This window comes from Streptomyces sp. NPDC001532 (assembly GCF_040298625.1).
In the GTDB taxonomy this organism is placed as follows: Bacteria; Actinomycetota; Actinomycetes; order Streptomycetales; family Streptomycetaceae; genus Streptomyces.
Genome location: NZ_JBEPAL010000015.1, coordinates 1 through 56,674, shown reverse-complemented (window position 1 = coordinate 56,674; position 56,674 = coordinate 1). Strand labels below are relative to the sequence as shown.

The window sequence follows — 56,674 nt, the reverse complement described above, 5'->3', positions numbered from 1 at the left end:
ACGAGCGTCACCACGGTCACGGGCAGCAGGTAGGGCGCGAAGAACGCCAGCCGCCAGGCCCACTGTCCGGCCAGCCCGCTGTGCACCAGCAGGGCCATCGCCAGCGCGATCAGCACCAGCGGGACGCTCGATATCGCGGTGAAGAGGACGGTGTTGCCGAGGCTGCTCCACACATCGGGGTCGCCGAACGCCTCGGTGTAGTTGTCGAGGCCGACGAAGCGGGTCTCGCGCAGTGACAGCGAACTGTCGGTGAAGCTCATCCACAGCCCCTGCACGATGGGCCACACCAGGAACAGCGCGAAGACGAGCAGGAACGGCAGGACGAAGACGAGCCCGGACCCCGGCGACGTGCGCGGACCGGTCTTGCCGGTGAGGCGGCGGCCGGGGCGTGGGGTGCCCGAAGCGGGGCGCGCGTCGGCGCCGGGAGGTGCGGTGGTGGTCATACGGGTCACTCCTTCTGCTGGTCAGGCCACCGGGTTGGGCTGCCGCAGCAGCGTGTTCGCCTCGCGGACCATCTGACGTACGGCCTTCTCGGCGGTGGTGTTGCCGAGCAGCGCCGACTGGAGCGGCTGGCACATCCGGTTCTGGAAGTTGGAGCCGGCTCCGGCGAACCAGTTCGGCGGGTCGAGCACGGCCACTTCGGCGGCGTCCGCGTAGGAGGACTGCGGGTCCAGGGCGGCGTACTCCGGCTCCGTGAGGACCGGCTGGTAGGCGGGGATGTGGCCGGCGCTCGCCCAGGTCAGGCTCTGCTTGACCAGCGCCGCGACGTAGCGGTGTGCCTCGCGGCGGCGCGCCGGGTCGGGGTTCTCCTGGTGCGGGAGGACGAAGCTGTGGCTGTCGGTGTAGACGGCCGGCTTGCCGAAGACCTGCGGGAACGGCGCGGCGCCCAGCGGGACACCGGACTTCTTCAGCGTCGGCAGCTCCCACTCGCCCAACATGACCATGCCACCGCGGCCGCCGATGAACCCGGCCATCGCGCCGTTGTAGTCCAGGTTGTTCGGGTTGGTGCGGCCGTCGAACAGCTGCTGCATGAACGTCACGACGCGTACGGCGGCATCGATGTCGATCTCCGCCGGTCCGCCGTCGGGCAGGGTGAACGCGGCACCGGTCTGCGCGTACAGCGCGGCGAACTGCCGCCAGCTCTGTGCCGTGTCGGTGACGTGGCCGAAGAGGATGCCCGACTTCCCGGTCGCGTCCGCGAGCGCCTTGCCGGCGTCCAGCAGGGCCTCCGGGGAGCCCATCGGCGCCAGCTCTCCCGAGGCGTCGAGGAGACCGGCCTTGTCGGCGGCTTCCTTGTCGTAGAACACGATGAACGGGTGGACGTCGAGCGGGACGGCGTAGACGGTCCCCTCGTGCTGCGTCCGGCTCCACACCGCCGGCGCGAAGTCCCGTCGCGTGACACCGAACTCGGCGAGCAGATCCAGGTCGAAGGGGTCGAGGAGACCGCCGGGCGCGTAACCCGCGAGTCGGGACAGGTGCAGCACCGCCACGTCGGAGGCGCGTCCGCCGGCCGCCGACATGGCCAGCTTGGTGTAGTACGAAGGGCCCCAGTCCAGGATCGTGCGCTCGATCTCGAAGCCGCGCGGGCCGCCGGAGACGGCCTTGATCATGTCGTCCATCAGCATGCCGTCGCCGCCCTGGAACAGGTCCCAGACGCTCAGGGAGGAGGCGCCGGAGGCCGACGCGGGTGAGGCGCAGCCGGACAGCGGCCCGGCGGCGAGCAGCGCGCCCGCGGCGGCCGTGCCGTGCCGCAGCAGCCGGCGGCGGGTGAGGCCGCTGACCGGCGCGGACGAGGGGGCTGCTGCTGGGGCGGGGGAACGCGAAGACATCACGGACCTTTCGACGGCCTGACACCCACGCCTGACCTGCGGCGGACGCCGGGGAGAGCGGTCCGCCGCGTGCGGGGGGCGAGGGAGGCGCACCGGCTGGAACGGTGCGGTGGCTAGTTTTTACATCGATGTACATTGGCTGTAAAGAGCCCGGGACGAAAGGCCGGGAACCAGCGATCGGACAGCTCGGCGGCCGGGCGCCCGGACCGGCCGCAACCAGGGCCACCGCCAGGGCCGCGCGATGCCGCGCCCTGCCGCGACATACACTCGGCAGCGCCAAGGGGCAGGGAGGTGGGAGGCCACGGTGGCACGACCCAGGATCAAGGACGTCGCACGCCTCGCCGGGGTGTCCGAGAAGACGGTGTCCAACGTCATCAACGACTACACCCACGTCTCCGACCGCACCAGGCGCGTGGTCCGCGAGGCCATCGAGGAACTCGGCTACAAGGTGAACCTGGCCGGCCGTCACCTGCGCAGGGGACGCACCGGCATCATCGCCCTCGTCGTGCCCGAACTGGACGTCCCCTACTTCGCCGAACTCGCCCGGCACGTCATCCGCGAGGCCGAGCAGCGCTCCCTGACCGTCCTCATCCACCAGACCGGAGCGGACCGCGACCACGAACTGGCGGCGCTCTCCGGATTCGGCTCCACCTTCGTCGACGGGGTCATCCTCAGCCCGCTCGCCCTCACCGCCGACGACCTGCGCGACCGCGCCGGCGCCCCGCCGACCGTGCTGCTCGGGGAACTGCTGGAGGAGGGCGCCGACCATGTCGCCATCGACAACGAGAAGGCCGCCCGGGAGGCGACCGAGCACCTGATCGCCCTCGGCCGCCGCACCATCCTCGCCGTCGGAGGCCGCGACGACGCCGGCCTCGGTACGGCCGAGGCGCGCACCCGCGGCTACCGCGCCGCCCTCGACGCGGCCGGCATCCCCTTCGATCCGGCCGCCCTGCTGCCCGTCACCTCGTTCCGGATGCCCGACGGCGCCGAGGCCGTGACCGGTGCGCTCCGCGCCGGTGCCCGCCCCGACGCGCTGCTCTGCCTCAACGACCAACTGGCGCTGGGCGCGCTGCGCGCACTGCACGAGCACGGGGTGCGGGTGCCCGAGGACATCGCGGTCATTGGCTTCGACGACGTCGAGGGCGGCCGGTTCAGCGTGCCGACGCTCAGCACGGTCGCACCGGACAAGGCCGCGGTCGCCCAGGTCGCCGTCGAGCTCCTGCAACGCCGTATGGACGAGGCGGCGGCCGGCGACGCCGAGGCCGGCCCACCGGCCGACGACCGCTCCCCGCAGGACCTCCTGGTGCCCCACCGCCTCGTCCTGCGCGAGAGCACCGAGGGGGCCGACGGGCGCTGACGCGGCTCAGTACATCTCAGTACACGGCGTAGGCGAGAGGCACCGAAGCATCGGCGCCGTACACCGCTATGCGGCCGCCGCCATCAGCGTCTCTGGCCCGCTGGTAAGCCCTGAACACCGCGGAGATGGCTCGGCCTTCCGCATAGGCGCCGGCGGTCCGGGGATAGTCGGTGTGGATCTCGAACTTCTCGTAAGGGGAGTCGACCGCCTCGATCCGGACCACGTGCCGGACGGCGTCCCGCTCCTCGGCGGAGCCGTGAGCCGCCGCGTACTCCATGAACCCCTTGGTCCCCAGGTCCCTGGGCCCGGCGGACGCCTCGGCGCTGTCCTCCTTCGTGAGCGAGTGTCCGGTCAGGCCCTCCACCGCTGACACAAGCCCACCGAGCGCACCCATCACCAGAAAAGCGATCACCGCGGTACGGCCGGCGCTCTTGTGAGGCGGAGCCGCGGACGCCGACGCCGGACGGGGCCTCGCCGGCGCGCCGTCCTGGACGACGCCACGTCCGGGTGCATCCCGCACCGCAGCGGGAACCGCCGAAGACGTGCCTGCCGAAGACGTGCCTGCCGAGGGCACCGCGCTGATGCGGCGGGCGATCCCGTTGACCGGACGCATCGCTCCGTCCAGTCCGTAGACGAACAAGGCGATGTCGTTCTCTCTCGCGTACTCCACCGCGGTGGCCGCGTAACTGCTGCCGGTGAAGAACAGCAACTGCTTGTCCAAGGCCTTGCCCCGTGCCCCGAAAAGCCTCTGCAACTCCGGTCGTCCCACCGCGCTGGCCTGGAACTTCACCTGACCGAGCGCCCGCCGGGACACCACGTCGACCCCGCCGTCCGCACCTCCGGGCTGCGCACGGGCATCCTCGAAGCCCCAATGCCGCATCCACGCCGCAGCGTTGTGCTCCGCTGTCTGCCACGTCTGGATCTGCCGCGCCGCGGGTCTGCCCGCGCGCCGCCCAGGACCACTGTTCGTGCTGCTCACGGGCACGGAGTATGGCACCAGCCACCGACAGCCAGTGCACCGCGGTGCCGTCGGTGAACGTCGGTTGGCGTCCTACGGGCGCCATTCCTGGTGGCGATGGGCGGGATGCGCCGCGTACGCCTGGGCAAGGACGCGTAGGGCGTAGGTGAGGCCGTGCGTACGCCCGTCCCGTCGCGCACCGCCCGCCCGCCCGTCCGGGTAGGGGAGTGGCTTCTCGGTCACCAGATGTCTGCCCGGCTGAGGATGGCGGCGGAGACCCTGACCGGCTGGAGCGGACTCATGCTCTCCTGGCCTTGCGAGGCTTGCCCCACCTGCCGTGCGGACGGTTACGTTCCTGGGCCGCCATCGCCGCGTCGAACTGGGCCTTGCTGGTGACCGTTCGTGGTTCGGGCGGGAGCACGGCCGCGGTCGATCGCCACGGGACGGCCGAGGCCCAGCCGACGAGCGGCATGGTCTCGTTGTAGTGGTGAGCGAACCGGGCCGTGATGAGGGGCGGCATCTGGTGCTTCATCGCGCGCGCATGCTCGATGAACGCCTCGGGGAGCAGGACGTGGTGCGTCTCCACGTAGTGCGGGAAGTCCCGGCGCCAGAGCCAGGTGCCGTCGGTGACCAGCGACGAGCAGCCCCGCGAGTGGCGGTGCGCGCGCCCGGTGATGACGTCACGGCCGCCTTCCATGACGTCGATGAGGATGTGGCCGGCGTCCAGGTAGGCCACCAGAGCCGCCTCGTCCGGCTCTCCCACGGGCCGGACGGCATCGCGTATGGATCCGTTCGGCCGGCCGGGACGGTCGTCGAGCTCGTCGTAGAAACCCAGCAATCCCAGCACCGCAACTCCCGCGTCGACTCCGCCGCTCCCTCCCATGATCCCGCCGCAGCGCCCCGGCGGGCCGGCGCCAGACACGGCACCTCGCCGTGAGAGCCCCTGATCACCTGCACGTACACCCAGGGTTCCAGGTCCAGGTTCCAGGTCCAGGCGGATGTCAGCCGAGCCCCCCGCGCCGCGATGTTGCGCGTCTCACCCCGCATAGACCCGTTTGACCACGCACTGTCCCTCGGCCGCCGCGGTCCCGTAAAAGGTGCGCAGCCTTTCCAGCTTCTCCAGAAGGCCGTTCATCAACCATTCCGGGATCCCCGCGCCGAAGCGGCGCTTCGCTCGGTCGGATTCCCGCTGGAGCAACGCGGCGAAATCCATGCCGTCGAGGAAATCGTAAGCAGCGCTCACTTCGTCGGGCTGCAGGACGATGATCGCGTCCTGCGGTGCGCCGACGCTGGCGAGATAGGCCCCGCCGAAGACGGGCAGGGATTCGGGACCACTCACCGGATGCTGATCGCCGTCGGCCAGTGCGCCGTTGACGAACTGCCAGGATCGCCGAGGTCGACGAGGACACCCGCATCGGTTTCCTGCTGCCACTTGCAGTTCTTCAGGGTTGCGGCAAAGCCTCGTTCGAGATGCTCCACACCTTGTTCCATTTCGGAAGCGTCAACGCGGCGCAATCGGATCGACATTCCCATGGAAACTCCCATTTCCCGCTGCGTATCGGACCGAATGCGGCCCGAGCGGTCGGTGAAGCAGATGACCGCTCGGGCCGCACAGGCTACCTCATTCCAGGCTATCCGAAGATGCCGGCCAGCCCCCTGGTTATCAGGGCGCCGGATATCGTGAATCCGACCGGATCGTCTGCCATTTCCGATTCCGATGACATCGTCCGCGGCGGTACCGGCGCCGACCACGATTCCGGATCCGAGATACACAAAACTCTTGATCAGGCCCGGATTTGTGTTCGTCGCCGGAGCGGTCACTGTTTCCGGAACCGTTTCCGGAAGCGGATCGGTCCGCTGGATGTTCCGGGTCGTGTATGCGATCACGGATGACGACTTCGGCCTGCTGGAGGACTTTGCGGTCACCCACTCGCTCGGCTTGGCGAAGTTGACGCCTTCCTGAGTCGGGAGGGCGAAGCCGGCCCGCACGGCACGGTTGTCGCCGGCGGCCCGCAGCTGCTTGCGGAGGTACTTCATGTAGTGCTGAACCTCCTTGGCGCCGCCCGCCGCCGCGCTTTCTCCGGCGTGCTTCGCGTCCCAGACATACACGGCGTTGTCCGTCCAGTGGAGCAGGTCGGCCTTGCCGTCCTCCTTGCCCGGATTCTTCTTCGACCCGCCCTGGATGATGTTGCGCGGGTCGGTGAGACCGCCGGTGGCGTCCAGTGAGTAGGACACCTGGCCGCCGCCCTTGGGCTCCGTGGACTCCAGGAACCCGGCCATGAGCAGGATCGCCATGTCGTGGCCCGGGTTGAACTTCCCGAAGAAGCACGCACCACACAGCAGACCCGGGTTGTAGTCCCGGAAACCCATGTCGTACGTGCCGGACTGGGCGTCCCAGCGCTTCGCGTTGGTCGGTGAGGATCGCGGGACGCTTGGGCGGTCCTGCAGCCCGACTTCGCCGTGCGTGTCGTACCGGTTCTTCCACTTGGACAGGCAGGCGCGGGAGACACCCGCCTCGGCGGCGACGTGCGCGATCGGACGGGTGTGGCAGGGCTCCACGAGCCTTCGGCGTCCCTCGATGTCCAAGGGGGCGTTCGCATGTGTCACCGGAACACCTCGGTGCTCCGGCCGGCCGTGATGACGGTGAGGAGGGGGAACGCGATGAGCAGCGCGACCGCGATGAGGAGTCCACTCATCCAGAACGGCCCGAGCGCCCCGGCTTCCGTGCTGAGGGTGGCCGCAGCGATGACGGGACCGACGGCGGCGCCCACGTTGAGCGCCGCCGTCGCATACGAGCCAGCCATAGTGGGGGCTCCCGCGGCCTCGTAGAGGACCCGCGTAATCAGCGTGCTGCCCAGCGCGAACGACAGTGCGCCCTGCACGAAGACGAGGGTGAACAGGGCGACCGGCTCGTTGGCCAGCATCGCCAGGGCCGGCCAGCCGATGAGCAGCAACGGACCGCCGACTGCGATGACCGGACCGGGACGCCGGTCGGACAGCCGGCCGGCGACGGTGACGCCGACGAAGGAACCGGCGCCGAAGAGCACCAGAGCGACAGAGATCCACAACTCGCCCAGCCCGGCGCTGCCGGTCACCACGGGGGCGAGGAAGGTGAGGCTTCCGAAGGTTGCCGAGTTCACCAGCGCACCGAGCAGCATCACCAGGATCAACCGCGGCCGTGTGAGCTGGCCGAGCTCCGCTCGCAACGCCGGCCTGCCAGTCGCCACATCCTCATCACGTCCTGCTGGAATTCCCTTCAGGATGCCGAGAGCTGCAGGCAGACAGAGAGCGGCGACAGCCCAGAATGTGGCCCGCCAGCCGAGCACCGTGCCGAGCACCGACCCACCGGGGACACCGGCGATCGTGGCCACCGTCGTGCCTGACAGCAGCACGGCCAGCGCACGTCCCTTCCTGTCGGATGAGACCAGCGTGGCCGCAGCCGTCAGAGCGACGGCAAGGAACCCTGCGTTCGCGAGCGCTGCGACGACCCGGGTGGCGGACAGGATGGCGAAGCTCGTGGTGATGGCGCCCACGGCATGAGCTGCCGCGAAAACGAGGATGAACCCGAGAAGGCTGGAGCGCCTGGGCCAGTTGCGGGCAAGCGCAGCCACGAAGGGGGCGCCGACGATCATGCCTGTCGCGAAGGCCGAGGTGAGCGCTCCGGCTGTGCCGACGGTGACATCGAGGTCTGAGGCGATGTCCGGCAAGAGGCCAGCGAGCATGAATTCCGAGGTGCCCATGGCGAAAACCGCCATGGCAAGCAGGTACAGCGGGAGAGGCATCGAGTGGCTCCGAGGTGAGGAGAAGCACGAGAAGGTCATCTCGTCACCGCGGCCAGCCCCAAGGGCACAGTCGCCCGGCCGCAGAATGCGGCGCGACGACGGGCTACGAGCTCAGTGGTTCAGGGGGCTGACGGCGTGACCGAAAGCCCCCACCTTGTCTGACTCAGGACTCGACATGGTCGGCACGCTACCCGACCGATGCCCGTCGAAGCATCTTGGTTTCCTGACATCGGCCTGTGTCACCAACGTCATGTCCCGCAACAGCTAGCTCTGCTGCGCCGGCTTCCAGTCCTGGACGAGCAGTCCGAGCAGCACCTCGTCCAGGAACTCGCCCATCACCCAGGCCGAGGAGCGCAGGACGCCCTCGCGGACGAATCCGTTGCGCTCGGCGGAGCGGAGCATCGCGGCGTTGTCGGACAGCGTCTCGACCTGCAACCGTTGCAGACCGCGCACGACGAAACCGTAGTGGCACAGCACCGCGACCACGTCGGTGCCGTAGCCCTTGCCGCGGGCGGACGGCAGCAGCCCCACTCCGACGTGTGCGGACCGGTTGTGGGTGTCGATGCCCCACAGCGAGGCGCTGCCGATCAGTGTGCCGCCGTTCAACTCCACCACGGAGAACGGGATGTCCCGCTGCTGCGTGTCGTCCACGACGAACGGGGCTTGTTTGGAGCCGGGCGTGACCGGCCGCCAGGGACCGCCCGCGGCCCGCGAGGCGTTGACCACGTCGTCGTGGAGCTCGGCCTGCAGGACCGGGATGTCGTCCTCGTGCCGGGCCCGGAGCCCGACCTTGCTGCCCTTTAGCATGCGAGGTTCCTATCCGACCGCGACAGCAGGCAGCAAGCCATTAACTGATCTTCGAGGCTATGTGAGGTCCAGGTCGGTGTGCAGCAGATCATGGTCCGAGTGCGGGGTGAGTTCCACACGATGCCTGAGCGGGGTGATGCCGCGCAGGAAGACGTAGTCGAACTTGCTCTGCCAGTCGGTGGTCGGCTTGCAGGTGCCGGTGCGCGAGGGATGGCACTGGGGGTCGGTGTCCACGGCCAGGGCCCAGATCGGGGTGAGTTCCGCGGCGTGGGGCACCGCGTTGAAGTCGCCGAGAACGATCGCGCGGTCGTACCGGGCGACGGCTGCGGCGAGCACGTCGGTCTGGGCCGCTCGGACCTCTTCCTGACGTCGTTCGGCGAGGTGCGTGTTGAAGACCCGGACCCGCTGCCCGCCCACCGTGGTGGTGACCGCCATGTACCCCCGGTCCTCGGATCCTCCGTCGGGGTACTCCACGTTGACGCGGTCGGTCATCGGTGCCGCCGAGAGCAGGGCCTGCCCGTAGCCCCCCGGATTCCACGGCGTTCCCCCGCAACGGCCCCAGTTCTGCAGAACCGACCCGTACTCGACGTGGTAGACCAGCCCGTAACGGCCCTCCAGATAGTTCCGGATCTGCTCGACGTCACCCACGCACGCTTCCTGCAGGCCGATGACCTGCGGTGCGTATGCGGCGATCTCCGCCGCGCGGTCGACGTTGTTCGTGTCGCAGGGATTGCAGATGTTCCACGTCATGACCCGGTTCGGCACGACGTCCTTGACGGCTTCGGAGGGCAGCGACTTGGCGAAGGGAGCGCCGCTCGGCGGGGTGGAGTCGACGAGCATCACGCCGGCCACGATCGCGGCGGCAGCGAGCAGCAGCGTGCCCCTCTTGCGCACGAACGCCTCCTCGAAGTGGGTACGGACGGCCTCTGACATCAGCATGCACGAGGTTAGGGGACGGGCCGTCAGGACGGCGTGAGGTGCGCCGACGCCGACACCGCCCCTGGTTACGATCATCGCGTTCCCTACCTCCCCGGCGTCGAGACACACGGAGGCCCCCATGGTGGACGCGGCGGGACTGCCCGCTCGGATAGGCCCCTACCGGCCGCTGCGCCGCCTCGGCGCCGGCGGCATGGGAACCGTCTACTACGCCCACCCGACGGGCGGGACTCCGCTGGCGGTGAAGGTGCTCCATCCGGAGTTCGCCGCGGACCCGGTGCACCGCCGCCGGTTCGCCCGTGAAGTCGCGACGCTCACCAAGGTGGCGGGCCCCTACCTGCTGGAGCTGACCGCCGCCGACGCGCGGGCCGACCGGCCCTGGCTGGCCACCCCGTACGTCCCGGGCAGCACCCTGGCCGATCACGTCCGGGCCCGCGGGCCGCTCACCGGTGCCACCCTGGTGACGTTCGCCGCCGCCACCGCACACGCACTGGCCTGCATCCACCGCGCCGGAGTCGCCCACCGCGACCTCAAGCCCGCCAACGTGATCCTGTCGGCGGACGGACCCCGAGTCGTGGACTTCGGGATCGCCCACCACCTGGACGCCACCGCCGTGACCGCCACGCGCATGACGACGGGAACACCAGGCTGGATGGCCCCCGAGCAACTGGAGCGCGCCCTCACCGGGACTGCGTCCGACCTCTTCGTCTGGGGCGTCCTCATCGCCTACGCCGCCACGGGTCGGCACCCCTTCGGTCCCCCCACGGGCATCGAGCACCGCATCACCACCGCCCGGCCCACGCTGGACGACCTGCCGACCGCGTTGCGCCCCCTGGTCTCGGCAGCCCTGGACAAGGACCCCGCCGCCCGGCCCCGAGCCGCCGAACTCACCGCGCGCTGTGCCGCCTTGGCCGGTCCCGTCGGCGTCGCGGCCTTCCCCACCCTGACCACGGACCGGACGGGCACCACACCTCGGCTGCCCGCAATCCTGTGGGCCCCTCCCACCGTCGTGTCCGAGCCCGCACCTGACGACGCCGCCGCGATCACCGCCACCGTCACCCCTGACATCCCGGCCGTGACGGATCCCGACGCGCACCTGCTGGCGGTGCTGGAGGAGATCCAGTCGGTCGCCACCGAGGCCGGCCACAGCATCGACCAGCTGACGGCAAGCCTCCCCAGAGACCACCGCGACCGCGGCGAATCGCTGCTCCTGCGCGGGTGGATCCTCTCGCTCGGCACGGACGCGCTGCTGGCAGCCAGTCGCTTGCGCGCCGGAGACCATGTCCGCTGCGCGCGCAACCTGCGGAAGATGCTCGGCGCGGATCCCAAGAAGCCGGTCGCGGCAGTCCGCCATTTCCGGGCGGCGGGCGCCCGCGCAATCAGGACGTCCGGCTATCAGGGCGACGGGCTGGAGCGCACCGAGCGGCTGCTGGTCATCGTCCACGACGCGATGCCCGCGTTCGCCGATCATCTGGCCCGGCACGACACCGACTTCCCGCAGCTCCCCGCAGGCGTCCGCGCCGCCTGGGCGGCCGCCGCCACCGGGCCCGGGCCCGCCGGCAACCGCCTCGCACGGTGGTGGCGCGCCGGTTCCGGCCGCACGACCGACGGACGACGCCCGACTTGAACCTCCGAACCTCCGGGCCGCTCCTGGGCTCTGAGTGGCTCCGAGCCTCTGACTGGCTCTGAGCAATGGAAATATTCGGTTGCCCGCCGACGATGATCGTGGATGCAATGTCGGACATGATCACCCCGGTGCGCCTGCCGAGCGAGATGCGATGACCGCGACCACGTAGCACCGGACCTAGCCGCTCCGCGGTCCGAGCCGACTCAGCCGAACCGTCACACGGGAGACGCCAGCGCATGAACACGCCACCATCGCCACGCGGAGCGGAGCGGACCGACGCCGAGCGGACCGACTCCGAGCCGACCGACGCCGAGCGCAACGACGCCGAGCGCAAGGACACCGAGCGCAAGGACACCGACCCGACCGACGGTTCCGCCGTCCTCATCGGCGCTCTCGCCCCGCTGACCCGGCCCGGCTGGACCGAGGCGGGCCACCACGTGCTCGCCGGACTGGAACTGGCCGCTCGGGAAGTCAACGACGCCGGGGGGATCGGCGGAAGACCACTTGAGCTGGTGGTCCGGGACACCGCTGCTGATCCGCAGCGAGCGGCGGCGGCCGTCGACGAGCTGGCTCGCCTGGGAGTGGCCGCCTTGGCGGGGGAGTACCACAGCGTCGTCGCCCGCGCCGCTGCCACCAGCGCCGACGCCCTGGGCCTGCCGTTCCTCTGCTCGTCGGCGGTTCTCGACGCGCTCACCGAAGAGCCGACGGACTGGGTCGCGCGCCTCTCCCCGCCGCAGTCCCGTGGCTGGCGGGTCTACGCCGACCACCTCCTCGGCGCGGGCCACAGCCGTATAGCCGTGGCAGCCCAGCCGAGTGTCTACTGGGCGTCCGGGACCCGCATTCTGCGGGACCATCTCGCCGCGCACGGCGGGACCCTCGTCGAACTCGACAAGGACGCGCTGACCCCCGCGGAGGTGTGCGACCAGCTCGTCGAGCACCGCGCCACGGCCCTGCTTCTCCTGGTCGGTCACCCGGAACCGGCGGTGCCGATCGTCCAGGCCGTCCGTCGCGACCAGCGCCTCGCCGGGCTCATGATCGGTGCTCCGGCCGGGCAACCGGAGTTCGCCGAATGGGCGGGGCTGCTGGGCGACGAGGGTGCCGCGATCCCGTTCCTGCGTTACCTGCCGAAGCGCCTCACCCCGCTCGGTGCGCGAGTCGAGACGGCCCTCCGTGAGCGACTGGGCACAACGCCTTCCTTCGTCGCCTTCGAGGGCTACGACACCGTCACCGTCCTCGCCGCTCTCCTGCGTTCTCAGGGCGCGGACCGAACGAGCAGCGCCCCGGACTGGTCGCACGTCGAGGTCGAAGGCACCCGCGGGCGGATACGGTTCTCCCGCACGCCGGGCATCAGTGTGTGGCAGTGGGCCGGGCCGCCGATCCAGGTCGTCGAGCGGGATCCGGCCGAACCCGCCCGCTTCCGGGTCCTCCACGCCGACTGAGAGAGCGCCCCGACGGTGAAGGCAAGCCTCGCTCCGCGAGTGTCAGTGGGTGCCCCTACGCTCTCGCCGTGAACGTCGACGATCTCGAGTGGCAGACGAAGTTCCTCGGTGGTGTCTCCCCGAGACTGGTGAACGACCTGCTGGAGCGCGGACATCTGGATCTGGTGATCCGGGCCGCGAGCGAGCGGGGTGAGTGGTTCTGCGCCGAGGCGGCGGTCCGCGAACTGTGCGGTGCCGGGGAGTTCGAGCGGGCCCACGCCGTGATGGAACCGTTCGTCGCGGCAGGCTGGCGGCCGGCGGTCTGGGCAACGGCCGAGATACTGCTCCACCGGGGCCGGACCGAGGAAGCGCTGGACCTGGTCCGCCCCGACGAGGCAGACCCGCCGTCGGACCATGTGTGCCACAGCTTCGCCGAACTCCTCGCCGCGGCCGGGCGCGTGGACGAGGCGATCGAGCTCCTTCGGCCCCGCCTCGGCGGCTGGTGGCTGACCTCGTGCCTCGTCGAGGTCACCGAAGGACGCGACCGTGACGACCAGGTACTGGAGCTGCTCGGCCCGCTGGCGGAGAGCGCTCGGCAGGCGAGGGGCCAGGCCAGATGGAACCATCCCTGTCCCAGCGCGCAGGAGTTGCAGGCTCAGGTCCTCGAACGCGCCGGTCGCGCCGACGAGGCGATCCGGATCCTCGGCGCGGACATCGCCGCAGGCCGGTACCTGGTGCGGAACACCCTCACCGCCTACGCCGAGCTCCTCGTCCGCCACGGACGGATCGACGAGCTGCGCGAACTGGGCACCGGCAAGCACGCGGGCGTCGTTCTCCCGTACTACGCGCAGGCTCTGGAGCAGCAGGGGCGGGCTGTCGAGGCCGAGGCCGTTCTACGTGAGTTCATGGACGCCGCCGAGGATCCGGACGGCTTCCGCCGGCCCCTGATCGAGCTGCTGGCGCGGCAGGGCCGACTCGAGGAAGCCGTCGAGGTGGGACGCCCCACGTTCGACTGTCACGACGCCTGCCTGCTGGAAGGGGTCGTCCACCTCCTGTACGAAGCTGGACGTCTCGACGAGGCCGTTGCCGTCCTGGACGAGCGCAGCACCGAATTCGTCGAGGAGCACTCGTCCTGGTGGGCCCTGAACCGGCTGTGGCTGCTGGGCGAGGCCGGCCGGTACGAGGAGGCCCTCGCCTTCGCCGCGACTCTGCCTTCCGGCGAGTACGGCGTGGCTGAGACGACCGCCTGGCTCATGGGGGAGTCCGGGCGCGTGGAAGAGGCCATCGACCTGCTCCGGGACAGCGGCAACGACGTCGAGGCGGCCGAGCTCCTCGTACGACACGGTCGCGCCGCCGAGGCGATCGCCGGCCTGCCCTCCCTCTCCGAGCTCCGAGAGGCGGCCCGCCGGCGTGACGCGGCACTCGAAGCCGCTCGCGGGCCGGGTGATGACCCCTTCTAGGGAGCGACCGGCTCCCTGAAGCGTTCGGTCTCGTCCTGCACGAGCAGGGACAGCAGCGAGGCCACGGAGAGGCCGGCCTCTGCCGGGTGACGCAGCACCTTGTCCTGCTCGATGCGGTAGCTGTTCGTCCGCCCGTCCCGGGTGCGGGAGAGGTAACCGTCCTGCTCGAGATCGGCGATGATCCGCGCGACGGCACGCTCGGTGAGTCGGCAACGGGCAGCGATGTCGCGGATCCGGACGTTCGGCCTGTCGGCAATGGTTGCCAGTACGCGCGCGTGGCTGGTGATGAACGTCCATCCGGTGTGGGATTCGGGCACTCCGACCATGCCTTGCATCTTAGGACGCGTCATTGCACGAACCCGGATACATGACATAGTTTTCCGGTAACAGCTGACCTGCTTTGGCAGGAGAGAGCCACAGAAGGGGCCCGAGGTGTCCGGTGACGAAGCCGTCATGCCCACACTCACGAGCGACGCCGCTGAGAAGGCGCTGCCAGAGCAGGCCACCGAGCGCGCCCTGACACCCGGTGCGGTCATGCAGTACGAGAGTCGCGGCGCGTGGATCGTGGCCGCGCACGGCGACTATGACATGCACTCGATCACTCCGCTGGCAGACGCGCTGCACAGCGCGGCGAAGAGGCATCAGAAGGTGGTCCTCGACGCCTCCGGCGTCACCTTCGCCGACTCGACGTTCCTGAACCAGGTGATCCTGGCCCACCAAGTGGGCACCCTGCGCGTCGCCGCACCGTCACCACAGCTCGAGCGGCTCCTCATGATCACCGGAGTGGACACCGTCCTGGAGATCCACCAGACGGTGGACGACGCCGTCGGCTCCTGAACACGCGGTCCAGGCACGAGAGCGGAGGCGCGAGGGCGAGGGAAGGGCGAGAGGGAGAAAACACTCCCGCCATGATCAAGATATAGCGCACAGGGGGCCTTGCGGCAAGGCCCCGGGTGTGCCGCAGAATCGCCCACCTGACCCCGGAAACACGAGGCCGATCCAAGGTGCTTCCGAGGATTCCCCCTGGACGCCCTTTCGCCCGCCTCGCCCTCGACCACGCCCCACAGGAGCCCCGTATGCGCGTGATCATGCCCTCCGACGACCATGTCACCGTCTCCCCGAACGCCACCATGACCGGCCTGGCGGCCCCCAGCCGCGGCAGCGCCGAACTCAGCACCTGGACCGTCGCGATGGACGCCGGCGCCACCGGACCCGAGCACTCCATCAGCCGTGAGCAGGTCTGGACGGTCACTGCCGGCGCCCTGGAGGTCACCTGCGGCGGCCGGACCGAGACGGTCCCGGCCGGCCGGACTCTGATCCTGCCGCCGGACGTCCTCCGCCGGATCCACGCACCGCAGCGCGCCGAGGCCCATGTCTCGATGCTCTCCGACGGCGTCGCCTCCGTCCCCGGCACCGAGGGCACCCGCGAGCTGCCCTGGGCTCGATGATCACCACCGGCCCAGGCCAGGTCGTATCCCGAGGACATGGAGAGGGGAAGCACAAGATGCGTGTGCTGTTGATGAGTTACGGGTCGCGCGGCGACATCACACCGCTCGCGGCCCTGGCGCTGCACCTGCGGGAACTGGACGCGGAAGTACGGGTGTGCGCACCGCCCGACGAGGAGTTCGCGAAGGTGCTGGCCGGTATCGGCGTGGAGATGGTGCCGTTCGGCCCCGAGGTGCGCGCGCTGGTGAAGGGGGCGCGGCCGTCACCGGCGGGCCCGGCCGGCGTCGCCGCCGAGCTGGTCGCCGCGCACTTCGAGACGGTCGCGGCGGCGGCCGAGGACTGCGACGTGCTGGTGGCGACAGGGTTGATGCCGGCCGGCGCCCGGTCGGTGGCCGAGAAGCTGGGCATCCGCTACGTGTACGCCTGCTTCCACCCGTTCGAACTGCCCTCGGCGCACTACCTGCCGCAGCCGCGGCCCGGCCTGCCGAACCCGCCCGACGTCACCGACAAGCGGGCTCTGTGGGACCTCGATGCCCAGCGGGTGAACGCGCTGTACCTCGCGCCGCTCAACACCCACCGGGCGTCGATCGGCCTGCCGCCGGTGGACAACGTCCGCGATCATGTCTTCGCCGACCGGCCGTGGCTCGCGGCGGACCCGGTCCTCGGCCCATGGCAGGACCTGCCTGACCTCGACCTCGTACAGACCGGTGCGTGGATCCTGCCGGACGAACGCCCGCTGCCGCCCGACCTGTCGGCGTTCCTGGACGCCGGCACCCCACCGGTGTACGTCGGCTTCGGCAGCATGCTGATGCGTACGTCGACGGACCTGGCGGAGGTGTCCGTGGAGGCGGTCCGCGCGCAGGGCCGGCGCGTGCTCGTCTCCCGCGGCTGGGCCGAACTGGGTCTGGGCGACGACGCGGACGACTGCTTCTTCGTCGGCGAGGTGAACCATCAGGCGCTGTTCGGCCGGGTGGCCGCCGTCGTGCACCACGGCGGCGCGGGTACGACGACCACGGCCGCCCTGGCCGGTGCGCCCCAGGTGGTGGTACCGCAGTTCGTGGACCAGCCCTACTGGGCCGAGCGCGTCGCCGAGTTGGGCATCGGCGCGGCCCACGACGGTCCGACCCCGACCTTCGAGTCCCTGTCGGCGGCGCTCAGGACGGCCCTGACCCCCGGCGTCCGCGACCGTGCGGCCGCCGTGGCCGGCACGATCCGCACGGACGGCGCGAGGGTCGCCGCGCGGCTGCTGCTCGACGAGGCCGGCTGAGAAGGGCCGGGCCACCGACCGCGCCCGGTGCGTAAACCGGGTGCGCCGCGCCGGTCCCGTGATGTGTGATCGGGGCCATGGTGACTGTGCTGGGCAGGCCCGAGGCCGACGGGCTGGGCGAGGCTGTGGGCGCGCTGCGGGAGTGGCAGTACGACGGGGCGCCGATGCAGCTGCATCCGGGAGACCTGGGCTGGTTCTGGCGGTTCGGTGCGTGGGCGACGGCCGCGGCGGTCAGGACGTGGCGCCGCGACGGACGAGTCCTCGCCGTGGGACTGCTGGACGGTCCCGGACTCCTGCGGCTGACGATCGCACCGCACGCCCAGCGGGACGAGGAACTGGCGCGGCGGTTGGTCGACGACGTCACCGAGCCGGAGCGCGAGGTGCTGCCCGAGGGGAAGGCGAGCATCGAGGCGCCGAGAGGCGCACTGGTCCGGGAGCTGCTGCGCGAGGACGGCTGGAACGTCGACGAGCACGAGCCCTGGACACCTCTGCGGCGCGACCTCACCGAGCCGGTCGAGCATCACCCGGGCGTGCGGATCGAACAGGTCGGGCCGGAGCGGGCGCACGTGTTCACCGCCGTCCAGCGGGCGTCGTTCGACAGGTCGACGTTCACGGAGGAGTCGTGGCACGCCATGGCGGCCGGACTGCCCTACGCCGACGCCCGGTGCCTGGTGGCGTACGACGACCAGGGCGACGCGGTGGCAGCGGTGACCGTGTGGTCGGCCGGTCCGGGTAGGCCCGGGCTGCTCGAACCGATGGGGGTGCACCGAGGGCATCGCCGTAACGGCTACGGCAAGGCGGTCACCGTCGCCGCGGCGGCCGCGCTCCGCGAACTGGGCTCGTCGAGCGCGATCGTCTGCACCCCGAGCAGCAATGCCGGCGCCGTCGCCACGTACCGGGCGGCCGGATTCCAGCAGTGCCCCGAGGTGCGGGACCTGCGCCGGGACGCCTAGGTCCTGTCTCCTTGGTCAGCTTTTCGAGTGCTCCTGCGGCGTGCTGGTGAGCCTGGACAGCCGTGGAGTCCACTGCCACGCTCCAGTCGATGTCGTCGTCGGCGTCCGCCGCCGCCAGGACGGCGGTGAGGATCATCTCCCAGGTGCCGTCCAGGGTGGTCGGCCCATCGCCGCCCGCGGACAAGGGAGACACGCGCCAGCCGCCACCGCTCCCACACGGCCGCAGCCCGTCACCGGTCACCGGTGACGGGCGAGCTTGGCCGCGGAGACGAGCAGGATCGCCGCCGGCACGGGCAGGGGCTGCAGGTCGGGGAACACCCTCAGGAGCAGTCCGCCCAGCACCGCCCCGGCGACCGAGCCCGCGGCCATGACCAGGGTGAAACGGAGGTTGGCGCCGATGACGGCGAAGCTGCCGTCGCGGCTGTAGCGGGCGAAGGCCGCCAGCATGGTCGGCAGTGACACCAGCAGCGACAGGCTTCCCGCGGTCCTGACGTCCTCCCCGAAGAGCGGCACGATCGTACGGATCAGCAGCTCACCACCGGCCACGCCCATGATCGCCGCGACCACCCCGATGCCGAAGCCGGCCGCGGTTCCCGAGGGCACCTGAGCCCATGGCGGCAGCGCGAGCGGGTCCAGGGCGGTGTTGTGCGTGATCACCAGGGCCGCCGCCACGAGCGCCATCAGAGCGGCCAGCACCTTGTGGAGGGTGCCGGGAGCTTCTGGTCCCTGGGTCACGACGGGCATCCTCGCTGGCGGCCCGCTCCCGCCGCTACGGCGCGTCCTCACCTTCGGCGCAAACCACCGCCCGCCCACTCAGGACTGGTCCGTACCTCCGAGAACCGACGGTGACGCCGGGCGGAGACGACTTGATCGACATCGCCGTGTCGTGGGTACTCGACACACACCGTCGAGCACCGGGAACCACACCGGTCGTACCCACGGACAAGGAGGCTGACCTGTGACCGAGCAGCAGCAGGACCCCACCGAGCAGCACCCGCAGCCGGACTTCCCCGAGCAGGACCAGCGGCATCCCGGCTGGACCGGCCCGATGGACCCGCCGCCGGACCACGGCGAGGAGTCGTACCGCGGCAGTGGCCGGCTGGCCGACCGCAAGGCCGTGATCACCGGTGGCGACTCCGGCATCGGCCGGGCGGTCGCGCTGGCGTTCGCCCGGGAGGGGGCCGACGTCCTCTTCACCCACCTGGAGGACGAGAAGGACGACGCCGCCGAGACCGTCCGGCTGGTCGAGGAGGCCGGACGGCGGGCCGTGGCCGTCTCGTGCGACGTACGGGACGAGGAGAACTGCCGGGCTCTGGTGGAACGCGCGGTGGACGAGTTCGGCCGGATCGACGTCCTGGTGAACAACGCGGCCTACCAGATGTCGCAGCCGGACGGCATCGAGGCGATCTCCACCGAGCAGTTCGACCGGGTCATGCGGACCAACCTGTACGGCATGTTCTGGCTGTGCAAGTTCGCCCTGCCGCACATGCCGAAGGGCGGCAGCATCATCAACTCCACCTCGGTGCAGGCGTACAAGCCGAGTCCGCACCTGCTGGACTACGCGATGACGAAGGGCGCGATCGTCACCTTCACCCAAGGCCTGGCCCAGATGGTGATCGAGCGGGGCGTACGCGTCAACGCGGTGGCGCCGGGCCCGGTGTGGACGCCGCTGATCCCGGCGACGCTGCCGGACACTCAGGAGTTCGGCAAGCAGGCGCCGATCGGGCGGCCCGCCCAGCCCGCCGAGATGGCTCCCGCGTACGTCTTCCTCGCCTCCCAGGAGGCGTCGTACATCACGGCGGAGATCGTCAACGCGACGGGCGGTACGCCGCTGCCGTAGCGCGTCTGAGCCCGCCGTAACCCGCCGTAACCCGCCGTTTCCCGCCATAGACCGTCGTGGCGTGGTGGCTGCGGTGGCGCGGCGAGCGGCGGGTGGTCCGCCCGTCCGGTGGCCGGCCCAGCGCTTCCCGTTCAGCGGGAAGCGCTGCCGCGCGCCCGGGGGAGGAGCAGCGGGGTCGCCAGCAGGAGTACCCCGGCCAGGCCGATGGCCGTACGAGTCCCGAGCAGGGCCCCCAGCACACCCCATAGGGCCGTCAGCAGCGCCGTCGAGGCCCTGGTCGTCACCGCCCAGGCGGACAGCGTGCGCGTGACCCGGTCGGCCGGGGTGCGTGCCAGGCGGCAGGTGGCGTGGACGGGGTTGAAGACCCCGCAGCAGAAGATGAGCCCGAGCTCTACACCGATCACCAGGAGCAGCCCTCCCGTGCCCGGCCCCACGAAGGCCAGGCCGACCGGCCAGACCGCGCGCAGGGCCCCGGAGGCGACCAGGACCCGGCGCTGTCCGAACCGGGTGACGAGCGGTCTCGCCAGCCGCGCCCCGAGCAGACCGCCGATCGACGGCGCGGCGAAGGCGAGGCCGTACTGCCACGGTGTGAACCCGAGGCGGCCGAGCATCAGGACGGCGAGCAGCGGTGTGGCGGCCATGACCAGACCGTTGAACAGGGCGGTGTTGAGGAACAGCGGGCGCAGCGTCGTGTCGGCGAGGATGTACCGCCAGCCGTCGAGCAGGTCCCCGGCCCGCATGCGCGGCAGCTCCCGGCGCTCGGGCCGCGGCTCGTGCCCGCCCGTCGCACGGATGCCCAGGGCCGACAGCAGACAGCTGACCGCGTCGGCCGTCACGGTCGCCACCGGGCCGAGGAGCCCGATCGCCGCGCCGCCCAGCGGCGGGCCGATGATCGTGGCCGTCCAGGCCGTGGACTCGAACCGGGCGTTGGCGGTGAGCAGGTCCTCGGCCGGCAGCAGCGCCTTCAGGTACGCGCCGGAGGCGGCGCGGAAGGTGATGTCGGCCGCCGCGACGACGACCGACACCAGCAGCAGCTGAAGGAAGGTGAGCACGCCGAGCGCGAACGCGGCGGGGACCGTCAGCAGCGCCGCGAACCGCACCAGATCCATCGCGATCAGTACGGGCCGCTTGCGGCGGAACTCCACCCACGGGCCGAGCGGTACCGCCACCGCCGCGCCCACCACGGACCCCACGGAGGAGAGCGCGGCGACCTCGGCGGGTCCGGCACGCAACACCTGGATGGCGATCAGCGGGAACGCGCCGAAGGCGAGCCATGTGCCGAGCGCGCTGGTCCCGTACGCGGCCCAGAGCCACGCGAACGGCCGCCCCAGCCGATGCCCGTCCTTCACGCCCGACACCCCCTCTCCGTCCTCCGGCACAACCGACCCGCTACCGGGGACATCAAAGCGAGCGCCACAGCCAGGGATCAAACAACCGCGGAGCCCTCCAGTCACAACCACTGGTTGTGCACGTAGGCTGACCGGCATGGACTTCGATGCCGTCCGGACCTTCGTCGCCGCCGCCGAGACAGGTCGGTTCCAGGAGGCCGCCGCCGAGCTGGGGGTCACCCAGCAGGCCGTCTCCAAGCGCATGGCCGCGCTCGAGCGCAGCCTCGGTGTGCGGCTGTTCACGCGGACACCGCGCGGCGCCGAGCTCACCATCGACGGGCAGGCGTTCCTGCCCCATGCGCGCGAGCTGCTGCGGGCCGCGGAGCGCGCGGTCGCGTCCGTGCGCGTCGGGCGCCGCCCGCTGCGCGTAGACGTGATCGCCTCACGTATCGCGCCGTCGGGCCTGATGCGCGGCTTCCACAGCGCGCACCCGGAGATCGACCTCGACGTGGTGATGCTGCCCGGCATCGAGACGGCCGTCGCCGCCATCCGCTCCGGCACGATCGACGCGACCTTCCGCGCCGTCGCCGCACCCGGCCGGCCACTGCCCGACGACATCGAGTCCGTCCGGGTGCTGGACGAGCCGCTCCAACTCCTCACCGGACCCGACCACGCACTGGCGGGCGCCCGGTCGGTGACCGTCGCACAGCTGGCCGGACACCGGATCTGGATGCCCGGCATCGTCCCCGGCAGCGAGTGGGCCGCCTACTACGACGACCTCGTCGCCGAGTTCGGCCTCACCATCGAGGCCACCGGCCCCAACTTCGGCTCCGACGCGCTCCTCGACACCATCGCCGACACCCCGGCCCTGGCGACCTTCATGAGTGAGCGGACCCGCCTGGTCTGGCCGGCCGGCCATGGGCTGCGCCGTATCCCGGTGACCGATCCGACACCCGTCTACCCGCACTCGCTCCTCTGGCACCGCGACAACCCCCACCCGGCGCTCGCCACCCTGCGCGCCCACCTCGCCACCACCTCGGCCGGCCGGAACGCCTCCGGGACCTGGACACCGGACTGGGTGCTGCCAAGCTGAGCCCTCACTGACCCAGTCCCGTCGACGACCGTCTCGATCCGGAGCCCGGCGAGAAGGCGCCCGTCCGGGCCTCAGGCCCTCCAACGCCTCACCAAGCCGCGTCCGTCGAAGGCAGCGGGCGCTCGAAGACGACCATGGGCCGGCCAGGACCGTTGTAGTCCTCCACGGTCCGGGCGTCGAAGCCGAGACCGCGGTGGAAGGCGATCGAGCCGGCGTTCCCGACGGACGTGATCGCCTTCAGGCGCTCGGCGCCGTGACCACGCGCGGCCTGCGCGAACGCCGCGTAGAGACGACGCCCGAGCCCAATGCCCCGGGCGTCGTCGCGGGTGGCGATCAGATGCACGTACCCCGTGCCGGTGGGCGTGACGAAACCGATGACGTAGCCGCGCACTCCGTCCGCGGCGCGGGCCACCAGGCACGTCGAACCGAACTCCTGCACCAGGCAGGACAGATGCAGTGACTTGAGGTCCCGCTCGCCCCAATAGCGGGAGTGATCCCTCAGGACCTCATGGAGGTCGGCCATCTCGGCCGGCGTGATCGCTACGTCCATGACGGCGATCATGCCAGCCCCGGCCACCGCCCCCACCGCGCCGCGTGGACCGAGGACGGCGCGCGCGGCCGAGGGGCGTACGCCCCGGGGTGCCCCTGTGCGCTGGGAGCGGAGCATGGCCGCCGAGGGGCGACGCCGCTAGCGTCCCGGTGGAGCGGGGTGGGGATACGCGTCCGAGGCGCGGAGCGAGGGGGCTCGTGATGTTCAGTGCGCGAGACGGCAGGGCTTTGCGAGGACGGTACCTGGGGCCCGTGGCCCTGGTGCTGATACTCGCGGCCGCGTTGCTGACCGGCTCGGCAAGCCGCGCGTCCGCGGGCCCCGTAGGTGTCGTCGGCGATCCCGGTTTCGAGACGCAGCCCGGTCGGACGGTCTCCGCGCCATGGTCGGGCGAGGGCCCGGACTTCAAGGGCATCGACACCGACCTCGGGTACCACAAGACCGGGCGGAAGAACGCGTTCATCCGCACCGGCAGCCGCAACTGGAACGCCATCACTCAGCAAGTGGCCGTGAAGCAGCAGACGGTGTACTACCTCGAAGGCTGGGTGCGGACCTCCGGCAACTTCACCACTGGATACTTCGGTGCGCGCGGCACGAACGGGCGCACGATCGTCCAGAAGAACTACGGCAAAGTCCTCACGAACGGCGCCTACCAGTACCTGCGCATGGCCTTCAACTCCGGCACCAACACCTCCATCACGGTCTACACGGGCTACATCGCCCCAGGTGCGGACTCCTGGGTCCAGATCGACGACATCCACCTCGGGGACACCCCTTACGGCAACTGGGCCGGCTACGTGGTGCCCAGCAGCCCGGTCAACGCGGCACCGCACGCCGTGACCGCGGTGTGGACCCAGCCCCACTTCACCTGTCGTCAGGAGAACCCCGACAACCACCTCAGCATCTGGGTTGGCCTCGACGGGCTTGCCATGAGCCCCACCGAAAGCCTCGTCCAGGTCGGAGTCCACGTGACCTGCCTGGGCCAGCTGTACCCGGAGCACCGGGCGTTCTGGGAAGTCATCGACGCGGGCGTCGACACGCTGGAGCAGCGGATCCCGATGGTCATCCACGCCGGGGACCGCATCTCGGCCTCGGTCGTCCGCAGCTCCGCCGATCCCGCCGACTACATCCTCACCATCGACAACCTCACCCGGCCCGGACAACGCCAGACCCTGACCAAGCGTGCTCCCGCGGCCCGCTCGGAGAGCGCCGAGGTCATCGCGGAGCGCCCCAAGGTGTTCACCTTCGGCTCCACTTGGCCCGGAGCCGTCAGCATCCCGTTCTCCTATGTCACCGTCGACGGCGCGCCGCTGTCCGCCTACGACCCGCTGGCGCTCCAGGCGCGAGAGAGCACGTCGGGGCTCGTCTACGGCCCCTCGCCCGCCACCACCGACAGCGGTGGATACAGCAACTTCACCCTGTCCTCGCGCCAGGGGTAGCGAGCCCGCCCCGGACCTGTCGGGCCCGGTCCGCCCCGTTCACCGGCGGCGACGGCGATGGACGCCGCCGTCGGCCATAGGGTGAGCCCCATGTCTGCCACGTTGAGTTCCACGAAATCCCGCGCCGCGCTGCGCACATCGGCGCGGGTGTCCGTCGAGTTGTTGCTGGTACTCGTGATGCTCGCGGTGGCCCTCTGGCTGCTCGGCCGTATGTGGTCGGTGGTCTGGCCGCTCATAGTCGGCCTGCTGCTCACCACGCTGACCTGGCCACCGACGCGTTTCCTGCGTGCTCGCGGGTGGCGTCCGGCCCTTGCCGCGTCGCTGGTGACCGTCCTCTTCCTCCTCGTCGCCGCGGGGGTCGTGGCGCTGATCGCGGTTCCGGTGGCGTCCCAGTCCGGTGACCTGACCGACGGTGTGGTCGAGGGCATCCAGAGGCTGCGCGAGTGGGCTGCCGGACCGCCGCTGAACATCGGTGACGCCCAGATCAACAAGGCCTTCGACACCGCGGTCGACCGGGCTCAGGAGGGCCTGGGCAGTGCGGTCACCGCTGTCGTCACCGGAGTGAGCACGGTCGTCAACGGCGTGATCACCGCCGTCCTGGCGCTCTTCCTCATGTTCTTCTTCCTCAAGGACGGGCCGCGGTTCCTGCCCTGGCTCGCCCGCCAGCTGCCCGGCCGGCTCTCCACCGACGTTCCCGTCGTCGCCGCGCGCAGCTGGGACACCCTGGGCTCGTTCGTACGGTCCCAGGCCGCCGTCGGTCTGCTGGACGCCGTGCTGATCGGCCTCGGTCTGTGGATCCTGCACGTGCCGCTGGTGCTGCCGCTGGCGGTGCTGACGTTCGTCTCCGCGTTCGTGCCGATCGTGGGCGCCCTGTTCGCCGGTTTCGTCGCGGTCCTCATCGCGCTGGTCTCCAACGGCCTCACCGACGCGCTGATCGTGCTGGCCATCATCGTCGTGGTGCAGCAGCTCGAGGGGAACGTGTTCCAGCCGATCATCCAGAGCCGCGGGCTCGGTCTGCACGCGGCCGTGGTCCTGCTGGCGGTGACCCTGGGCGGCAGCCTGGCAGGCATCGTGGGCAGCCTCCTCGCGGTCCCGATCGCCGCCCTCATCGCGGTGGTGTGGAACTACGTGCGCGAACAGCTCATCGAGCCGTCGGCGGAACCGGAGAGCGGCGATCCGGACACCGCCGCCGCGCTGTCGTAAGCAGCACCTCAGGCGCGCCGCTCCGGGACCGGTGACCGGCCCCGGAGCCGCGCGCCGCGCGATTCACTCGATCCCTGGGGCGAGGCAACGCCGACCACCGGCACGATGCCGGAGGCCCGCTCGGCTCATGGCGCGCACCTGCCGACCGACCCGGGCCGCGTCAAGGAGCGACGGGGCCGCTGGTCACCGTGGTCCACTGACCGGCGTCCACCGAGAACACCGTCAGGCGCCGGTTGCGCGTGTCGCCGTAGTCGTCGAAGGCGACGTGGCCCGTGACTCCGTCGAAGGCGATCCCCGCCACGGCCCGGGGCATCTTCGCGCGGGCGTCCTCGGGCAGGGTGCCGCCGTTGGCCTTCACGAGAGACTTCACGGCCTCGATGAGGCTCCAGGTCGCGTCGTAGGCGTACGGGCCGTACCAGCCGGCCGCCTCCGGGTAGCCCGCCTCGCGGTACCGGGCGAGGAAGTCCGCTCCGCCCGCCTGGTGTTCGGCGGGCACACCGATGTTGACGGCGAGATCGCCGTCGGCCTTCGGGCCGGAGGTCAGGAACTGCTGGTCGAAGATGCCGTCGCCACCCATCAGAGGGATGTCGACCCCGGCCTGCTTCAACTGCCGGGAGAGCGCGCCGGCGGTGTCGTAGTAGCCGCCGAAGAACACGGCGTCGGCACCCGAGGCGCGGACCTTCGCGGCGAGGCCGGGAAAGTCGCTCTGCCGGGGATCGACATGCTCCGAGCCGACCACGCTCCCGCCCAGCTTCTCGAACTCGGCCGTGAAACCGGAGGCGAGGCCGGCGCCGTAGGCGCTCTTGTCGTCGATGACGTACGGCTTGCTCTTCCCGGCCTCGGCATGGAGGTACCGCGCGGCGAACGGCCCTTGGTCCACGTCCGTGGTGACGGTGCGGAAATACGTGTCGTACGGACGGGACTTGGTGCCCGCGGCCCAGTCCGGTCCCAGCGTCAGCGCGGGGTTGGTGTTGCCCGGCGAGACATTGACCAGGTCCGCCTCGGCCAGGGGCCCGACCAGGTTCTGGGCCACACTGGACGTCAGCGGCCCGACCACGCCCAGCACCTTCGCGTCGGACACGAAGCCGGTGGCGTTCGCCTGGCCCTTGGAGGGATCGCCCGCGTCGTCCACCGCCTTGATCTCGAACTTCACACCCGGAACGGATCTCTTCTCGTTCGCCGTCCTGACCGCCAGGTCGGCGGAGTTGCGCACGCCGAGGCCCATCTCCGCCAGATCGCCGGTGAGCGGTGCGTCCACGCCGATCACCACCGTGACGGAGGAAGCGTCGGCGCCGCCGCCGGCCGCGCCGCCGCCGCCCGGTGTCTCGTCCCCTTGGGACAGGCTCCAGGTCAGCACGGAACCGGCCGCGAGCGTGGCCAGCGCCGTGCCCAGCACCACGGAACGCCGGGTGAGGGCGCGCGGCCGTACGGGCTTCCGCTCGCCCGGTCCCGCCTTGACCGCCGGGCCCAGCGACACGAGATCCTCGGCCGGTGGGACGGACCCGGACCCGGACCTGTAGCCGGACCCGGGGACCGGCGGCGGGACGGTCGGCCGGTCCGGAACGGGACGCGGGGGATCGGCCGGTGCCGCTGTGGAGTCGAGGACCGTGGGTGTCCGTGGGGTCGGGGGTGTGGAGGGCGGCCCGGTGGGTGGTGCCTGCTCCGCCGCGGCGTCCGGTGCCGGTTCGGGCGCAGGGGCGCGCTCCGGACCCGGCTCCGGCTCCGGGCCCCGCTCCGGCTCCGGGCCCCGCTCCGGCTCCGGGCCCCGCTCCGGCTCCGGGCCCCGCTCCGGCTCCGGGCCCCGCTCCGGCTCCGGGCCAGGATCCTGGGCGGCGTCCGCGTCCGCGTCGTCCCGGGCCGGGAGGGAACGCAGTACCGACGCCAGCATCCTGGCGGCCTCGGCCGCGCCCACCCGCTGCGCCGGGTCCTTGACGAGCAGCGCCTCCAGCACCGGCGCGAGCGGTCCGGCGTGGACCGGCGGCCGGTGCGGGCGGGTGAAGACGGCCACGGCCAGGGCGTGCAGCCCGTCCGCCTCGAACGGCGGCTGCCCCTCCACGGCGTGGTACAGCGTGGCGCCGAGCGCCCACAGGTCGTTGGCGGGGGTCGGCCGCTTGCCCTCCAGCTGTTCCGGGGGCATGTACTGCGGTGTGCCGATGACGATCCCGCTGTGGCTGAGCTTGGTCGTGGCGTCCGCGAGGTGCGCGATGCCGAAGTCGGTGAGGACGACCCGGTCCTTGGTCAGCAGCACATTGTCCGGCTTGATGTCGCGATGCACGATCCGCGCCTTGTGTGCCTCGGTGAGCGCGTCGAGGACGGCGGCACCGATCTCGGCCACCCGCCGCACCGGCAGCCGGCCCTGTTCGCGGATGGCGGCGGCCAGGGACTGCCCGCGGACGAACTCCATGACGATCACGGGGGCGCCCTGATGCTCCACGACGTCATGGATGGTGATGATCCCGGGGTGGCTGAGGACAACCGCCGCGCGGGCCTCGCCGGTGAAGCGCCGGACCAGCGTGGCACGCTCGCCGTCGTCCATCCCCGACGGGAAGACGATCTCCTTGACGGCGACCTCGCGTCCGAAGAGCTGCCGGTCCAGGGCACGCCAGACCCGGCCCATGCCGCCCTGTCCGATGCGTTCGACCAGCTGGTAGCGGCCGGCGATGAGTTCGGAGTTCTGCTCGGTCACGCGGACACTCTAGGTCCTGCCGTGCGTTCGGGTGAGGGAAAGGCGGCTCGATCACGCACCCGGGGTTCGCGGCGATCACCACCTGCCCACCAGCGGTTTCCCACCTGCCGTCCATGGGGCGACCCGGGCTCTGTCGGCAGCGGAGCTGCCGGCGGCAGAGCTGAGCCGTGGGACCGCGGTCCTCGCGGGCCGCAGCCGCGGGCCAACAGCCTTGAGCAGCGCCGGGGTTGCCGTCGAGACATCGGGACAGGCCCTGTGCGCGCTGTGATGAACCGGGACCGTTGATCGCCACGACGCCTACTCGCCCTCGCGGTCATTCCGACGGTCATCGCCGCGGCGACCACCGTGTACACCCGGGTCCTGTTCCGTCTGGCACGCCAGGCGAAGCGGACGGTCGGCTGAGGCGATCCCGGCCTCGGCGCCCGTGCCGGGACTCCGGGGCCCTTCCTGTCCCCGGGCGGCCCGGCAGCCGAAGTCCACGAACAGCGCGCACGGCCCTGGCGCGCTCGTGGACGCCGTCCGGCCGAGGAGGCGGGCGCGGGCGGCGGGAGGGATGCTGGGGATGTGGAAGCGGGGCTGAGGGCCGCTCTGGCCGGGCGGCCGCTGGAGCCGACCGCGGCGCCGCCCTCGTCGCTCGGCAGCGGCATGTCGCGCCGCTGGTCCCGGACGCTTCGGAGCCGGAGACACCCGCAGGTGCACGCCTGCCGCTCCCCGTCCCACGCACCCCCTCACCCGGCCCAGCTGCCCACCACCCGGCCGCCAGAGGGAGGCGGCGCATGAGTGAACCCGTGGAAGAGCTGGTCAGCGGTGCCGCGCAGAACGCCGGGGGCTGGCTGGGCGCGTTGCCGGTGGCCCAGGTCGCCACCAGTGCGGACGGGCTGATCGTGCGCTGGAACCGGGCGGCGCAGGAGCTGCTGGGCTACACCTCCCGGCAGGTGGTGGGCCGGCACATCGCGGAGCTGCTGCACCCGGGCGCGGACCGAAGCCTCGGCCGGTCGCTGTGGGAGGGCGTGGCCACCGGCCGTGGCGTGATGGGCACGGTCACCGCCTGGCACGCCGACGGGAGTCCGGTCGAGCTGGAGATCTGGGCCAGCCCGGTCTCCGACCGCCGCGACGACACCTCCGCCGTGTGGGTGTTCGCCGCCGACGCCCATGCCGCGCGCCGCGTCCGAGGGTCCTCGGCCGTCTGGGACGGGCTGTTCGCCCGCTCGCCGGTCGGCATCGCCATCCTGGACACGCAGCTGCGGTTCCTCCGCGTCAACCCGGCCCTGGAGAAGATGAACGGCCTGTCGGAGTCGGCCCACCGAGGCAAGCGGCTGTCCCAGCTGCTGCCCGAGATCAACGCCCACGACATGGAAGAGGCCATGCGGCGCGTCCTCGACAGCGGACAGCCCGTCCTGGACCTGCGGCGCATCGGGCGCACCCCGGCCGACCCCGACCACGACCGGGTGTGGTCGTGCTCCTACGTCCGTGTGGAAGACCCGGCGGGCCGGCCGATCGGCGTGATCGCCTCCCTGCTCGACACCACTGAACAGAGCCGCGCCCACACCGAGGCCGAGGCGGGCCGCAGCCGACTGGCCCTGCTCAGCGAGGCATCCATCCGCATCGGCGCCAGCCTGGAGCTGGAGCGCACGGCCCAGGAACTCGCCGACCTCGCCGTGCCGCGGCTGGCCGACACGGTCACCGTGGACGTCCTGGACAGCCTGGCCCGAGGAGAGGAGCCGGGCGCCGGACTCTCCGCGGGCATGGAACTGCGCCGCCTGGGCAAAGCCCCGCTGGCGGGCTCACCGGTCACCGACGTCCTCGCCCCGCTGGGCCGCACCATCCTCTTCCCGGCCGCCGCACCCTTCACCCAGGCGCTCACCGGACGCCGGCCGTTCCTGCTGGCCCGCTTCGACGCCCGCGCCGTCGCACCGGCCGCCCGTCACACCGCGAGGCCCGCCCAGCTTCTCAAGCTCGGCGTGCACTCCTTCATGATGGTCCCGCTCGTCGCCCGTGACCTGGTGCTCGGCGTCGCCACCTTCTACCGCACCCGCCGTGTCGGCCCCTTCGACGGGAACGACGTCACCCTCGCCGGAGAACTCGCCGCCCGCGCCGCGATCAGCATCGACAACGCACGCCTCTACCACCGCGAGCACGACACCGCCGTCACCCTGCAGCGCAGCATGCTGCCCCAGCACATCACCCCGCCCCCGGGCATCGAGGTGGCCCACCGCTACCTGCCGGCCAGCGACGCCAACGAGGTCGGCGGTGACTGGTACGACGTCCTGCACCTGCCCGGTGGCAAAGCCGCTCTGCTGATCGGCGATGTCATGGGCCACGGCATCGCCGCCGCGGCCGTCATGGGCCGGCTGTCCGCCAGCGTCCGCGCGCTGGCCCGGCTCGACCTGGAGCCGCAGGAGATCCTGCTCCAACTGGAAGCGGCGCTCGACGACCTCGCCGAGCCGATGCTCGCCACCCTCCTCTACGTCGTCGTGGACCCGGCGACCGGTCACTGCCGTATCACCCGCGCCGGCCACCCCCCGCCCGCCCTCGTCACCCCCGACGGCGGTGTCCGCCTCCTCGACGTGCCGCCCGGCCCCCCGCTCGGCATCGGCGGCATCCGCTACACCACCACGGACTACACCCTCGCGGCCGGAAGCCTGCTGGTGCTGTTCACCGACGGTCTCATCGAGTCGCGCGGCACCGACATCGACGAGCGTCTCGCCGAACTCACCCACGCCCTCACCGAGCCGTTCACCTCCCTCGACGCCATGTGCGACAGTCTCCTCACCCGCCTCGTGCCGGCCTCCGCCGATGACGACATAGCCCTCCTCATCGCCCGCCTGCCCGGTACGAGCACCGGCGCGACGCGGTCGGGTGAACCGATCGACGACGGCGCGGCCGGCGGTCGGCTGTAGGTCAGGAGTCGAGGCGGCGCCCCGCGAACGAGGTGACGATCTCGGGGTCCCGGTGGTCGAAGAACAGGGAGCTGCCGGTGTCGAGGGTGGCGATCCGGGCCAACTGCTCGTCGGTGAGCCGGAAGTCGAAGACGTCGATGTTCTCGGCCATGCGCTCGGCGCGCACCGACTTGGGGATCGCGACGACGCCGCGCTGGGTGAGCCAGCGCAGGACGACCTGCGCCACCGACTTGCCGTGCTCCTTGCCGATCTCGGCCAGCAGCGGGTTGCTGAACAGGTCGTTCCTGCCTTCGGCGAAGCCGCCCCAGGACTGGATCCGCACACCGTGTTCGCGCATGAGGTCCTGGTAGTCGGCGCGCTGGAAGAAGGGGTGGGTCTCGATCTGGTTGACGGCCGGGGTGATCTCGTTGTTGACGATCAGGTCGATCAGACGGTCGGGGTAGAAGTTGGCGACGCCGATCGCCTTTGCCACGCCCTGGCGGTTCAGTGCCTCCATGGCGCGCCACTGGCCTTCGCGGGGACTGTGGGAGCGCTACGAGGTGACCGGACGCAAGCCCGCGCACAAGACGTTCCACCATCCCCAAATCGGGACCCTCACCCTCACCTCGCAGTCACCGCACGTGGAAGGCACTCCCGGCCAGCGCATCGGCGTCTGCACCGCCGAACCCGGCAGCCCCGACCACGACGCCCTGCTTCTGCTCGACATGACCGCCCCGTCCGACTCGGCGCGGAGCGCGGCACCTCGGCCGTTGCCGAGTCAGCGGACGTCGGTGGTCGTAGCCCCGGCTCGCCGGTCAGCCGAGCGGATCGGTGGTGTCGCGCGGCGTGGCCAGGACCGGGGCGTACACGCGGGCCCCCTCCGGTGGTCTCGACGCCCGTGCTTCGGCGACAGGCGCCCGATGTCCTCGGGAGGTCAGTGACGACGCGCGGGCGGTGCCGACGGACGGGCTCCGGCCGTGTCGTTCCGGCCTGCGCGGTCCTGCTCCTGTTCGGCCTTCAGCGCGTCCCGCAGCCGCGTCAGGCGGTCGATCTCCGCCTCGAGGGCCACGATGCGTCGCTCCACGACTGCCGCGCCGACGCCGCCCGCGCTCCCGTCGGACGCCGCGGAGGCGCAGCTCGGCCCAGGCGTGGCGGCGAGCAGAGGCAGGCGATCCGCGATGCGGTGCAGGTCCTGGACGGTGAGTCCGAGCGCGAGGAGCCGACGGATGACGCGCAGTACGGCGAGTTCGTCAGCGGTGTAGTCCCGCTGTCCCGAGCTCGTGCGGCGGGGCGGGGGCAGCAGCCCCTGCTGCTCGTAGAAGCGCAGCGCCCTGGGCGTCGTACCCACCGCTGCCGCCGCGTCTGCGATCCGCATGCTCGTCTGCTCCTGCCCGCTGCGCCACCGTCGGTCACTCATGCCGCGCCAACTCCACCACGACCGTGCCGAAATGCCTGCCCTCGATCAGTTGCGGCAACGCCTGCGGGGCGCGTTCGATGCCCACCACACGAGTGAGCGGAAAGCGGATCTCACCGCTCCGCAGCCAGGACCCGAACCGCTCGTGCCACTCCGCCTCCACGCCAGGGTGATCGCTGCCGAGATACCCCCTTACGGATGCCCCCAGGAGCACGAGCCGGTAGGTGTCGATCTCCACCTCGGCGCGTCCGCCGCCGCCCTCGGCCGCCAGCTGCCCGGACAGCGACCCGACCAGCGCGATACGAGCCCCCTGCCGGGCGGCGTCCACCGCCGCGGTGAGCTGCGGGCCTCCCACCAGGTCGAGCACGACGTCGATGCCGTCCGGAGCCGCCTCGGCGAGCTGACCGGCGAACTCCTGAGACGCGATCTTCCTGCCGGCCCGGTCCTTCGCGCCGCGCCACGACCCGGCGGTCAGCGCGGCGTCGTAGCCCAGCTCGGTCCGCAGTCGCTCCGCCTTCTGCGGTGAGCTCGAAGTGCCGATGACTCGCCCGGCGCCCAGCAGCCGGGCGATCTGGCCCGCCATGGTGCCGACGCCTCCGGCCGCACCCGTGATCAGCACGACGTCGCCTTCGCGCACCGGTGCCACACGGGTCAGCGCGCCGTAGGCGGCGGAGCCGAAGGAGAGCTGGGCGGCGGGCTCGGGCAATGCCGGGTCGACAGCGGTGCACGCCTCCACGGGTACGACGGCGTACTCGCGCCAGCCGAGCATGTGTGTCACCAGATCTCCGGGGCGCAGGCGGCTCCCGTGAGGAGCGGCGATGACCTCGCCGACCGCCGGTCCGAAGAGCGTGTCCCCTGGTCGCAGTCCCGGCAGCGGAGTGTTCCGCGCAGCTCCGCCGATCAGGGTGCGCAGGCCGGCGAAGACGAGGAACTGCCGATTCCAAACGAGGACGTGGTGCGGGTCGAGGGGAGGCAGCGGTGTCTCGGCGAGGGTGAGGTCCGCGGGCGTGGGAAGCCCGTCGGGCACGGCGGCAAGCCGCACCTCGCGACTGATCCGAGGCAGCGATGGCGTCATGACGACCTCTTTCGACGGAGCGAACGCAGAAGACGGGGGCCCGCTCGAGGTCAGCCAGGGCGGCGGACGGAACGGGCGCGCAGAAGCTAACCCCTGCCGCAGACGTCAAGGGCAACCCCGGCGAAGGGAGCCGCACCGTCCGTCGCTCCTCCGCCAAGCGCAGCGTTGGCCCGCATCGCGGGTGTGGTGTTAGAAATGGGTCATGATCGGTCGTTTTCGCCGGTCCCGGACGAGAGCGGCGCCGCTCGGTGATGGGCGTTCGCCCGGCTCGTCCCCCCGCCGCCCCAGGGCGTGGCATTCGCCGGGGCGGCGTTTCTCGACGCCCTTGAGTGTCGGCACGGTCGCCGCGCAGGTCTTCCTCCTCCAGGTGCTGATCATGCTGCTGCTCGTGGTGGTGGCGGTCGTGGCGCTGGTGGTGCAGGGGCGGTACGAGGCGGAGCGGGGGGCCGAGCACCGCTGTCTGGCGGCGGCGGAGGCGTTCGCGCACGCCCCCGGACTGGCCGCCGCGTTGCGGGCGGAGGATCCGACCGCACGGCTCCAGCGGGCGGCGGAGGGGGCCAGGGAAGGTTCCGGCGTCGACTTCGTCACCGTCCTGGATCTGCGGGGGGTGCGGCTCACCGATCCGCGGCCGGAGCTGATCGGCACGCGGGCGGAGGGGGTGGACCGGGCCGCCGGGGGAGAGGCGTTCACCGAGACGTTCCGCGGCGATCCCGCGGACGCCGTGCGCGCGGTGGTGCCCGTACGGGACGACAGCGGCCGCGTGGTCGGCATGGTCAGCGCCGGGATCCAGTTCGAGACCCTGGGGCAGGTGCTGAACCAGCAGGTACCGGTGATGCTGGCCGCGGCGGTCGGTGCGCTCGCGCTCGCCACCGCGGGCACGGCGCTGGTCAGCCGGCGGCTGCGCCGGCAGACGCACGGTCTGGGCCCGGCCGAGATCACACGGATGTTCGAGCACCATGACGCCGTGCTGCACGCGGTGCGCGAGGGCGTCCTGATCGTCGGCCCCGACGGGCGGCTGATGCTCGCCAACGACGAGGCACGCCGCCTGCTGGACCTGCCCGACGACGCCGACCGGCGCCCGGTCGCGGAGCTGGGGCTCAGCCCTCGCCTGACCAAGATGCTGGGGTCGGCCGAGGAGGTCTCCGACGAGGTGCTTCGGGCCGGTGAGCGGCTGCTCGCGGTCAACACCCGGCCCATCGAGCCCCACGCCGGCGTCCAGGGGCTGGTGGCCACCTTCCGCGACACCACGGAACTCCAGGCGCTGACCGGCCAGGCCGGAGTGGCACGCGGACGGCTGGCCCTCCTGTACGAGGCGGGCGTACGCATCGGCACCACGCTGGACATCCGGCGCACCGCGGAGGAACTCGCGGAGGTGGCGGTCCCGCGCATGGCCGACTTCGTCACCGTGGAACTCCTCGACTCCGTGCTGCGCGGCGACGAGCCCACCGGTGCCGTGCAGCGGATGCGGCGCACCGCGCTGAGCGGGACCCAGGGCGGGCATCCGCTGCAACCGGTCGGAGACCTGATCCAGTTCGTCGTGGCCGACACCCCGATGGTGGCCGCCCTGCACCGGGGCAAGGCCGTACGCGTCGCGGATCTGCACCATGCCCAGGACTGGCGGGCCCAGGACCCGGAAGGCGCCCGCCAGGCGCTGGAGTACGGCATCCACTCGCTGATCACCGTGCCGCTGCGGGCCCGCGGTGTGGTCCTCGGCATGGTCAACTTCTGGCGCGGGGCCGGCTCCGTCCCCTTCGAGGAGGAGGACATCGCGGTCGCCGAGGAACTGGTGGCCCGGGCCGCCGTCGCCATCGACAACGCCCGCCGCTACGCCCGCGAGCACGCCCTGGCCGTGACCTTGCAGCGCAGCCTGCTGCCGCGGGACGTCCCGGACCAGGAAGCGCTGGAGGTCGCCTGGCGGTATCTGCCCGCACAGGCCGGCGTGGGCGGCGACTGGTTCGACGTCATCCCACTGCCCGGCTTCCGGGTGGCACTCGTCGTGGGCGACATCGTCGGGCACGGGCTGCACGCCGCGGTGACCATGGGCCGGCTGCGCACCGCCGTACTGAACTTCTCCTCGCTGGACCTCTCCCCGGACGAGCTGCTCAGCCACCTCGACGAGATGGTGGCCCTCCTGGACACGCAGACGGCGAGCGTCCACACCGACAGCGCCCCGGTCACCGGCGCCACCTGCCTGTACGCCATCTACGACCCGGTCGGCGGGCACTGCACCTTCTCCCGCGCCGGGCACATCGCACCGGCGGTGGTCGACCCGCAGGGCAGAGTGACCTTCCCCGACCTCCCCCTGTCACCGCCGCTCGGAGTGGGCGGGCATCCCTTCGAGACCGGCCGACTGGACCTTCCCGAGGGCAGCCGGCTCGTGCTGTTCACCGACGGACTGATCGAGGACCGCGGACGCGACATCGACGAGGGCCTGCGGATGCTGCGCGCGGCGATCGCCGATGCGGACCGTACGCCGGAGGAGACGTGCCGCGCCGTGATGGAGTCGATGCTGCCCGACCGGCCCGGCGACGACGTGGCCCTGCTGGTCGCCAGGACCCGGCTCCTGGACCCCTCCCGGGTGGCGGCGTGGGACGTGCCGTTCGACGTGAAGGCCGTGTCCCGGGTCCGCATGGAGGTGACCCGCCGGCTCGCCGACTGGGGCCTGGAGGAGTCGTCCTTCGCCACCGAACTCGTCCTCAGCGAACTCCTCACCAACGCGATCCGCTACGGCGCCCCGCCCGTCCGGGTCAGGGTGCTGCTCGGCCGCACCCTGGTCCTGGAGGTCTCGGACGGCAGCAACACCTCACCCCGTATGCGCCGCGCGGCCACCACCGACGAAGGCGGCCGCGGCCTCTTCCTCGTCTCTCAGTTCACGGACCGCTGGGGCACCCGCTACGCGGAGCGGGGCAAGGTGATCTGGGCCGAGCAGAGCCTGGACGGCACCCCCGAGCTGGACGCCACCGTATTGATCGACGAGCTGGCCTGGTGAAGGCGCAAAGCGGAGTTGGCCGGCCATCGCCGGGCTGCGATGATGCCGCTGTTCTCCGGAGTTGCTTCCGGAGTGGAGGACGTTTGTTCGTTTTTGTGTGCGCGGAGTGCGACGCCGAGCTGACCACCCCCTTGTCCCAGGTCGCCCTGCCCTTGCACGCCCATCAGAGGTACGGGAACGGGCTTCAGCTGCCGGTGCTCATGGAGACGGGGACGTTCGCCGTGGATCCGGAGCCCTCGGGGCCGCCGTGGCGCAGCTGGGAGCAGATCGATCCGGCGGAAGCGGTGAGCCGTGGCGTCCACGGGCCGGTCCGCGGCCTGTCCTACGGTGCGCCGGGTGCGATCGCCGTCGCACCCGGAGACATCCGTGGCGCCGTACTGCTTCCGGACAGGCGAGGCGGTGCCTGCTGCGGCCTCGACAGGGGCGACGCTCCCAACATGGCCTGCGAGGCCTGCGGTCTGCCGGTGGCGAGCCGGATCGACGACTGCTCGCTCTGGCAGGTCGTGTGGCTCGCCCCGGACGCCGTGAGCCGCCGCCGCGTCGAAGGAGCCGACGCCGCAACGCTGTCCTGGGCGGAGCTGATGGCGGAGGGGGCGGGCGTGCCCCCGTTCGAGCCGATCAGCTCGTGGGGATCGCTGTTCGGGGCGAGCGACCGGTGGCACTGGAGCCCGCAGTGGGTGGCGGCGGCCGGAAGCGCGCTCGCACACCTGCTGGCGGCTTCGGAGGGCCGGCCGGTGACCGTCCCGGACGGCCTGACCGCGAGGATGTTCCAGAGCGACCTCGACGCCCTGCTGCCGGCCGGTCCTCCGGCGCGGCGCGCCGTACTGGCCGGACCGGGGGTGCCCGCTCCGGACACGGACGACCACATCCTCCTCGTGCCGTCCCATCCGCAGACCGGAGAGGTCTGGAGGCCCGCCGCCTCGGCCGGCGGGGCGTACCCGGTGCCGTTGCCGTTCGGGGTGTGGCTCCGGCTGGTCTTCCCCGAGTCGCAGCCTCCCGTTCCCGGGTCGCGTCTCACGCCCGACGACGTCCTGCGCGACGACCCGCCCACACCCGACGTCCATGGCGTGTTCCGGATCGACACGGAAGTGTTCCACCACACCCTTGCCCGGCTGCCCGCCGCCCGCGGCCCATGGCTGCGCGAGATGCTCCAGCACCCCAGATGATCATGGACGGGAGCACGTCCTGCGAGTGCTGCCCCGGCGCCGGCGCCGGCGCCGAGGCGGAACGCGGAAGGGGCCCGGCTGGTGCCGGGCCCCTCTTCGCTCAACGCGGTCGTCAGCCGCGGACGATGTTCTCGGCCTGCGGTCCCTTCTGTCCCTGAGTCACGTCGAACGTGACCGACTCGCCCTCGACGAGCTCGCGGTAGCCGTTGCCGGCGATGTTGGAGTAGTGGGCGAAGACGTCCGGTCCGCCGCCGTCCTGGGCGATGAATCCGAAGCCCTTTTCGGCGTTGAACCACTTCACGGTGCCGCTGGCCATGCTGTGTCCTTCGATATCGCCGGGAAGTCCCGGCTGGTCTGTGGGTGGGGCCGACCCTCGAGGGAAGGCTCCCGGCGTCCGTTCTACCCCATCGCCGCGCGGTTATCCGACTTTTATGTCAGCCAAAAGCGTGCTGCGGATCGCTTCGCCGCCTGCCGGGGCCGTGCCGCCCGCGCCCGCACGGACTCGATCTGGGGCACTTCCCGGCGGTTGGTCCGGCTTCGATCAGCGCCCGAACCATGGCTGAACGGGTCCCCGGGACGCGTCCGGTCCGTATGCCCGGTCACCCGAGGCCGCCGTTGCTCCGAAGGAGCTGGCCGTTGATCCATCCGCCCTCCGCCGAGCAGAGGAAGGTGACCAGATTGGCGCAGTCCTGCGGCACGCCGAGGCGCCCCAGCGGCGTGAAGCGGATCATGTCCGCCTTCTGCTCCTCGGTCATCCACCCGGTGTCGGTCGGTCCGGGATTGATCGCGTTGCAGGTCACTCCCAGCTGGGCGAGCTCATGCGCGGCCGCCAGCGTGATCCGGTCCATCGCCCCCTTGCTCGCCCCGTACGGCAGGTTGCCCGCGGTGTGGTCGCTGGTCAGGCTGACGACGCGCCCGCTGCCGTGCCGCCCGCGGAAGCGCAGCCCGTACTCCCGGATCAGCAGCCAGGTCGCCCGCGCGTTCACCGCGAAATGCAGGTCGAAGCTCTCCACCGTGGTGTCCAGCAGGCCTGAATCGACCGACTCGCAGTGGCAGAGCACCAGCGCGGTGACGTTGCCCAGCTCACGCTCGACGCTGTCGAAGAGCTGAGCCGGCACAGCCGGGTCGCTCAGGTCCGCCTCGACCGCATGTGTCCGAGCCCCGAGCGAAGCCGCCCGCTTCCGCAACTCCTCGGGCGCTCCGGCCTCCGCGCCCCACCGCATCCGCGCGTCGTACGGAGTCCAGTAGGTGAAGGCCACGTCCCAGCCGGCCCGGGCCAGATCCAGAACCACGGACGCCGCGATCCCCGCCGAACGTCCCGCTCCTGTGACCAGGGCCAGCGGGCGTCCTGACTCTTCCATGTCCTGCCGCCTCTCCGGACTCGCTTCACCGCTCATGATCCTCATTCTGGCGTCCCACCCGACACCCGGCGCCCGATCACACGCAACGCACATCAACGCAACGCATCACGGCCAACGTGCGCGCCTTGACCGGGGGTTGAGCAATGGGTTGCCCCTGGCTACGGTGGGCCGATGTCATCGATCAAGGAATTCCAGGTCACCTTCGACTGCGCGGAGCCTGAGCGCGTCGCTCGATTCTGGTGCGAGGTGTTGGGGTACGTCGTACCGCCGCCACCGCGGGGACACGCCACTTGGGAGGACTTCGATCGCTCCCTGCCGCCTGAGGATCAGGGTTCATGGTTCGCGTGCGCCGATCCCGCGGGTGAGGGCCCGCGCCTGTTCTTCCAGCGCGTGCCCGAAGGCAAGGTCGTCAAGAACCGGCTCCACCTCGACGTGCGGGTCGGCACCGGGCTCGTGGGTGAGGAGCGCTTGGCCGCCCTGGAGGCCGAATGCGCGCGCCTGGTCGCGCTCGGCGCGGTGCGTGTGCGTCTGCTGCCCGCCGATGGCGTCGACGAGTCGTGCATCGTGATGCAGGACGTCGAGGGCAACGAGTTCTGTCTCGACTGAGCGTCTGTGGCCGGGTACTCCCGTCAGTGCATCGTCAGTGCATCGTCAGTGAGTCGGTCGGTACATCCGCTAGTACATCCCTGAGTGCATCCGTCAGCGCATCCGTCGGTGCATCCGTCAGTGCCCGGAGCCGTGTCGGCCGCCCAGTTGGTCGCGGTGGCGCGGATCGCCCAGGTACGTGTCCTCGTCGAAGACGGGTGCCGACTTGGCCTGCGCCTTCGTCCGGGCCAGCACCACGGTACGGGCGACGTGGTCGATGCTCATGACGGCGTCCGACGGGATCACCACATCCTTGCCGAGGACCCACAGACCGGTGTGCACCACCAGGAACCGGGGACCGAGGTCCCTGGAGAACTTGCTGACCTTGCCGACGCGACCGTCCGTGGCGTCCACCTGGTATCCGGTCAGGTCGTCGTCCGGGGTGTGGCCGGCGGTCGGCACATGGGATGCGTGGTGTTCGGTCACGGTGTCCTCCCTGTCGTCTTCCTCCTGCTTCCTCCTACGGGTGCCCGCCGAGGCGCGCGGCAGGCGTGCGGGTCACCACCAGCTCACTTCGGTGTCCGCCGACCCCACCCGCCCCTGACGCGGCACCGGCACCTCACGCCGCGTCGGTGCGCCGCGAGGTGTGCCCAGTCGGACCGCGGTCGGCGGCGGACGGGCCGGCGCCGTGCACCAGACGCAGGTGGCGTCGCCGGGCATGGCGTGCCACCGACGGGCGAGCCGACAGTCTGTCCTCGATGCGGTCCATGGCGTACAGCAGCACGCCCAGGACCGGCAGCAGCAGCACGGCGACAGCGATCACAGTCCCAGTTCCCTCCCGGTCGGCGACACCGGACCGGGTTCCCCTTCCGGCCGGGCCAGCGGCGCACAGACGTGAAGGTCTGGTGACCGCGGGAGCGGGAGGGGCAGGAGGGCGAGGCGTGTCCACGCACACGCGGGTCGTTGGCGGTGCGCGCCCAGAAGGCGTGATGTCCTTCGGCGCGCGCGGCAGGGGTTCGGGTTCAGGCGTTGTAGCCGCCGTGGGCGTCCAGCACTGCGCCCGTGACGTACGACGCGGCGGGGCTCGCCAGGAAGGCGATCGCCGCGGCGATTTCGTCGGGGTGCCCCATGCGTTGCAGGGACAGCGAGCTGACCAGGGCCTTGAGGGTCTCGGTGTCCGGCGGTTGCATGCCGCCCTCCATCAGTCCGGCCTCCACGACGTTGGCCGTGATGTTCCGGGGCCCGAGGTCGCGTGCGACGCCCATGGTGTACCTCTCGATCCCGGACTTGGTCGCCGAGTAGTCGGCAAGGCCGGGGGCGCCGACACGGGAGCCCAGTCCGGAACTGACTGTGATGATGCGGCCGCCCGCGCGCAGCACTCGGGACGCGGCCCGGATGACGGCGATCACGCCGAGGTAGTTGGTGGCGTGCATCCGGTCCAGTGCGGCGGTGTCGGCATCCGGGTCGTCCACCGTGCCGGCCACGGAGATCGCCGCGTTGTTGACGAGGATGTCCAGGCCGCCGAAGTGCGCGACCACGTCGTCGATCAGCGCCGGCGCCCGGCTCGTGTCCGCCTGGTCGGACTGGAAGGCGACGGCCTTGGCTCCCTTGCCGTGCACCTCGTCGACGACGGCCTGCGCCTGTTTCTCGGAGCTGACGTAGGTGAAGGCGACGTCGGCGCCCTGCTCGGCCAGCAGTCGTACGGTCGCGGCTCCCAGTCCGCGCGACCCCCCGGTGACCAGGGCGACTTTGCCCGTGAGTGGCTTGCTCATTCTTCTCACCTCGTTGATTGATCCTTCCTGGCAGTCGCAACGTTAATTGTTACGACAGGCTGTCGCAACCTTCACTGTTACGACTGCCGTAACATGAAGCGTCGCGGCCGAGAGGAGAAGTTCATGGGCGCCAACAGCAGGCTGACCATCGCCGCCCACGCGCTGGCCTGGATCGGCCTCTACCAGCGCCAGGGCCATGAGGTCGCCACCTCCGAGCAGATCGCGACCAGCGCGAACACCAACCCGGTGGTGATCAGACGGCTGCTCGGCGAGCTGCGCAGGGCCGGGCTCGTGGAGTCCCGGCGGGGCGTGGGCGCGGGCTGGTCGCTGGCACGCGAGCTGGAGTCGATGACTTTGCTCGACGTGTACGAGGCGGTGGAACCCGGCCCGCTGTTCGCAATGCACCGCGCCACCCCGGACCAGGGATGCGTGGTGGGTCACGGCATCCAGCCGGCGATGCAGAGCATCTACGAGGGCATCGAGGAGACCCTGAGGCGCGAGCTGGCCCGCGTCACGCTCGCGGACGTACTCCGGGACGTACTCGCGGCACCTCGCTAGCCTGCCCGTTACGCCCTGACATCACCAAGACCCTCAGCCATGCCCAGGCCGGCGAACAGCCTGGCAACTCCTGCCGTTGGAGCTGGGATTCGGCTCGGGACAGCCCTGCTGGCGGCGCCCGGGCCGCTGGCGGCAGGCCGGAGTCTTCGACCAACTGCACCGCATCCTGCTCGCCGAGCTGAACGCGGCCGGCGAACTCGACTGGTCCCGCGCGTGCGTGGACGGCTCCCACAGCCGCGCGAAAAACCCGAACATCAAGGGCCTGGGCAAACTCCGTCACGTCGTGGAGCAGACCCTCGTCCTGCTCCACCAGTTCAAACGCCTTGACGTCCGTTGGGAACGCCGAACCGAACTCCACGACGCCTTCGTCTCGTTGGCCCGCAGCCTCATCTGCTGGAGACGCCTGAAGACCCACCCATGATCGTGTTACGAGTTCTGAGGCCCGGCGAGAGGCGTTGAATCGCCACGCATAAAGCGCTGGAATTCGAGAGCTGATTCGGGTGATGCTTTTCTACTCGCAGCGACGATGAAGACGGTGGGTCATGGACGTGATCAGCACTGACGAAGTTGCTCCGGCAGAGCAGTTCGCCTATTGGCGTGAAGTGAACTCGAAACTCTGGGTGCCGTACGACTTACGGTGGGAAGGACAGTCCGAGAACGGGTTCCGCGCTCGGGTCCAAGTCAGCGGGTTCGGGCCCGTACAGGCGGCCCTGATGACCACGACGCCGCACTCCGTGCACCGCACGCCCCGACTCATTCGCCAGGCCGATCCCGAGGTCTTCAAGGTGGGCTGCTTCGTTCAGGGGAGTGGTGCCATCACCCAGGACGGCCGGCGCACGGATTTCGGCGTCGGAGATCTCGTGTTGTACGACACGTCCCGGCCGTATCTGGCCGAATTCGCTCCGAACAGCCCGGTCAACCAGCTCATGCTCCTGCGCTTTCCGCGTTCCTCACTCCCGCTGCCTTCCCGTGACCTGCGGCGGCTGAGCGGACTCCGCATTCCCGGTGCCGAGGGCGTCGGCGCGCTGTCCTCGCACTTTCTGCTGCAACTCGCCCGGCGCATGAACGAACTCAGCCCGGCGGACACCACCAGGCTGTCCACTCTCACGCTCGATGTGCTGACCGCCGCCCTGGCACACGCCCTGGACGTACAGGAGGCGGTGCCGTCCCACACCAGAAGGCGAGCGCTGACGGCGCAGATCTACGCCTTCGTCCAGGAGCACCTCGGCGACGCACGACTCACCCCGGACGCCATCGCCGCCGCGCACCACATCTCCCTGCGCTACCTGCACAAGCTGTTCCAGGAGGACGGGCGTACCGTCGCCGGCTGGGTGCGGGAAAGCCGTCTTGAGCGGTGCCGACGTGACCTGGCCGACCCTCGACTCGCCGCCCGTCCCATCAATGCCGTCGCGGCGCGGTGGGGGTTCGCCAGCCCCGCGCATTTCAGCCAGGCGTTCCGCGGCGCCTATGGCCTTTCGCCGCGCGAGTTCCGCGCGCAGTGCGCGCAGCTCGAAGTCCTGTGCGCTCAGCCGTAACGACAGTCCGGAGCCCGGAGTGAATCCTTCAGGAAGGTCGTCGGACGGTACGGACCCGAGCCGAGCCGCCCGACGTTCCGCGACCCGTACTTCTTGGAGGAGAGGAATACGCTGTGCTGCGCAAACTGTCCGTCACCGTCGCCGCGCTGGCCATGAGCGTCGGTGGCGTGGTCGCCGGTGCCGCCCCGAGCCAGGCGGCCCCGGCCCCGTCCCAGAAGGCGGCCGCAGGGGACGTCTGTTTCTTCACGGACACCAACTTCGGCGGGGATTCCTGGTGCTACGCGCCGCCCGGTTACGTCGACGTGCCCAGCTGGCTCCAGGACGACGCCGAGTCCTTCGACGCCCGCAACCTCGGCCAGACCGTCTACGCCATCGACTGGACCCGTACCACCTGCTTCTACCGCACCATCCGGCCGGGTGACTGGGGTATCGACTGGTCCTGGGGTTCCCGGATCGACGGCATGGCCGACACGACCATGAGCTGCGCGGCGGGCTGAGTCGCACCAGCACGCACCGGTACGCCCACCGCGCACCGCTCGTTCACGTCGCACCGTCGCACCGTCGCACCGTCGCACCGTCGCAGCGCGCACTCGGCCGGGTTCCGCCCGGCCGAGTGCCGTGCGAGCCGTCTCGCCCACGGGCTCTCGAACGCCCGCCGCCCACCACAGGGAGATCACCACTGTGAAGGCCATGACCCGGCTTCTCGGACTCGGCGCCACCACTGCCGCGCTGGCACTGCTGCCCTTCACCCCCGCCACCGCTCAGCCCCAGTCGACCGGCCGGCCGACCACCGTACAGGCCGACGATCCCGCCGGCGGCGCGCAGTTCAACGCCGACGGCGTCCGTATCCGGTCCTGCCCCAGCCTCAGCTGCACCGTGCTCGGCCTCGGATACCGCGACCACTTCGTCAGCTGGTACTGCGGCCAGATCGAGAACGGCTTCGTCCACATCCTCGACCGGACCACGGGAGTCGACGGCTGGGCCTCCGCCCAGTACCTGTACTACTACTGCGACTGATCGACGTGACCGCGCCGCATCCCTCCCTCCCGCAGGTGACAGGAGCGATCCGAAGCGTTGGCGTGGTGTTCACCAGCTGACGCGCGCCGCCACCGGCAGGTGGTCGCTTCCGGTGGCCGGCAGCACCCAGGAGTCGGCCGGTGTGACACCACGGACCAGGATCTGATCGATCCGCGCCACCGGGAACCTCGCCGGCCAACTGAAGCCGAAGCCGTCCCCGGCCTCCTCCTGGGCCGAGCGCAGCCGCGAGGTGAGGCCGGCCAGCGCACGGTCGTCCATGGTGCCGTTCAGGTCGCCGAGCAGCACCACTCGCTCGCTCCTGTCGGCGGCGACGGCCTCGGCGAGCGCATGAGCGTTGCGGTCCCGGCTGTCCGTCCAGAAGCCCGTCCTGGGCGTCACGCGTACGGATCCCAGGTGGGCCACGTACACCGTGAGCGGCCCGTGTTCCGTGGCCACTGTGGCGCGCAGCGCCCGGTTGTAGGTCATCTTGACCTCGGCCGGCTTGGCATCCCCCAGCGGCCCGACATCCTGCTTGATGTCGACCGGCCGGGTGTCCGACAGCGGCAGCCTGCTCCACAGCCCGACCGTGCCCCGGACCGCGTGGTACGGGTACGCCTCGGCCAGTTCCCTCTCGTACAGGGCCCTCACCTGCGCCGTGATCTCCTCCAGCGCCAGCACGTCCGCACCGGAGGCGGCCAGGTCGCGGGCGGTGCCGGCCGGGTCGGGGTTCTCGGCGCCGACGTTGTGACTGACCACGGTGAGGCCGCCGCCCGGGTGGGACTTGTCGCCGAGCAGTCCGCCGAAGAGGTCCAGCCACACCAGGACCGGCAGCAGCAGCGCGGCCACCGTGGAGGCGGAGCGCCGCCGGACGGCCCCGGCCAGCAGCACCGGGATGCCCAGGCCGAACCACGGCAGGAAGGTCTCCACCAGGCTGCCGAGGCTCCCGATCCGGTTCGGGATCTTCGCGTGCAGCAGCATCAGCAGGCCCAGCAGCAGCGCCAGCGCCGCGAGCACGAGGCCGCGCTTCCACGGGCCCGGCCCTGAGCCGAGGCGGATCGCCCGGCGGATGCCCGCGCGCCAAGCACCGGAGCCGATGGACTTGGACGCGGATTCGGACGCGGATTCGGACTCGGAATCGGACTCGGAATCGGACTCGGGCAGCCGGTGATCGATGCCGGTCGAGCCTACGGATGGCGGGGTGTGACTCATACCGCCAGTCAAGGCAGCCCGGTGTTGCCGTCCCGTATGCGGTTTTCGATATGCCGACGATACGTGCCGACCCGTAGCGTTGGTGACATGCGTGTGTTGATCGTCGAGGACGAGCCGTACCTGGCGGAAGCCATCCGCGATGGCCTGCGTCTGGCGGCGATCGCCGCCGACATCGCGGGCGACGGCGACACCGCCCTGGAACTGCTGAGCGTCAACGCCTACGACATCGCCGTCCTCGACCGCGACATCCCCGGACCGTCCGGCGACGAGATCGCCGCACGCATCGTCGCCTCCGGCAGCGGCATGCCGATCATGATGCTCACCGCGGCCGACCGCCTCGACGACAAGGCCTCCGGGTTCGGACTCGGCGCCGACGACTACCTCACGAAACCCTTCGAACTCCAGGAACTGGTCCTCAGGCTCCGGGCACTCGACCGCAGGCGCGCCCACCACAGACCTCCCGTACGAGAGATCGCGGGCCTGCGCCTGGACCCGTTCCGCAGAGAGGTGTACCGCGACGGCCGCTACGTCGCGCTCACCCGGAAGCAGTTCGCCGTGCTCGAAGTCCTCGTCGCCGCCGAGGGCGGGGTCGTCAGCGCCGAAGAACTCCTGGAACGGGCCTGGGACAACAACGCCGACCCGTTCACCAACGCCGTCCGCATCACCGTCTCGGCCCTGCGCAAACGGCTCGGCGAACCCTGGATCGTCGCCACCGTGCCCGGCGTCGGCTACCGCATCGACACGCAGCCGGAGGCAGGGGACGGGGGAGGGGAGCGTGGATAGGGCACCTGGGTTGAGCGTTCGCGTCAAACTCACCCTCAGCTACGCCGGGTTCCTCATGCTGGCCGGCGTCCTGCTGCTCGTGGCGGTGTGGTGGTCCCTGCTGCGTCACGTGCCCGAGCGCCCGGTCAGAACCCCCTACGGGCTGTCTCCCGACCGCGACTTCGTGCTGCACACCTTCGTGGAGGCCGCCGGCCGGCTCCTGCCCGTCCTGCTGGTGTTCGGCCTCCTCGGAGGGTGGCTCCTCGCCGGACGCATGCTCGCCCCGCTGACCCGCATCACCGACGCCACCCGCATGGCCACCGACGGATCCCTCTCCCACCGGATCCGGCTGCCGGGCCGCAGAGACGAGTTCCGCGAACTCGCCGACGCCTTCGACGCGATGCTCGAACGGCTCGAAGCACATGTGGCCGAACAGCAGCGCTTCGCAGCCAACGCCTCCCACGAACTGCGCACTCCGCTGGCCGTCTCGAAGACCCTGCTCGACGTGGCCCGCACGGACCCGAACCGCGCCACCGGCGAACTCATCGAGCGTCTCTACGAGGTCAACACCCGGGCGATCGACCTCACCGAGGCACTGCTCCTGCTCAGCCGCGCCAAGCGGCGAGCCTTCACCCGAGAGCAGGTCGACCTGTCCCTCCTCGCGGAGGATGCCACCGAAACGCTCCTCCCGCTCGCCGAAGAGCACGGCGTCACCATCGAGACCGGCGGCGACCTCGCCCTCACGCACGGCTCCCCAGCGCTCCTGTTGCAGCTGACCATGAACCTCGTGCAGAACGCGATCGTGCACAACCTGCCGGAGCGGGGCAGCATCCGGATCCACACCGGCGTCCACCCCGCCACCGTGCGGCTCACTGTCGAGAACACCGGAGAGAAGCTCACCCCGGAGCTGGTCCCGACCCTCACCGAGCCGTTCCAACGCGGCACCGAGCGCACTCACGCCGACCACGCGGGCGTCGGCCTCGGTCTGGCCATCGTCGACACCATCACCCAGGCCCACGACGGCACCCTGACCCTCACCCCGCGCCCCGAGGGCGGACTCGCCATCACTGTGGAGCTGCCCGCGGCACCGCCACACCCCGGCAGGTGAAAGCCTCCGCCCGTTTCCCCCGGACTCCTCACCTGCTTCAATGCGACCGTGATCGAAGCAGCGTTTGGCATGGCCGGTGCGGCCCTCGTCGTGTGGATGATGAACCGGAAGCGGCAGCAGCGGTCGACGGCGATGGCCGCCGGGGAACGGGCCGGTGTGCCTTGCATGCTCAAGCGGCCCGCACACGGCTCTCGCTGGAAGGCCGGACGCCTGCTCATCGGCCCAGGTCCCTTGGCTTGGAAGCCCTCCCTGGGAAAGCAGGAGACCGTCCTGCCCCCGGGTCTACGCCGGACGGGGACGCGTTCGCCCTCACCGCGCGAGTGGATGGGTCTGAACCCTCGATCTCGGATCGTGGAGTGCGCATCCTCGGACGGGACGGTCCTCATAGCGGTCATGCCGGAAGAACTGGACCACGTGATCCAGGCCCTTGAGAGCGCGTGACCGCCGCACCGGGGCGTGTCCTTACCGTCGTCGGCCGCCCGCTCGACGCTGCCCGCGTTGCCCCCACAGGCGGTGAGCGCCAAGGCGCCCGCGGCAGCGCCGGTCAGCGCACAGCGGCCGAACCGCTGGTCGCCGAGTCACCGGTGAGCGGTGACTCGGCGACCCCATGACGCTCCGCGTCGAGGTGTGCGTGCGGGAGCCGCCCGTCGTCGACACGGGCCGCGTCCGTCGGGCTCGGGCCTCACCGGCGCCGTACGTCACCGCCTGCGGCCCCGTGCCGAACCGCCCCGCGCCGAACCGCCCCGCGCCGAACCTCCCCGCGCACGTCGACTCCCGCCGCGCGGCACGCGTCAGGTGTGGCTCAGCGTGCAGGCGTACGAAGCCGTGCCATAGCCGCTGTAGGCCTCGACGTCCACGTAGTACGTGCCGGTGCCCGAGGCGGTGCGTGTCAGCGTGACCGTCTCGTCGCTGCCGTTGCCGTCGTTGACCGACCGCTCCAGGGTGCGGCCCGCCGAGTCCAGGAGATACAGGTCGGCGTCGTAGGCGGAGGGCATGTCGCACCGGACGGTCGCGGTCCGGCCGGAGTCGAGGGTGATCCGGTAGTAGTCGCGGTCGGAGGCCGTTGCCGTGCCGCCGGTGAGGGTGGCAGGCCAGGTCAGGGTCGTGGCGTCATCGGCGTCGGTGCGGGAGTCGTTGGGTTCCGTCTCGGCCAGTGTGGTGCCGCCGGACGCGCAGCCCTCCGGTGTGCCGTCGTAGAGGTTCGCGTCGGCCACGCCGTCGGTGACGCCACGGCGGTAGTAGCCGCACGTCGGGCGGTTCGCGAAGTCGAACGTGGCGCCCGGGGTCAGCCGCCAGATCTTGTAGCCGGAGAAGGTCAGCGGGCTGCCGGCGACGGCCCGCTCGGGCTGGTGGTCTCCGAGGACGACGTAGGCGTTGGCTCCGTACGCGGTCGCCAGACCGTTCTTGTCGATGAACAGGGAGGCCTTCTCGTCGACCCCGACACCCCAGGCCCGGCCACCGGAAGCCATGCCGTCCTTGATGGCGCGGGCCACGAACGCCATGGTGCGGCCCATGCGGTCGCGGGCGCTGAAATGGGAGTCGTTCACGACGTCCGAGTAGTGCGGCCACTCGAACATGCCGGTGGTGAAGGTGAGGGCGGAGTCGTAGGGGTCCGCCAGCGCGTCGGCGCTGGTGGCGCTGCCTCCGCAGGCGTCGTACACGATGGGGCTGCTGACGTGGTGACCCGCGCTGCCTCCGCCCGCTCCGCCGCCCTTGGCGACTACGGACTCGACGGACGCCTCCAGCGCGGTGCCCTTCCACCGGACGTAGCGGCACTGGTCGCCGCCCGCGAAGAACACGAACTCGGCGTTGCGGATGTCGGAGTTGACCTGGCTGTTGTTGCCGTCGGCGGCGGAGGTGAGCGTCCAGGTGGTGCACGAGTTGACCCCGGAGAGCTTCATGACGCTGTCGCACTCCGGGGTTTTGCTGCCGGAGGACGGGGCCGAGCCGGCGAGCACCACGACGTCGAGCGAGCCGGTGCCGCCGCGGATCGCGTCGATGGCGCGGGTCATGGAGCCGGGGACCACCGAGCCGTCACCGTTCATGGTGAACGCCGGGCCGCTCCAGCTGCCGCGGCCGACGTCGGAAGCGCTTCCCAGCCGGATCCGGTCGGCCGCGGCCTGAGCGGAGGAGGCGGAGACGAGTGTGCCGGTGAGAGTGAGCAGCGCGAGAACGGCGGCGGCCGCCGGGCGTCGGGCCGGTCGTGCGGGCATGGGTCCTCCAAGGGAGTGAGTGAGTGGGTGAGTGGGTGAGTGTCACGCAGCGCGCGCCGACGCGTAGGTCAGGCGTCATGTGCTAGCGGAAGGTACAGCCAGCGGTCTTCGGCGTGAAGATGTATCGCGTGATTCGGGGTGCCGACACCGCTCGCAGGCGGGAAACCTCAGCTCACCCCGCGTGTTCTCCGTCGGTTGGTGCCGAGGATCACGCGTCACGTGAAAGTAACGTGCGATACATCTAGCCAATCAGCGACGTGTTCTGTAACTTCCGGGGTGCGGTCGACGGCACCCTCCGTCGGCAGAGTTTTCCGAGAGGTCCGATCCCCATGAACGCTCGCACGGTCCGCAGCCTGGCGGCTGCCACCGTAGTGACCACCGCCCTTTCCGTGCTCTCCGCCTGCTCGAACGGTGACGACTCCGCACCGGCCGCCGCCGACGGGCCCGTCACCGTCGCCGGTGTGAAGATCGAGAAGGACCCCGCGCTGCACGACGCGCTGCCCGAGGAGATCAAGAAGTCGGGCACGGTCAAGGTCGCCACCGACGTGCCGTATCCGCCTTTCGAGATGTACGTCGAAGAGGGCGAGAGCCGGCTGACGGGTCTCGACTACGACCTCGGCCAGGCGCTGGGCGCGAAGCTCGGCGTGCGGTTCGCCTTCACCCCCCAGAAGTTCGACGGCATCGTCCCGGCCCTCCAGGCAGGCAAGTTCCACGTGGCGATGTCGGCCATCACGGACAACAAGGAACGGCAGAAGGTCGTCGACTTCGTCGACTACTCGCAGTCCGGGTCCGGCATCCTCGTCGCCGACGGCAACCCCGAGAAGATCGCCACTCTCGACGACCTGTGCGGCCGAAAGGTGGCCGTGCAGACCGCCACCAACCAGCTCTCGCTGCTCAAGTCCCATCAGGCCGAGTGCGAGAAGGCCGACGCCGGCAAGATCGACATCCAGACCTTCCCGAAGGACTCCGACGCCCAGCTGGCCCTGCGCTCCGGAAAGGTCGTGGCCCAGCTGCTGACCAAGCCGGCCGCCGGCTGGACGGCCAAGACGGCCGACGGCGGCAAGACGTTCGACCTCGTCGAGGACCCCGCCGCGCCCGGCGGCTACAACGCCTCGCCGAACGGGATCGCCGTCACCAAGCGATTGCCGGACCTGACCGACGCCATCCAGAAGGCCCTCCAGGCCCTGATCGACGACGGCACGGTGACCAAGATCTACGGCAAGTACGGCGTGTCCTCCATCGCGGTGAAGGAAGCCACCAAGAACGCGGCGGTCGACTGAGCATGGTCGAGCTGAAGACACCCCGGGACACGGCCGCGCCCGCACCCGACCGTGCGGCGGAGCACCTCCAGGTCGTCCCGGTGCGCCACTACGGCCGATGGGCCGCCGCCGTGGCCGCCCTGGCCGCACTCGTAGGGCTCGTGGGCTCGCTCGCCAAGAACGACAACCTGCGCTGGGACATCGTCGGCCGCTACCTCTTCGCCGACCTGATCTTCGAGGGCCTGATCACCACGCTGTGGCTGACCGCCGCGGCGATGGTCCTGGGACTCGGACTGGGCACCCTGGTCGCCGTGATGCGGCTGTCCTCGAGCCCTGTCCTGTACGGCCTGGCCACCTTCTTCGTGTGGATCTTCCGCGGCACACCCCTGCTCGTGCAGATCATCTTCTGGGGGTACGCCGCCGCCCTGTACAAGTACGTGAAGATCGGGGTGCCGTTCACCGACATCACCTTCTTCCAGGCCGAGACGAACACACTGCTCACCCCCGCCGTCGCGGCGCTGCTCGCCCTCGGCCTCAACGAGGCCGCCTACGCCTCGGAGATCGTGCGGGCCGGCATCCAGTCCGTCGACCCGGGCCAGACCGAGGCCGCGCACTCGCTCGGCATGCGCCCCGCCCTGACCATGCGCCGGATCGTGCTGCCGCAGGCCATGCGCGTCATCATCCCGCCGATGGGCAACGAGACCATCAACATGCTGAAGATGACCGCCCTCGTCTCGGTCATCTCGGCCCACGACCTGATGTCCAACATCCAAGACGTGTACGCGCAGAACTACCAGGTCATCCCCATGCTCGTGGTCGCGAGCCTGTGGTACCTCGCCCTGGTGACCCTGCTCGGCATCCCGCAGGCCTACCTGGAGCGCCGCTACGGCCGCGGCACCGCCCGCGCCCAGTACGTCTCGCCCCTGCGGCGCCTGCTCGGCGGCGCCGCAGGGCCCGTCGGACGAAACGACAAGGAGGGGGGCCGGTGAGCGCACCCATGGTGCACGCCGAGGGCGTGCGCAAGCACTACGGCCGGCTCGCGGTCCTCAAGGGCGTCGACCTCACCGTCCGGCGCGGCAGCGTCTGCTGCCTGCTCGGGCCGTCCGGATCGGGCAAGTCCACCTTCCTGCGCTGCATCAACCACCTGGAGAAGGTCGACGGCGGCCGGCTCACGGTCGACGGCGAGCTCGTCGGCTACCGCCAGCAGGGCGACAAGCTCCACGAACTGCGCGAGCGGGAGATCGCGGAGCGGCGCCGCGACATCGGCATGGTCTTCCAGCGCTTCAACCTCTTCCCGCACATGACGGCCCTGGAGAACGTCGTCGAGGCACCCGTACGGGTCGCCGGCGTCGCCCAGCGGCAGGCCCGCGAGGAGGCGCACCACCTGCTGGAGCGGGTGGGCCTCGCCGACCGGGCCGGGCACTACCCGGCGCAGCTCTCCGGTGGCCAGCAGCAGCGCGTGGCCATCGCCCGGGCCCTGGCCATGGAGCCCAAGCTGATGCTCTTCGACGAGCCGACCTCCGCCCTCGATCCCGAACTCGTCGGCGACGTCCTCGACGTGATGCGGCAACTGGCGGACGACGGGATGACCATGGTCGTCGTCACCCACGAGATCGGCTTCGCCCGCGAAGTGGCGGACACGGCCGTCTTCATGGACGAAGGAGTGATCGTCGAGGCGGGCGACCCGCGCCGGGTCCTGGTCGAACCGGAGCAGGAACGCACCCGCGCATTCCTGTCCAAGGTCCTGTGAGCGCCCCCTCCCGGCAGCGGCCCCGCCCCGCCGACCTGCTCGCCCCCGCCCGGACCCGTCACGCGCGCTACCTGCGCGGCCTGGCCGAACTCGTCGCCATCGACTCCGGGTCGTACAGCCCCGAAGGCGTGAACAAGGTCGCCGACTGGGTGCAGGCACGCCTGCGGACGCTGGGCTTCACCGTCGAGCGCATCCGCACCAGCGACGCGACGCGGCCGGCCCCCGGCACCATGCCACAGCGCACCGGCGACGTGCTGGTCGCCCGCAAGGCGGGCCGGCTCGCCGAGGCCGACGGCGGACGCAGGATTCTCCTGGCTGCCCACATGGACACCGTCTTCGAGGACGGCACCGCCGCCGAACGGCCCTTCACCCTCAAGGGCACGCTCGCGCACGGCCCCGGAGTCAGTGACGACAAGGGCGGACTCATGGCGGGCCTGACGGCGCTGGAGGTCCTCGACGCGCAAGGAGTCGACCAGTACGCCGAGTTGGTCTTCCTCGCCACCCCCGACGAGGAGATCGGCTCACCCGCCAGCCGGCACATCACCGAAGCGGTGGCGCGCCGCGTCCACTACGCGCTCGGTCTCGAGTGCGCACGCGAGAACGGTGACCTGGTGATCGCCCGCAAGGGAGTCGCCGACTTCCGGCTCACCGTCACCGGCCGCGCCGCGCACGCCGGCATCGAGCCCGAGCGGGGAGCCAACGCGGCCCTCACGGCGGCGCACCTCGTCGTCGCGCTCCAGGCCCTCAACGGCGTCCGGGACGACGTCACCGTCAACGTCGGAGTCGTCCGGGCCGGCGAGCGGCCCAACATCGTCTGCCCCGAGGCCGAACTCCGCCTGGAGGTACGCGCGGCCACCACCGACGGCGTCCGCGGGATGAAGCGGGCCATCGAAGAGGTCGCCGCGCGCCCCGCGGTTCCCGGCACCACCGTGACCGTGGAGCAACTGGACGACTGCCCGCCCATGGAACCGACCGCCACGGCCCAGCGGATGTTCGCCGCCGCCAGGAACGCGGCGACGGAACTCGGACTGAGCCTCGGAGCCGCCGCCACCGGCGGGGTCGGCGACGCCAACCTCATCGCCGGCACGGGCGTCCCGGTCCTGGACGGGCTAGGTCCCGTCGGAGGCGCCGACCACACCCCGCAGGAATGGCTGGACACCGAGACCGTTCCCCAGCGTGTCGCCCTGCTCGCCGCCCTGATCGCCGCACTCGGCGACAGCGGCCACGGCGACGTATGACCGCCCGGCCCCCGGCCACCCCCCGGCCAGGGGCCGGGCTTCACAGCGCGGCCCCCCGCCACCTCACAAGCCACCTCACAAGCCACCCCCAGGCCACCTCCCGACCGGGAGCCCTGCTCCACAGCGCGGCTCCCCGGCCACCTGCCCGGCCACCTCCCCGGTCACCTCCCGACCGGGAGCCCTGCTCCACAGCTGAGCTCCCCGCCACTTCCCGACCGGGAGCCCTGCTCCACAGCGACGTCCCGACATCGCTCACCGCCCCAGGAGAACAGCATGCCTCGCCGCTCCCAGCCCACCCGGCGCCATGTGCTCGCCGGTGCCACAGCCCTCGCTCTCGCCTTCACCGCCGCCTCGGCCGCACACGCGGATCCGCGACAGGAAGCCCCGCAGCCGACCGGTTCGCTCGTCCTGATCGGCGGTGCCCTCAAGGAGAGCAACACCCAGGTGTACGGAGAGATCATCCGCAGGGCCGGCGGCGCCGGCGCCCGCATCGGCGTCCTCACCGCCGCCTCCGTCCCGGCCAGCCAGGACCCGCACGCCGACGACCCCGACCGGTGCGGCAACTCGGCCTGCAACGGCGCCTACTACGCCGAGCTGTTCAAGAAGCACGGGGCGGCCGACGCCCAGTGGATCCCCATCGACCTCGACCACGTCGCGAACGCCGACTCCGACGCGGTCGTCGACCAGGTCGAATCCATGACCGGGTTCTTCTTCGGCGGCGGCGACCAGTACCGGTACGTCACCACCCTGCTGCACGGGCACCGGCACACCGACTCCAAGGTGCTCGCCGCCATCCGCGCCAAGCTTGCCGACGGCGCGGTCGTCGCCGGAACCTCCGCGGGAGCACAGATCGCCTCCGGCCCCGAGATGATCACCGGCGGCGACTCCTACCCGGCACTGCGGGACGGCAGCGCGCCCGGCTACTTCGACGACCCCACACGCCTCGGCTACCTGCCCGAGGGCGGATTCGGCCTCCTGCGCTCCGGACTCATCGACACCCACACCGGCGCGTACGGCCGCGAAGGCCGGGCCGTGCGCCTCGCCGCGGACACCGGCCACGACCGCGTCTACGCCCTCCAGGAGAACAGCGCCCTCGTCGTCGACCGTCCCGGAACACACGCCGAGACCATGACCGTCCTCGGTCCGAACGGCGTGGGCGTCCTGGACCTCCGGGACGCCCGCCCGCGCACCACCCCGGCGGGATGGGCCCAGACCGGGGCCAGATACTCCCACCTCACCGACGGCGACCGGTACGACGCCCGCCGCTGGGCCCTGCGCCCCGCCCCCGGCAAGCGCCCCCTGATCCCACGCGGGACATCCCCCGTGCCCGCCAACACCGACGTCTTCTACTCGGTCGACAACCCGGCGGGCGTCCCGTACTCCTTCCTGAACACCGCCCGTGCGCTCGCGGCGACCCGCGCGCAGCGCACCGCCACCGCCACCACCCACGAGACCGGCCCCCGCTTCACGGTCACCTTCACCCAGCGCCCCGGCTTCTCCGCCTGGACGAGCGACGGCACCACCGCGCAGACGCTCCACGACCTGCGCATCGACATCGCACCGCAGTGACCCGCCTCGCAAACAGCCACCCCTGGGCGAAGCCGAACCGTACGCCGGTCCGGCTCCGCCGCTTTCCGGCGAGCGCTAGGCTCGGCACCGGCGCACCGCAAGATCCGAAAGGAGCCCTCATGGCCTCCGGCACACTCGCCGACGACATCCGTCTCCGACTGGGCGACCTCAGCCCGGCCGAACGGAAGGTCGCCCGAGTGCTCCTGGCCGCCTACCCCGCAGCCGGCTTCGAGACCGTGGCCACCCTCGCGGAACGCGCCGCCGTCAGCGCCCCCACCGTGCTGCGCTTCGTCGCGCGCCTCGGCTACAGCGGCTTCCCCGAGTTCCAGGCCGCCCTGCGCGCCGAACTCGACCAGCGCAACGCCTCACCCCTGTCGCTGTACGAGGGCGCCGACGACGCCTCCGGTGACGACTCGGCCGCGGGCCTCATGGCGCGCAGCAGCCGGCTGTTCGCCACCGCCGTGTCGCAGACCCTGGCCGAGACCCCACCGCACGACCTCGAACGGGCCGTCGCGCTGCTCTCCGACCGCAAGCGGCGCATCACCCTGGTCGGCGGGCGCTTCACCCATCTGCTCGCCCAGTATCTCGGCCTGCACCTCATGCAGTTGCGCGACGAGGTCCAGCTCCTGCCCGAGCGCGACGTCGAGCGCGCCGCCGCCCTCGCCCGGCTGGGCCGCCGTGACGTCCTCGTCGTCTTCGACTACCGCCGCTACGAGGACGACAAGGTGGCGCTCGCCCAGCTGACCCAGGAACAGGGCGGCAAGGTCGTCGTCTTCACCGACACCTGGCTGTCACCCGCCAGCGCCCACGCCGAAGTGGTCCTCCCCAGCCAGGTCACCACTCCCTCCCCGTACGACAGCCTCGTGCCGACCCTCGCCGTCATCGAGACCGTCGTGGCCGGTCTCATCACGGCCCTCGGCGACGAGGCGCACCAGCACATGCGGCACAACGAGGAGGTCGCCCGCCGCATCGGCCTGGTCTGACGGCGACGCGCCCTGTACCGTCCCGGCCACTCACCGGCCCACGAAAGCCCGGCAGAGCGTGGCACCGGCCACGAGCACTGACGATCGGGGACGCACTGGCAACCCTCACCGACGCAGCCGCATCGCGTGTCAGGGATACTCGGGCGATGTCGAACAACGCGCTAGCTGTATTGACCCGCAGGGTTGTTCACGCGGGTGATGGGTGGCTGGCCGCCGAGTGCGGTGTGGCAGCGGTGGTGGTTGTAGGTGTGCAGGA

General features: G+C 71.1%; 51 protein-coding genes and 3 pseudogenes (1 of these 54 cut by a window edge). 30 read left to right on the top strand and 24 right to left on the bottom strand.

The window, feature by feature from the left end; translation table 11 throughout:
* On the bottom strand, positions 1 to 443 hold the start of the coding sequence (locus ABT232_RS16410) for a carbohydrate ABC transporter permease (protein ID WP_351840583.1). 505 nt of this gene lie to the left of the window's left edge; the window shows 443 of its 948 coding nt (coding positions 1-443); the start codon lies at positions 441 to 443; its stop codon lies off the left edge, out of view.
* 21 nt (positions 444 to 464) lie between these two features.
* Entirely contained in the window at positions 465 to 1,829 is a 1,365-nt protein-coding gene (locus tag ABT232_RS16405; RefSeq protein ID WP_351840582.1) for an extracellular solute-binding protein, read from the bottom strand.
* Positions 1,830 to 2,133: 304 nt separating this feature from the next.
* On the opposite strand from ABT232_RS16405, the gene ABT232_RS16400 reads away from it, so the two are divergent.
* Entirely contained in the window at positions 2,134 to 3,186 is a 1,053-nt protein-coding gene (locus ABT232_RS16400; protein WP_351840581.1) for a LacI family DNA-binding transcriptional regulator, read from the top strand.
* Positions 3,187 to 3,202: 16 nt separating this feature from the next.
* On the opposite strand, the gene ABT232_RS16395 is transcribed toward ABT232_RS16400, so the two are convergent.
* From ABT232_RS16395 to ABT232_RS16365, 7 genes and pseudogenes are all read right to left on the bottom strand, one after another.
* Positions 3,203 to 4,165, bottom strand: a complete 963-nt coding sequence (locus ABT232_RS16395; protein WP_351840580.1) for a restriction endonuclease — start codon at positions 4,163 to 4,165, stop codon at positions 3,203 to 3,205.
* A 277-nt stretch (positions 4,166 to 4,442) separates the two neighbouring features.
* Positions 4,443 to 4,991 carry a hypothetical protein gene (locus ABT232_RS16390; RefSeq protein ID WP_351840579.1) on the bottom strand — a complete coding sequence of 183 codons (549 nt, stop codon included), beginning with the start codon at positions 4,989 to 4,991 and terminating at the stop codon, positions 4,443 to 4,445.
* Between the two features lie 189 nt (positions 4,992 to 5,180).
* The gene (locus ABT232_RS16385) at positions 5,181 to 5,483 is read right to left on the bottom strand and encodes a hypothetical protein (RefSeq protein WP_351840578.1); all 303 of its coding nucleotides are present in this window, start codon (positions 5,481 to 5,483) and stop codon (positions 5,181 to 5,183) included.
* Positions 5,484 to 6,553: 1,070 nt separating this feature from the next.
* Positions 6,554 to 6,751: pseudogene (locus ABT232_RS16380) on the bottom strand (helix-turn-helix domain-containing protein); the annotation flags it as partial.
* Positions 6,748 to 7,926 (bottom strand): Cmx/CmrA family chloramphenicol efflux MFS transporter, encoded by a 1,179-nt coding sequence (locus ABT232_RS16375; RefSeq protein ID WP_351840577.1) that lies wholly within the window; start codon positions 7,924 to 7,926, stop codon positions 6,748 to 6,750. The gene ABT232_RS16375 and the pseudogene ABT232_RS16380, both read right to left, overlap by 4 nt.
* A gap of 264 nt (positions 7,927 to 8,190) precedes the next feature.
* Positions 8,191 to 8,733 (bottom strand): GNAT family N-acetyltransferase, encoded by a 543-nt coding sequence (locus ABT232_RS16370; protein ID WP_351840576.1) that lies wholly within the window; start codon positions 8,731 to 8,733, stop codon positions 8,191 to 8,193.
* 57 nt (positions 8,734 to 8,790) lie between these two features.
* Entirely contained in the window at positions 8,791 to 9,672 is an 882-nt protein-coding gene (locus ABT232_RS16365) for an endonuclease/exonuclease/phosphatase family protein (RefSeq protein ID WP_351840575.1), read from the bottom strand.
* A 118-nt stretch (positions 9,673 to 9,790) separates the two neighbouring features.
* On the opposite strand from ABT232_RS16365, the gene ABT232_RS16360 reads away from it, so the two are divergent.
* From ABT232_RS16360 to ABT232_RS16350, 3 genes are all read left to right on the top strand, one after another.
* The gene (locus tag ABT232_RS16360; RefSeq protein WP_351840574.1) at positions 9,791 to 11,296 is read left to right on the top strand and encodes a serine/threonine-protein kinase; all 1,506 of its coding nucleotides are present in this window, start codon (positions 9,791 to 9,793) and stop codon (positions 11,294 to 11,296) included.
* A gap of 236 nt (positions 11,297 to 11,532) precedes the next feature.
* Complete coding sequence (locus tag ABT232_RS16355) at positions 11,533 to 12,735, top strand: ABC transporter substrate-binding protein (protein WP_351840573.1); 1,203 nt, start codon at positions 11,533 to 11,535, stop codon at positions 12,733 to 12,735.
* A gap of 68 nt (positions 12,736 to 12,803) precedes the next feature.
* Positions 12,804 to 14,174, top strand: coding sequence for a tetratricopeptide repeat protein (locus ABT232_RS16350; RefSeq protein WP_351840572.1), 1,371 nt, complete (start codon positions 12,804 to 12,806; stop codon positions 14,172 to 14,174).
* Here ABT232_RS16350 and ABT232_RS16345 read toward each other — a convergent pair.
* Positions 14,171 to 14,500: a helix-turn-helix transcriptional regulator gene (locus ABT232_RS16345; protein ID WP_351840571.1), complete on the bottom strand. Its 330-nt coding sequence runs from the start codon at positions 14,498 to 14,500 to the stop codon at positions 14,171 to 14,173. The two genes, ABT232_RS16350 and ABT232_RS16345, sit on opposite strands and share 4 nt — an antisense overlap.
* Positions 14,501 to 14,627: 127 nt before the next feature.
* Here ABT232_RS16345 and ABT232_RS16340 point away from each other — a divergent pair, with 127 nt between their 5' ends.
* The 4 genes from ABT232_RS16340 to ABT232_RS16325 all read left to right on the top strand — a co-directional run bounded on the left by ABT232_RS16340 (position 14,628) and on the right by ABT232_RS16325 (position 17,840).
* Positions 14,628 to 15,011 (top strand): STAS domain-containing protein, encoded by a 384-nt coding sequence (locus tag ABT232_RS16340; protein ID WP_351840570.1) that lies wholly within the window; start codon positions 14,628 to 14,630, stop codon positions 15,009 to 15,011.
* Between the two features lie 239 nt (positions 15,012 to 15,250).
* Positions 15,251 to 15,622, top strand: a complete 372-nt coding sequence (locus tag ABT232_RS16335) for a cupin domain-containing protein (protein WP_351840569.1) — start codon at positions 15,251 to 15,253, stop codon at positions 15,620 to 15,622.
* Between the two features lie 56 nt (positions 15,623 to 15,678).
* On the top strand, positions 15,679 to 16,887 hold the full coding sequence (locus ABT232_RS16330; protein ID WP_351840568.1) for a glycosyltransferase: 1,209 nt from the start codon (positions 15,679 to 15,681) through the stop codon (positions 16,885 to 16,887).
* 77 nt (positions 16,888 to 16,964) lie between these two features.
* Complete coding sequence (locus ABT232_RS16325; RefSeq protein ID WP_351840567.1) at positions 16,965 to 17,840, top strand: GNAT family N-acetyltransferase; 876 nt, start codon at positions 16,965 to 16,967, stop codon at positions 17,838 to 17,840.
* Between the two features lie 237 nt (positions 17,841 to 18,077).
* Here the strand turns inward: ABT232_RS16325 and ABT232_RS16315 are convergent, their stop codons facing one another.
* The gene (locus tag ABT232_RS16315; protein WP_351840566.1) at positions 18,078 to 18,575 is read right to left on the bottom strand and encodes a TSUP family transporter; all 498 of its coding nucleotides are present in this window, start codon (positions 18,573 to 18,575) and stop codon (positions 18,078 to 18,080) included.
* Between the two features lie 223 nt (positions 18,576 to 18,798).
* Here ABT232_RS16315 and ABT232_RS16310 point away from each other — a divergent pair, with 223 nt between their 5' ends.
* On the top strand, positions 18,799 to 19,680 hold the full coding sequence (locus ABT232_RS16310; RefSeq protein ID WP_351840565.1) for an SDR family oxidoreductase: 882 nt from the start codon (positions 18,799 to 18,801) through the stop codon (positions 19,678 to 19,680).
* 131 nt (positions 19,681 to 19,811) lie between these two features.
* Here ABT232_RS16310 and ABT232_RS16305 read toward each other — a convergent pair whose 3' ends face one another.
* Positions 19,812 to 21,029 (bottom strand): MFS transporter, encoded by a 1,218-nt coding sequence (locus tag ABT232_RS16305; protein WP_351840564.1) that lies wholly within the window; start codon positions 21,027 to 21,029, stop codon positions 19,812 to 19,814.
* Between the two features lie 136 nt (positions 21,030 to 21,165).
* On the opposite strand from ABT232_RS16305, the gene ABT232_RS16300 reads away from it, so the two are divergent.
* Positions 21,166 to 22,101 carry a LysR family transcriptional regulator gene (locus tag ABT232_RS16300; protein ID WP_351840563.1) on the top strand — a complete coding sequence of 312 codons (936 nt, stop codon included), beginning with the start codon at positions 21,166 to 21,168 and terminating at the stop codon, positions 22,099 to 22,101.
* An 88-nt stretch (positions 22,102 to 22,189) separates the two neighbouring features.
* Here ABT232_RS16300 and ABT232_RS16295 read toward each other — a convergent pair whose 3' ends face one another.
* Positions 22,190 to 22,651: a GNAT family N-acetyltransferase gene (locus ABT232_RS16295; protein ID WP_450871967.1), complete on the bottom strand. Its 462-nt coding sequence runs from the start codon at positions 22,649 to 22,651 to the stop codon at positions 22,190 to 22,192.
* Positions 22,652 to 22,902: 251 nt separating this feature from the next.
* On the opposite strand from ABT232_RS16295, the gene ABT232_RS16290 reads away from it, so the two are divergent.
* Entirely contained in the window at positions 22,903 to 24,087 is a 1,185-nt protein-coding gene (locus ABT232_RS16290) for a G1 family glutamic endopeptidase (RefSeq protein ID WP_351840562.1), read from the top strand.
* Between the two features lie 90 nt (positions 24,088 to 24,177).
* Positions 24,178 to 25,290, top strand: coding sequence for an AI-2E family transporter (locus tag ABT232_RS16285; protein WP_351840561.1), 1,113 nt, complete (start codon positions 24,178 to 24,180; stop codon positions 25,288 to 25,290).
* Positions 25,291 to 25,450: 160 nt separating this feature from the next.
* Here the strand turns inward: ABT232_RS16285 and ABT232_RS16280 are convergent, their stop codons facing one another.
* A complete protein-coding gene (locus ABT232_RS16280) occupies positions 25,451 to 27,976 on the bottom strand; it encodes a bifunctional serine/threonine-protein kinase/ABC transporter substrate-binding protein (protein ID WP_351840560.1) in 2,526 nt (841 codons plus the stop codon).
* Positions 27,977 to 28,752: 776 nt separating this feature from the next.
* Here ABT232_RS16280 and ABT232_RS16275 point away from each other — a divergent pair.
* Positions 28,753 to 30,876 carry a SpoIIE family protein phosphatase gene (locus ABT232_RS16275; protein ID WP_351840559.1) on the top strand — a complete coding sequence of 708 codons (2,124 nt, stop codon included), beginning with the start codon at positions 28,753 to 28,755 and terminating at the stop codon, positions 30,874 to 30,876.
* Between the two features lies 1 nt (position 30,877).
* On the opposite strand, the pseudogene ABT232_RS16270 reads toward ABT232_RS16275, so the two are convergent.
* Positions 30,878 to 31,387 (bottom strand): annotated as a pseudogene (locus ABT232_RS16270) (aldo/keto reductase); the annotation flags it as partial.
* A gap of 10 nt (positions 31,388 to 31,397) precedes the next feature.
* On the opposite strand from ABT232_RS16270, the pseudogene ABT232_RS16265 reads away from it, so the two are divergent.
* Positions 31,398 to 31,607, top strand: a pseudogene (locus tag ABT232_RS16265) (MmyB family transcriptional regulator); the annotation flags it as partial.
* A 182-nt stretch (positions 31,608 to 31,789) separates the two neighbouring features.
* Here ABT232_RS16265 and ABT232_RS16260 read toward each other — a convergent pair.
* The gene (locus tag ABT232_RS16260) at positions 31,790 to 32,230 is read right to left on the bottom strand and encodes a MerR family transcriptional regulator (protein WP_351840558.1); all 441 of its coding nucleotides are present in this window, start codon (positions 32,228 to 32,230) and stop codon (positions 31,790 to 31,792) included.
* Between the two features lie 34 nt (positions 32,231 to 32,264).
* Positions 32,265 to 33,344: an MDR family NADP-dependent oxidoreductase gene (locus ABT232_RS16255; protein WP_351840557.1), complete on the bottom strand. Its 1,080-nt coding sequence runs from the start codon at positions 33,342 to 33,344 to the stop codon at positions 32,265 to 32,267.
* Between the two features lie 202 nt (positions 33,345 to 33,546).
* Between ABT232_RS16255 and ABT232_RS16250 the strand changes: the two genes are divergently transcribed.
* Together ABT232_RS16250 and ABT232_RS16245 are read left to right on the top strand one after the other, a co-directional pair.
* Positions 33,547 to 36,333 carry a SpoIIE family protein phosphatase gene (locus ABT232_RS16250; protein ID WP_450871969.1) on the top strand — a complete coding sequence of 929 codons (2,787 nt, stop codon included), beginning with the start codon at positions 33,547 to 33,549 and terminating at the stop codon, positions 36,331 to 36,333.
* A gap of 83 nt (positions 36,334 to 36,416) precedes the next feature.
* Positions 36,417 to 37,499, top strand: coding sequence for a hypothetical protein (locus ABT232_RS16245; protein WP_351840556.1), 1,083 nt, complete (start codon positions 36,417 to 36,419; stop codon positions 37,497 to 37,499).
* Between the two features lie 112 nt (positions 37,500 to 37,611).
* Here the strand turns inward: ABT232_RS16245 and ABT232_RS16240 are convergent, their stop codons facing one another.
* Positions 37,612 to 37,815 (bottom strand): cold-shock protein, encoded by a 204-nt coding sequence (locus ABT232_RS16240; RefSeq protein ID WP_043497556.1) that lies wholly within the window; start codon positions 37,813 to 37,815, stop codon positions 37,612 to 37,614.
* Between the two features lie 283 nt (positions 37,816 to 38,098).
* Positions 38,099 to 38,860: an SDR family oxidoreductase gene (locus ABT232_RS16235; RefSeq protein ID WP_351840555.1), complete on the bottom strand. Its 762-nt coding sequence runs from the start codon at positions 38,858 to 38,860 to the stop codon at positions 38,099 to 38,101.
* Between the two features lie 171 nt (positions 38,861 to 39,031).
* Here ABT232_RS16235 and ABT232_RS16230 point away from each other — a divergent pair, with 171 nt between their 5' ends.
* Positions 39,032 to 39,466, top strand: coding sequence for a VOC family protein (locus tag ABT232_RS16230; RefSeq protein ID WP_351840554.1), 435 nt, complete (start codon positions 39,032 to 39,034; stop codon positions 39,464 to 39,466).
* 117 nt (positions 39,467 to 39,583) lie between these two features.
* Here the strand turns inward: ABT232_RS16230 and ABT232_RS16225 are convergent, their stop codons facing one another.
* The 3 genes from ABT232_RS16225 to ABT232_RS16215 all read right to left on the bottom strand — a co-directional run bounded on the left by ABT232_RS16225 (position 39,584) and on the right by ABT232_RS16215 (position 41,217).
* The gene (locus tag ABT232_RS16225) at positions 39,584 to 39,931 is read right to left on the bottom strand and encodes a PRC-barrel domain containing protein (protein ID WP_351840553.1); all 348 of its coding nucleotides are present in this window, start codon (positions 39,929 to 39,931) and stop codon (positions 39,584 to 39,586) included.
* Positions 39,932 to 40,064: 133 nt separating this feature from the next.
* Positions 40,065 to 40,268: a hypothetical protein gene (locus ABT232_RS16220; protein WP_351840552.1), complete on the bottom strand. Its 204-nt coding sequence runs from the start codon at positions 40,266 to 40,268 to the stop codon at positions 40,065 to 40,067.
* Positions 40,269 to 40,467: 199 nt separating this feature from the next.
* Positions 40,468 to 41,217 (bottom strand): SDR family NAD(P)-dependent oxidoreductase, encoded by a 750-nt coding sequence (locus ABT232_RS16215; protein ID WP_351840551.1) that lies wholly within the window; start codon positions 41,215 to 41,217, stop codon positions 40,468 to 40,470.
* 123 nt (positions 41,218 to 41,340) lie between these two features.
* Between ABT232_RS16215 and ABT232_RS16210 the strand changes: the two genes are divergently transcribed.
* From ABT232_RS16210 to ABT232_RS16190, 5 genes are all read left to right on the top strand, one after another.
* Positions 41,341 to 41,775 (top strand): Rrf2 family transcriptional regulator, encoded by a 435-nt coding sequence (locus ABT232_RS16210; RefSeq protein ID WP_351840550.1) that lies wholly within the window; start codon positions 41,341 to 41,343, stop codon positions 41,773 to 41,775.
* 76 nt (positions 41,776 to 41,851) lie between these two features.
* Positions 41,852 to 42,196, top strand: a complete 345-nt coding sequence (locus ABT232_RS16205; protein ID WP_351840549.1) for a hypothetical protein — start codon at positions 41,852 to 41,854, stop codon at positions 42,194 to 42,196.
* A 121-nt stretch (positions 42,197 to 42,317) separates the two neighbouring features.
* The gene (locus ABT232_RS16200) at positions 42,318 to 43,310 is read left to right on the top strand and encodes an AraC-like ligand-binding domain-containing protein (protein ID WP_351840548.1); all 993 of its coding nucleotides are present in this window, start codon (positions 42,318 to 42,320) and stop codon (positions 43,308 to 43,310) included.
* Positions 43,311 to 43,423: 113 nt separating this feature from the next.
* A complete protein-coding gene (locus tag ABT232_RS16195; RefSeq protein WP_351840547.1) occupies positions 43,424 to 43,807 on the top strand; it encodes a hypothetical protein in 384 nt (127 codons plus the stop codon).
* 193 nt (positions 43,808 to 44,000) lie between these two features.
* Positions 44,001 to 44,327: an SH3 domain-containing protein gene (locus ABT232_RS16190; RefSeq protein ID WP_351840546.1), complete on the top strand. Its 327-nt coding sequence runs from the start codon at positions 44,001 to 44,003 to the stop codon at positions 44,325 to 44,327.
* A 69-nt stretch (positions 44,328 to 44,396) separates the two neighbouring features.
* Here the strand turns inward: ABT232_RS16190 and ABT232_RS16185 are convergent, their stop codons facing one another.
* Positions 44,397 to 45,536, bottom strand: coding sequence for an endonuclease/exonuclease/phosphatase family protein (locus tag ABT232_RS16185; protein ID WP_450871970.1), 1,140 nt, complete (start codon positions 45,534 to 45,536; stop codon positions 44,397 to 44,399).
* Between the two features lie 87 nt (positions 45,537 to 45,623).
* Between ABT232_RS16185 and ABT232_RS16180 the strand changes: the two genes are divergently transcribed.
* Positions 45,624 to 46,319, top strand: coding sequence for a response regulator transcription factor (locus tag ABT232_RS16180; protein ID WP_351840545.1), 696 nt, complete (start codon positions 45,624 to 45,626; stop codon positions 46,317 to 46,319).
* Positions 46,312 to 47,406: a sensor histidine kinase gene (locus ABT232_RS16175; RefSeq protein WP_450871971.1), complete on the top strand. Its 1,095-nt coding sequence runs from the start codon at positions 46,312 to 46,314 to the stop codon at positions 47,404 to 47,406. The genes ABT232_RS16180 and ABT232_RS16175 overlap by 8 nt, the downstream gene beginning before the upstream one ends.
* Before the next feature lie 791 nt (positions 47,407 to 48,197).
* Here ABT232_RS16175 and ABT232_RS16170 read toward each other — a convergent pair.
* The gene (locus ABT232_RS16170; protein WP_351840543.1) at positions 48,198 to 49,619 is read right to left on the bottom strand and encodes a pre-peptidase C-terminal domain-containing protein; all 1,422 of its coding nucleotides are present in this window, start codon (positions 49,617 to 49,619) and stop codon (positions 48,198 to 48,200) included.
* A gap of 329 nt (positions 49,620 to 49,948) precedes the next feature.
* On the opposite strand from ABT232_RS16170, the gene ABT232_RS16165 reads away from it, so the two are divergent.
* The 6 genes from ABT232_RS16165 (at position 49,949) to ABT232_RS16140 (ending at position 56,418) form a co-directional block, all read left to right on the top strand.
* Complete coding sequence (locus ABT232_RS16165; RefSeq protein ID WP_351840542.1) at positions 49,949 to 50,899, top strand: ABC transporter substrate-binding protein; 951 nt, start codon at positions 49,949 to 49,951, stop codon at positions 50,897 to 50,899.
* A gap of 2 nt (positions 50,900 to 50,901) precedes the next feature.
* Positions 50,902 to 51,867, top strand: coding sequence for an amino acid ABC transporter permease (locus ABT232_RS16160; RefSeq protein ID WP_351840541.1), 966 nt, complete (start codon positions 50,902 to 50,904; stop codon positions 51,865 to 51,867).
* An 8-nt stretch (positions 51,868 to 51,875) separates the two neighbouring features.
* Positions 51,876 to 52,628 (top strand): amino acid ABC transporter ATP-binding protein, encoded by a 753-nt coding sequence (locus ABT232_RS16155; protein WP_351840661.1) that lies wholly within the window; start codon positions 51,876 to 51,878, stop codon positions 52,626 to 52,628.
* On the top strand, positions 52,625 to 53,866 hold the full coding sequence (locus ABT232_RS16150; RefSeq protein WP_351840540.1) for a M20 family metallopeptidase: 1,242 nt from the start codon (positions 52,625 to 52,627) through the stop codon (positions 53,864 to 53,866). Before ABT232_RS16155 ends, ABT232_RS16150 begins: the two co-directional genes overlap by 4 nt.
* Before the next feature lie 273 nt (positions 53,867 to 54,139).
* On the top strand, positions 54,140 to 55,435 hold the full coding sequence (locus ABT232_RS16145; RefSeq protein ID WP_351840539.1) for a cyanophycinase: 1,296 nt from the start codon (positions 54,140 to 54,142) through the stop codon (positions 55,433 to 55,435).
* Between the two features lie 119 nt (positions 55,436 to 55,554).
* On the top strand, positions 55,555 to 56,418 hold the full coding sequence (locus ABT232_RS16140; RefSeq protein WP_351840538.1) for a MurR/RpiR family transcriptional regulator: 864 nt from the start codon (positions 55,555 to 55,557) through the stop codon (positions 56,416 to 56,418).
* Positions 56,419 to 56,674 lie beyond the last annotated feature (256 nt).

Bases quoted from the DNA above. Each gene is read 5' to 3' on its own strand.
- ABT232_RS16405 (WP_351840582.1), bottom strand. From the start codon at position 1,829: ATGTCTTCGCGTTCCCCCGCCCCAGCAGCAGCCCCCTCGTCCGCGCCG.
- ABT232_RS16375 (WP_351840577.1), bottom strand. From the start codon at position 7,926: ATGCCTCTCCCGCTGTACCTGCTTGCCATGGCGGTTTTCGCCATGGGC.
- ABT232_RS16370 (WP_351840576.1), bottom strand. From the start codon at position 8,733: ATGCTAAAGGGCAGCAAGGTCGGGCTCCGGGCCCGGCACGAGGACGAC.
- ABT232_RS16365 (WP_351840575.1), bottom strand. From the start codon at position 9,672: ATGCTGATGTCAGAGGCCGTCCGTACCCACTTCGAGGAGGCGTTCGTG.
- ABT232_RS16360 (WP_351840574.1), top strand. From the start codon at position 9,791: ATGGTGGACGCGGCGGGACTGCCCGCTCGGATAGGCCCCTACCGGCCG.
- ABT232_RS16355 (WP_351840573.1), top strand. From the start codon at position 11,533: ATGAACACGCCACCATCGCCACGCGGAGCGGAGCGGACCGACGCCGAG.
- ABT232_RS16345 (WP_351840571.1), bottom strand. From the start codon at position 14,500: ATGGTCGGAGTGCCCGAATCCCACACCGGATGGACGTTCATCACCAGC.
- ABT232_RS16340 (WP_351840570.1), top strand. From the start codon at position 14,628: ATGCCCACACTCACGAGCGACGCCGCTGAGAAGGCGCTGCCAGAGCAG.
- ABT232_RS16335 (WP_351840569.1), top strand. From the start codon at position 15,251: ATGCGCGTGATCATGCCCTCCGACGACCATGTCACCGTCTCCCCGAAC.
- ABT232_RS16330 (WP_351840568.1), top strand. From the start codon at position 15,679: ATGCGTGTGCTGTTGATGAGTTACGGGTCGCGCGGCGACATCACACCG.
- ABT232_RS16325 (WP_351840567.1), top strand. From the start codon at position 16,965: ATGGTGACTGTGCTGGGCAGGCCCGAGGCCGACGGGCTGGGCGAGGCT.
- ABT232_RS16300 (WP_351840563.1), top strand. From the start codon at position 21,166: ATGGACTTCGATGCCGTCCGGACCTTCGTCGCCGCCGCCGAGACAGGT.
- ABT232_RS16295 (WP_450871967.1), bottom strand. From the start codon at position 22,651: ATGGACGTAGCGATCACGCCGGCCGAGATGGCCGACCTCCATGAGGTC.
- ABT232_RS16285 (WP_351840561.1), top strand. From the start codon at position 24,178: ATGTCTGCCACGTTGAGTTCCACGAAATCCCGCGCCGCGCTGCGCACA.
- ABT232_RS16275 (WP_351840559.1), top strand. From the start codon at position 28,753: ATGAGTGAACCCGTGGAAGAGCTGGTCAGCGGTGCCGCGCAGAACGCC.
- ABT232_RS16260 (WP_351840558.1), bottom strand. From the start codon at position 32,230: ATGCGGATCGCAGACGCGGCGGCAGCGGTGGGTACGACGCCCAGGGCG.
- ABT232_RS16255 (WP_351840557.1), bottom strand. From the start codon at position 33,344: ATGACGCCATCGCTGCCTCGGATCAGTCGCGAGGTGCGGCTTGCCGCC.
- ABT232_RS16250 (WP_450871969.1), top strand. From the start codon at position 33,547: ATGATCGGTCGTTTTCGCCGGTCCCGGACGAGAGCGGCGCCGCTCGGT.
- ABT232_RS16240 (WP_043497556.1), bottom strand. From the start codon at position 37,815: ATGGCCAGCGGCACCGTGAAGTGGTTCAACGCCGAAAAGGGCTTCGGA.
- ABT232_RS16235 (WP_351840555.1), bottom strand. From the start codon at position 38,860: ATGGAAGAGTCAGGACGCCCGCTGGCCCTGGTCACAGGAGCGGGACGT.
- ABT232_RS16230 (WP_351840554.1), top strand. From the start codon at position 39,032: ATGTCATCGATCAAGGAATTCCAGGTCACCTTCGACTGCGCGGAGCCT.
- ABT232_RS16215 (WP_351840551.1), bottom strand. From the start codon at position 41,217: ATGAGCAAGCCACTCACGGGCAAAGTCGCCCTGGTCACCGGGGGGTCG.
- ABT232_RS16210 (WP_351840550.1), top strand. From the start codon at position 41,341: ATGGGCGCCAACAGCAGGCTGACCATCGCCGCCCACGCGCTGGCCTGG.
- ABT232_RS16200 (WP_351840548.1), top strand. From the start codon at position 42,318: ATGGACGTGATCAGCACTGACGAAGTTGCTCCGGCAGAGCAGTTCGCC.
- ABT232_RS16190 (WP_351840546.1), top strand. From the start codon at position 44,001: ATGACCCGGCTTCTCGGACTCGGCGCCACCACTGCCGCGCTGGCACTG.
- ABT232_RS16185 (WP_450871970.1), bottom strand. From the start codon at position 45,536: ATGAGTCACACCCCGCCATCCGTAGGCTCGACCGGCATCGATCACCGG.
- ABT232_RS16180 (WP_351840545.1), top strand. From the start codon at position 45,624: ATGCGTGTGTTGATCGTCGAGGACGAGCCGTACCTGGCGGAAGCCATC.
- ABT232_RS16170 (WP_351840543.1), bottom strand. From the start codon at position 49,619: ATGCCCGCACGACCGGCCCGACGCCCGGCGGCCGCCGCCGTTCTCGCG.
- ABT232_RS16165 (WP_351840542.1), top strand. From the start codon at position 49,949: ATGAACGCTCGCACGGTCCGCAGCCTGGCGGCTGCCACCGTAGTGACC.
- ABT232_RS16160 (WP_351840541.1), top strand. From the start codon at position 50,902: ATGGTCGAGCTGAAGACACCCCGGGACACGGCCGCGCCCGCACCCGAC.
- ABT232_RS16155 (WP_351840661.1), top strand. From the start codon at position 51,876: ATGGTGCACGCCGAGGGCGTGCGCAAGCACTACGGCCGGCTCGCGGTC.
- ABT232_RS16145 (WP_351840539.1), top strand. From the start codon at position 54,140: ATGCCTCGCCGCTCCCAGCCCACCCGGCGCCATGTGCTCGCCGGTGCC.
- ABT232_RS16140 (WP_351840538.1), top strand. From the start codon at position 55,555: ATGGCCTCCGGCACACTCGCCGACGACATCCGTCTCCGACTGGGCGAC.